55 protein-coding genes and 1 tRNA gene (2 of these 56 only partly in view) are annotated in these 55535 nt (G+C 72.6%); 31 read left to right on the top strand and 25 right to left on the bottom strand.

The window, feature by feature from the left end:
• Together hrpA and ACFV4P_RS25185 are read left to right on the top strand one after the other, a co-directional pair.
• A protein-coding gene (hrpA, locus tag ACFV4P_RS25190; RefSeq protein WP_380474727.1) for an ATP-dependent RNA helicase HrpA crosses the window boundary here: on the top strand, window positions 1-2367 show its 3' portion. Its footprint begins 1605 nt before the window's first position; the window shows 2367 of its 3972 coding nt (coding positions 1606-3972); its start codon lies off the left edge, out of view; it ends in the stop codon at window positions 2365-2367.
• A 95-nt stretch (window positions 2368-2462) separates the two neighbouring features.
• Window positions 2463-2536: transfer RNA gene (locus ACFV4P_RS25185), tRNA-Asp, on the top strand.
• Window positions 2537-2877: 341 nt separating this feature from the next.
• On the opposite strand, the gene bldC is transcribed toward ACFV4P_RS25185, so the two are convergent.
• Both bldC and ACFV4P_RS25175 read right to left on the bottom strand, forming a co-directional pair.
• Window positions 2878-3084 (bottom strand): developmental transcriptional regulator BldC, encoded by a 207-nt coding sequence (bldC, locus tag ACFV4P_RS25180; protein WP_030459248.1) that lies wholly within the window; start codon window positions 3082-3084, stop codon window positions 2878-2880.
• Between the two features lie 497 nt (window positions 3085-3581).
• On the bottom strand, window positions 3582-4484 hold the full coding sequence (locus ACFV4P_RS25175; RefSeq protein ID WP_380474725.1) for a hypothetical protein: 903 nt from the start codon (window positions 4482-4484) through the stop codon (window positions 3582-3584).
• Window positions 4485-4655: 171 nt separating this feature from the next.
• Between ACFV4P_RS25175 and ACFV4P_RS25170 the strand changes: the two genes are divergently transcribed.
• On the top strand, window positions 4656-5798 hold the full coding sequence (locus ACFV4P_RS25170; protein ID WP_073817806.1) for a Glu/Leu/Phe/Val dehydrogenase dimerization domain-containing protein: 1143 nt from the start codon (window positions 4656-4658) through the stop codon (window positions 5796-5798).
• Window positions 5799-6167: 369 nt separating this feature from the next.
• The gene (locus ACFV4P_RS25165; protein WP_380474723.1) at window positions 6168-6407 is read left to right on the top strand and encodes a DUF3073 domain-containing protein; all 240 of its coding nucleotides are present in this window, start codon (window positions 6168-6170) and stop codon (window positions 6405-6407) included.
• Between the two features lie 137 nt (window positions 6408-6544).
• On the opposite strand, the gene purM is transcribed toward ACFV4P_RS25165, so the two are convergent.
• The 3 genes from purM to ACFV4P_RS25150 all read right to left on the bottom strand — a co-directional run bounded on the left by purM (window position 6545) and on the right by ACFV4P_RS25150 (window position 10280).
• Entirely contained in the window at window positions 6545-7621 is a 1077-nt protein-coding gene (gene purM / locus ACFV4P_RS25160) for a phosphoribosylformylglycinamidine cyclo-ligase (protein ID WP_380474721.1), read from the bottom strand.
• A 92-nt stretch (window positions 7622-7713) separates the two neighbouring features.
• On the bottom strand, window positions 7714-9294 hold the full coding sequence (purF, locus tag ACFV4P_RS25155) for an amidophosphoribosyltransferase (RefSeq protein ID WP_380474719.1): 1581 nt from the start codon (window positions 9292-9294) through the stop codon (window positions 7714-7716).
• A 173-nt stretch (window positions 9295-9467) separates the two neighbouring features.
• On the bottom strand, window positions 9468-10280 hold the full coding sequence (locus tag ACFV4P_RS25150) for a diacylglycerol kinase (protein WP_380474717.1): 813 nt from the start codon (window positions 10278-10280) through the stop codon (window positions 9468-9470).
• 126 nt (window positions 10281-10406) lie between these two features.
• On the opposite strand from ACFV4P_RS25150, the gene ACFV4P_RS25145 reads away from it, so the two are divergent.
• Window positions 10407-11690 (top strand): adenylosuccinate synthase, encoded by a 1284-nt coding sequence (locus ACFV4P_RS25145; protein WP_380474715.1) that lies wholly within the window; start codon window positions 10407-10409, stop codon window positions 11688-11690.
• 126 nt (window positions 11691-11816) lie between these two features.
• A complete protein-coding gene (locus ACFV4P_RS25140) occupies window positions 11817-12410 on the top strand; it encodes a GNAT family N-acetyltransferase (RefSeq protein ID WP_380474713.1) in 594 nt (197 codons plus the stop codon).
• Between the two features lie 4 nt (window positions 12411-12414).
• On the opposite strand, the gene ACFV4P_RS25135 is transcribed toward ACFV4P_RS25140, so the two are convergent.
• The 3 genes from ACFV4P_RS25135 to ACFV4P_RS25125 all read right to left on the bottom strand — a co-directional run bounded on the left by ACFV4P_RS25135 (window position 12415) and on the right by ACFV4P_RS25125 (window position 14273).
• On the bottom strand, window positions 12415-12837 hold the full coding sequence (locus tag ACFV4P_RS25135; RefSeq protein WP_073817826.1) for a DUF350 domain-containing protein: 423 nt from the start codon (window positions 12835-12837) through the stop codon (window positions 12415-12417).
• Between the two features lie 90 nt (window positions 12838-12927).
• Window positions 12928-13419, bottom strand: coding sequence for an LURP-one-related/scramblase family protein (locus ACFV4P_RS25130; RefSeq protein WP_380474711.1), 492 nt, complete (start codon window positions 13417-13419; stop codon window positions 12928-12930).
• Between the two features lie 65 nt (window positions 13420-13484).
• The gene (locus ACFV4P_RS25125; protein ID WP_380474710.1) at window positions 13485-14273 is read right to left on the bottom strand and encodes an aminoglycoside 3'-phosphotransferase; all 789 of its coding nucleotides are present in this window, start codon (window positions 14271-14273) and stop codon (window positions 13485-13487) included.
• 128 nt (window positions 14274-14401) lie between these two features.
• Between ACFV4P_RS25125 and ACFV4P_RS25120 the strand changes: the two genes are divergently transcribed.
• The 3 genes from ACFV4P_RS25120 (at window position 14402) to ACFV4P_RS25110 (ending at window position 16919) form a co-directional block, all read left to right on the top strand.
• Window positions 14402-15058 carry a phosphotransferase gene (locus ACFV4P_RS25120; RefSeq protein WP_380474708.1) on the top strand — a complete coding sequence of 219 codons (657 nt, stop codon included), beginning with the start codon at window positions 14402-14404 and terminating at the stop codon, window positions 15056-15058.
• Between the two features lie 90 nt (window positions 15059-15148).
• Window positions 15149-15976 carry a hypothetical protein gene (locus tag ACFV4P_RS25115; RefSeq protein ID WP_380474706.1) on the top strand — a complete coding sequence of 276 codons (828 nt, stop codon included), beginning with the start codon at window positions 15149-15151 and terminating at the stop codon, window positions 15974-15976.
• Window positions 15977-16082: 106 nt separating this feature from the next.
• Entirely contained in the window at window positions 16083-16919 is an 837-nt protein-coding gene (locus tag ACFV4P_RS25110) for a hypothetical protein (protein WP_380474704.1), read from the top strand.
• 93 nt (window positions 16920-17012) lie between these two features.
• Here the strand turns inward: ACFV4P_RS25110 and ACFV4P_RS25105 are convergent, their stop codons facing one another.
• The 5 genes from ACFV4P_RS25105 to ACFV4P_RS25085 all read right to left on the bottom strand — a co-directional run bounded on the left by ACFV4P_RS25105 (window position 17013) and on the right by ACFV4P_RS25085 (window position 21793).
• Window positions 17013-18263, bottom strand: coding sequence for an ABC transporter permease (locus ACFV4P_RS25105; RefSeq protein WP_380474702.1), 1251 nt, complete (start codon window positions 18261-18263; stop codon window positions 17013-17015).
• A complete protein-coding gene (locus tag ACFV4P_RS25100; protein WP_380474700.1) occupies window positions 18263-18964 on the bottom strand; it encodes an ABC transporter ATP-binding protein in 702 nt (233 codons plus the stop codon). The genes ACFV4P_RS25105 and ACFV4P_RS25100 overlap by 1 nt, the downstream gene beginning before the upstream one ends.
• Window positions 18961-20364, bottom strand: a complete 1404-nt coding sequence (locus ACFV4P_RS25095) for a peptidoglycan-binding protein (protein WP_380474698.1) — start codon at window positions 20362-20364, stop codon at window positions 18961-18963. The genes ACFV4P_RS25100 and ACFV4P_RS25095 overlap by 4 nt, the downstream gene beginning before the upstream one ends.
• Before the next feature lie 65 nt (window positions 20365-20429).
• Entirely contained in the window at window positions 20430-21356 is a 927-nt protein-coding gene (locus tag ACFV4P_RS25090) for a hypothetical protein (protein ID WP_380474696.1), read from the bottom strand.
• An 83-nt stretch (window positions 21357-21439) separates the two neighbouring features.
• On the bottom strand, window positions 21440-21793 hold the full coding sequence (locus tag ACFV4P_RS25085; protein ID WP_380474695.1) for a beta/gamma crystallin domain-containing protein: 354 nt from the start codon (window positions 21791-21793) through the stop codon (window positions 21440-21442).
• A 291-nt stretch (window positions 21794-22084) separates the two neighbouring features.
• Here ACFV4P_RS25085 and ACFV4P_RS25080 point away from each other — a divergent pair, with 291 nt between their 5' ends.
• From ACFV4P_RS25080 to ACFV4P_RS25070, 3 genes are all read left to right on the top strand, one after another.
• Window positions 22085-22537: a helix-turn-helix domain-containing protein gene (locus tag ACFV4P_RS25080; protein WP_380474693.1), complete on the top strand. Its 453-nt coding sequence runs from the start codon at window positions 22085-22087 to the stop codon at window positions 22535-22537.
• A gap of 143 nt (window positions 22538-22680) precedes the next feature.
• Window positions 22681-23682 carry a Fic family protein gene (locus ACFV4P_RS25075; protein WP_380474691.1) on the top strand — a complete coding sequence of 334 codons (1002 nt, stop codon included), beginning with the start codon at window positions 22681-22683 and terminating at the stop codon, window positions 23680-23682.
• Between the two features lie 47 nt (window positions 23683-23729).
• Window positions 23730-25550 (top strand): NHL domain-containing thioredoxin family protein, encoded by a 1821-nt coding sequence (locus tag ACFV4P_RS25070; protein WP_380474689.1) that lies wholly within the window; start codon window positions 23730-23732, stop codon window positions 25548-25550.
• A gap of 123 nt (window positions 25551-25673) precedes the next feature.
• Here ACFV4P_RS25070 and ACFV4P_RS25065 read toward each other — a convergent pair whose 3' ends face one another.
• Both ACFV4P_RS25065 and ACFV4P_RS25060 read right to left on the bottom strand, forming a co-directional pair.
• Window positions 25674-26975: a M18 family aminopeptidase gene (locus ACFV4P_RS25065; RefSeq protein ID WP_380474687.1), complete on the bottom strand. Its 1302-nt coding sequence runs from the start codon at window positions 26973-26975 to the stop codon at window positions 25674-25676.
• A gap of 204 nt (window positions 26976-27179) precedes the next feature.
• Complete coding sequence (locus ACFV4P_RS25060) at window positions 27180-29009, bottom strand: acyl-CoA dehydrogenase (RefSeq protein WP_380474685.1); 1830 nt, start codon at window positions 29007-29009, stop codon at window positions 27180-27182.
• Window positions 29010-29221: 212 nt separating this feature from the next.
• On the opposite strand from ACFV4P_RS25060, the gene ACFV4P_RS25055 reads away from it, so the two are divergent.
• The 5 genes from ACFV4P_RS25055 to ACFV4P_RS25035 all read left to right on the top strand — a co-directional run bounded on the left by ACFV4P_RS25055 (window position 29222) and on the right by ACFV4P_RS25035 (window position 33512).
• Entirely contained in the window at window positions 29222-29710 is a 489-nt protein-coding gene (locus ACFV4P_RS25055; protein ID WP_043915454.1) for an SseB family protein, read from the top strand.
• A gap of 124 nt (window positions 29711-29834) precedes the next feature.
• Complete coding sequence (locus ACFV4P_RS25050) at window positions 29835-30794, top strand: pirin family protein (protein WP_380474683.1); 960 nt, start codon at window positions 29835-29837, stop codon at window positions 30792-30794.
• A 142-nt stretch (window positions 30795-30936) separates the two neighbouring features.
• Window positions 30937-31440, top strand: a complete 504-nt coding sequence (locus ACFV4P_RS25045; protein WP_380474681.1) for a SigE family RNA polymerase sigma factor — start codon at window positions 30937-30939, stop codon at window positions 31438-31440.
• 9 nt (window positions 31441-31449) lie between these two features.
• Entirely contained in the window at window positions 31450-32322 is an 873-nt protein-coding gene (locus ACFV4P_RS25040) for a hypothetical protein (protein WP_380474679.1), read from the top strand.
• On the top strand, window positions 32319-33512 hold the full coding sequence (locus tag ACFV4P_RS25035) for a hypothetical protein (protein ID WP_380474677.1): 1194 nt from the start codon (window positions 32319-32321) through the stop codon (window positions 33510-33512). Before ACFV4P_RS25040 ends, ACFV4P_RS25035 begins: the two co-directional genes overlap by 4 nt.
• A 119-nt stretch (window positions 33513-33631) precedes the next feature.
• Here the strand turns inward: ACFV4P_RS25035 and ACFV4P_RS25030 are convergent, their stop codons facing one another.
• A complete protein-coding gene (locus tag ACFV4P_RS25030; RefSeq protein WP_380474675.1) occupies window positions 33632-34111 on the bottom strand; it encodes a ricin-type beta-trefoil lectin domain protein in 480 nt (159 codons plus the stop codon).
• A 210-nt stretch (window positions 34112-34321) separates the two neighbouring features.
• Here ACFV4P_RS25030 and ACFV4P_RS25025 point away from each other — a divergent pair, with 210 nt between their 5' ends.
• The gene (locus ACFV4P_RS25025) at window positions 34322-34873 is read left to right on the top strand and encodes a 1,4-alpha-glucan branching protein (protein ID WP_380474673.1); all 552 of its coding nucleotides are present in this window, start codon (window positions 34322-34324) and stop codon (window positions 34871-34873) included.
• 6 nt (window positions 34874-34879) lie between these two features.
• Here ACFV4P_RS25025 and ACFV4P_RS25020 read toward each other — a convergent pair whose 3' ends face one another.
• Window positions 34880-35701 carry an integrase gene (locus ACFV4P_RS25020; RefSeq protein ID WP_380474671.1) on the bottom strand — a complete coding sequence of 274 codons (822 nt, stop codon included), beginning with the start codon at window positions 35699-35701 and terminating at the stop codon, window positions 34880-34882.
• A 136-nt stretch (window positions 35702-35837) separates the two neighbouring features.
• On the opposite strand from ACFV4P_RS25020, the gene ACFV4P_RS25015 reads away from it, so the two are divergent.
• Together ACFV4P_RS25015 and ACFV4P_RS25010 are read left to right on the top strand one after the other, a co-directional pair.
• Window positions 35838-35972 (top strand): hypothetical protein, encoded by a 135-nt coding sequence (locus ACFV4P_RS25015; protein ID WP_274537009.1) that lies wholly within the window; start codon window positions 35838-35840, stop codon window positions 35970-35972.
• Window positions 35973-36047: 75 nt separating this feature from the next.
• The gene (locus ACFV4P_RS25010) at window positions 36048-36290 is read left to right on the top strand and encodes a DUF5302 domain-containing protein (RefSeq protein ID WP_380474669.1); all 243 of its coding nucleotides are present in this window, start codon (window positions 36048-36050) and stop codon (window positions 36288-36290) included.
• A 66-nt stretch (window positions 36291-36356) separates the two neighbouring features.
• Here the strand turns inward: ACFV4P_RS25010 and ACFV4P_RS25005 are convergent, their stop codons facing one another.
• The 4 genes from ACFV4P_RS25005 to ACFV4P_RS24990 form a co-directional block, all read right to left on the bottom strand.
• On the bottom strand, window positions 36357-36590 hold the full coding sequence (locus ACFV4P_RS25005) for a hypothetical protein (RefSeq protein WP_083647500.1): 234 nt from the start codon (window positions 36588-36590) through the stop codon (window positions 36357-36359).
• A gap of 56 nt (window positions 36591-36646) precedes the next feature.
• Window positions 36647-37036, bottom strand: coding sequence for a YciI family protein (locus ACFV4P_RS25000; protein WP_380474942.1), 390 nt, complete (start codon window positions 37034-37036; stop codon window positions 36647-36649).
• A 104-nt stretch (window positions 37037-37140) separates the two neighbouring features.
• Entirely contained in the window at window positions 37141-38379 is a 1239-nt protein-coding gene (locus ACFV4P_RS24995) for an MFS transporter (RefSeq protein WP_380474667.1), read from the bottom strand.
• A gap of 91 nt (window positions 38380-38470) precedes the next feature.
• Window positions 38471-39133 (bottom strand): ATP-binding protein, encoded by a 663-nt coding sequence (locus ACFV4P_RS24990; protein WP_380474666.1) that lies wholly within the window; start codon window positions 39131-39133, stop codon window positions 38471-38473.
• A 230-nt stretch (window positions 39134-39363) separates the two neighbouring features.
• On the opposite strand from ACFV4P_RS24990, the gene ACFV4P_RS24985 reads away from it, so the two are divergent.
• The 9 genes from ACFV4P_RS24985 (at window position 39364) to ACFV4P_RS24945 (ending at window position 49449) form a co-directional block, all read left to right on the top strand.
• The gene (locus tag ACFV4P_RS24985; protein WP_380474664.1) at window positions 39364-40188 is read left to right on the top strand and encodes a hypothetical protein; all 825 of its coding nucleotides are present in this window, start codon (window positions 39364-39366) and stop codon (window positions 40186-40188) included.
• 137 nt (window positions 40189-40325) lie between these two features.
• Window positions 40326-41045 carry a YcnI family protein gene (locus tag ACFV4P_RS24980; RefSeq protein ID WP_073817922.1) on the top strand — a complete coding sequence of 240 codons (720 nt, stop codon included), beginning with the start codon at window positions 40326-40328 and terminating at the stop codon, window positions 41043-41045.
• 80 nt (window positions 41046-41125) lie between these two features.
• Window positions 41126-41809 carry an SCO family protein gene (locus ACFV4P_RS24975; RefSeq protein ID WP_380474662.1) on the top strand — a complete coding sequence of 228 codons (684 nt, stop codon included), beginning with the start codon at window positions 41126-41128 and terminating at the stop codon, window positions 41807-41809.
• On the top strand, window positions 41806-42279 hold the full coding sequence (locus ACFV4P_RS24970) for a copper chaperone PCu(A)C (protein WP_380474660.1): 474 nt from the start codon (window positions 41806-41808) through the stop codon (window positions 42277-42279). The genes ACFV4P_RS24975 and ACFV4P_RS24970 overlap by 4 nt, the downstream gene beginning before the upstream one ends.
• 10 nt (window positions 42280-42289) lie before the next feature.
• The gene (locus ACFV4P_RS24965; RefSeq protein ID WP_380474659.1) at window positions 42290-44350 is read left to right on the top strand and encodes a FixH family protein; all 2061 of its coding nucleotides are present in this window, start codon (window positions 42290-42292) and stop codon (window positions 44348-44350) included.
• Complete coding sequence (gene efeB / locus ACFV4P_RS24960; protein ID WP_380474657.1) at window positions 44347-45555, top strand: iron uptake transporter deferrochelatase/peroxidase subunit; 1209 nt, start codon at window positions 44347-44349, stop codon at window positions 45553-45555. Before ACFV4P_RS24965 ends, efeB begins: the two co-directional genes overlap by 4 nt.
• Window positions 45556-45673: 118 nt before the next feature.
• A complete protein-coding gene (gene pheA, locus ACFV4P_RS24955; RefSeq protein WP_380474655.1) occupies window positions 45674-46609 on the top strand; it encodes a prephenate dehydratase in 936 nt (311 codons plus the stop codon).
• A 675-nt stretch (window positions 46610-47284) separates the two neighbouring features.
• Window positions 47285-48562: a serine--tRNA ligase gene (gene serS / locus ACFV4P_RS24950; protein ID WP_380474653.1), complete on the top strand. Its 1278-nt coding sequence runs from the start codon at window positions 47285-47287 to the stop codon at window positions 48560-48562.
• Between the two features lie 74 nt (window positions 48563-48636).
• Window positions 48637-49449, top strand: coding sequence for an HAD family hydrolase (locus tag ACFV4P_RS24945; protein ID WP_380474651.1), 813 nt, complete (start codon window positions 48637-48639; stop codon window positions 49447-49449).
• 72 nt (window positions 49450-49521) lie between these two features.
• Here the strand turns inward: ACFV4P_RS24945 and ACFV4P_RS24940 are convergent, their stop codons facing one another.
• Window positions 49522-51372, bottom strand: coding sequence for an LCP family protein (locus tag ACFV4P_RS24940; protein ID WP_380474649.1), 1851 nt, complete (start codon window positions 51370-51372; stop codon window positions 49522-49524).
• Between the two features lie 324 nt (window positions 51373-51696).
• Between ACFV4P_RS24940 and ACFV4P_RS24935 the strand changes: the two genes are divergently transcribed.
• Both ACFV4P_RS24935 and ACFV4P_RS24930 read left to right on the top strand, forming a co-directional pair.
• Window positions 51697-52416, top strand: coding sequence for a FadR/GntR family transcriptional regulator (locus ACFV4P_RS24935; protein ID WP_380474647.1), 720 nt, complete (start codon window positions 51697-51699; stop codon window positions 52414-52416).
• A 63-nt stretch (window positions 52417-52479) separates the two neighbouring features.
• Window positions 52480-53724 (top strand): CynX/NimT family MFS transporter, encoded by a 1245-nt coding sequence (locus tag ACFV4P_RS24930; RefSeq protein ID WP_380474645.1) that lies wholly within the window; start codon window positions 52480-52482, stop codon window positions 53722-53724.
• A 92-nt stretch (window positions 53725-53816) separates the two neighbouring features.
• Here the strand turns inward: ACFV4P_RS24930 and ACFV4P_RS24925 are convergent, their stop codons facing one another.
• The 3 genes in view from ACFV4P_RS24925 to ACFV4P_RS24915 are tightly spaced (at most 10 nt apart) and all read right to left on the bottom strand, a layout consistent with a single transcriptional unit that may run on beyond the window.
• The gene (locus ACFV4P_RS24925) at window positions 53817-54533 is read right to left on the bottom strand and encodes an ABC transporter permease (protein ID WP_073817957.1); all 717 of its coding nucleotides are present in this window, start codon (window positions 54531-54533) and stop codon (window positions 53817-53819) included.
• A gap of 10 nt (window positions 54534-54543) precedes the next feature.
• Complete coding sequence (locus ACFV4P_RS24920; RefSeq protein ID WP_380474643.1) at window positions 54544-55458, bottom strand: ABC transporter ATP-binding protein; 915 nt, start codon at window positions 55456-55458, stop codon at window positions 54544-54546.
• 9 nt (window positions 55459-55467) lie between these two features.
• Window positions 55468-55535, bottom strand: the 3' end of a protein-coding gene (locus ACFV4P_RS24915) for an ABC transporter permease (RefSeq protein WP_380474641.1). The gene runs 829 nt beyond the window's last position; only the last 68 of its 897 coding nucleotides appear in the window; its start codon lies beyond the right edge, outside the window; its stop codon occupies window positions 55468-55470.

Raw genomic sequence — 55535 nt, 5'->3', positions numbered from 1 at the left:
ATCGCCTCCGCGCTGTCCATCCAGGACCCGCGCGAGCGCCCCGCCGAGAAGCGCCAGGCCGCCGACGAGCGCCACCGCCGCTTCCACTCGGAGACCTCCGACTTCCTCTCCTACCTGGCGATGTGGCGCTACGTCAGGGAGCAGCAGAAGGAGCTGTCCTCCTCCGCGTTCCGCCGGATGTGCAAGTCCGAGTTCCTCAACTACCTGCGGATACGGGAGTGGCAGGACGTCTACGTCCAGCTGCGCACCATCGCCAAGCAGCTCGGCGTGACGATCGACGAGCCGCACGACGACGCCGAGCCGGACGCCGACCGGATCCACCAGGCACTGCTCGCCGGCCTGCTCTCCCACCTCGGCCTGTTCGACGTGGAGAAGCGCGAGTACGCGGGCGCCCGCGGCGCCAGGTTCGCGGTGTTCCCGGGTTCGGGGCTGTTCAAGAAGCCGCCGCGCTGGGTGATGTCGGCCGAGCTGGTGGAGACCTCCCGGCTGTGGGCCCGGATCAACGCGAAGATCGAGCCGGAGTGGGTGGAGCCGCTCGCCCCGCACCTGATCAAGCGCAGCTACAGCGAGCCGCACTGGGAGAAGAAGGCCGGCGCGGTGCTGGCCTACGAGAAGGTCACCCTGTACGGCCTGCCGATCGTCGCCCAGCGGAAGATCAACTACGGCCGTGTCGAGCCGGAGCTGTGCCGCGAGCTGTTCATCCGCTCCGCCCTGGTGGAGGGCGACTGGGAGACCCACCACCGGTTCTTCGCCGACAACCGCAAGCTGCTCGACGAGGTCGAGGAGCTGGAGAACCGCGCCCGCCGCCGGGACATCCTGGTGGACGACCAGACCCTGTTCGACTTCTACGACGCCCGCCTGCCCGAGGACGTCGTCTCCGCCCGGCACTTCGACGCCTGGTGGAAGAAGACCCGCCGCGACCAGCCCGACCTGCTCAACTTCGAGAAGTCGATGCTGATCAACGACTCGGCGGACGGCGTCACCGAGGCCGACTACCCGGACGTCTGGCAGCAGGGCAAGCTGCGCTTCCCGCTGACGTACCAGTTCGAGCCGGGCAGCGACGCGGACGGCGTGACGGTGCACATCCCGCTCGCGGTCCTCAACCAGGTGGTCGCGGACGGCTTCGACTGGCAGATCCCGGGCCTGCGCGAGGAGTTGGTCACCGCCTGGATCCGCTCGCTGCCGAAGGCGATCCGCCGCAACTTCGTGCCCGCCCCGGACTACGCCCGGGCCGCGATGCGCGAACTCACCGACCGGCAGGAGCCGTTGCTGCCGACCCTGGAGCGGGTGCTGCACCGGATGTCGGGCCTGCCGATCCCGGCGGAGTCCTGGGACGACGAGCGGATCCCGGACCACCTGAAGGTCACCTTCCGGGTGGTGGACGGCAAGCGGAAGCTCGCCGAGTCCAAGGACCTGGAGGAGCTCCGCCAGGGCCTGCGCCCGAAGCTGTCCGCCACGCTGTCCGACGCCGCGTCCGGCCGCGGCATCGAGCGCACCGGCCTGACCGCCTGGCCGTCCGATCTGCCGCTCCTGCAGCGCACGTTCGAGCAGCGCACCCGCGGCCACTCGCTGCGCGCCTACCCGGCGCTGGTGGACGAGGGTCCGACGGTCGGCATCAAGCTGTTCGACACCCAGGAGGCCCAGCAGCGCGCGATGTGGGCGGGCACCCGCCGGCTGCTGATGCTGCAGATCAACTCGCCCGCCAAGTCGATCCAGGGCCGCCTGGGCAACCAGGCGAAGCTGGCGCTGTCGTACAACCCGCACGGTTCGATCCCGGCGCTGTTCGAGGACGTCGTGGCGGCCGCCACCGACCGGCTGATGGCCCGGGCGGGCGGCGTGGCCTGGGAGTCGGAGGCGTTCACGGCGCTGTACGACAAGGTCCGGGCGGACCTGTACGAGCTGTCGGCGGACACCACCCTGAAGACCGCGTCGGCGCTGATCGCCTTCCACAAGGCGTCGAACCGGCTGAAGTCGGTGTCCAGCCCGGTGCTGCTGTCCGCGGTGAACGACGTCCGCCTGCACCTGGCGTCGCTGGTGCACCCGGGCTTCGTCACGGACACCGGCTGGCAGCGCCTGGGCGACCTGAAGCGCTACCTGATCGCGGTGGACCGCCGCCTGGAGGCGCTGCCCGACCATCCGCAGCGCGACCTGCAGAACCTGCTGAAGGTGCAGGCGGTGCAGCAGGCGTACGGCGAGCTGCTGGCGAAGGTGCCGGCCGGCCGGGAGCCGTCGGAGGAGATCAAGGCCGTCCGCTGGATGATCGAGGAGTTGCGGGTGAGCTTCTTCGCCCAGGGTCTGGGCACCCCGACGCCGGTTTCCGAGAAGCGCATCCTGAAGGCGATGGAGGCTGCCGCGGCGACCCTCTGAGGCCCGGCAGAAGCCGGTTCGACCTGGGGGGTCGCCATGCAGTACGATCTGTCTTGTTCGCAAGCGAGAGCGGAGCGGACAAGGATCAGATCACTGGTCCCGTGGAGCAGTTGGTTAGCTCGCCACCCTGTCAAGGTGGAGGTCGCGGGTTCAAGTCCCGTCGGGATCGCAGGAGCGTAGGGCCCGGAACTTCGAGTTCCGGGCCCTATCGCGTTTCCCGGGCGGGCACAAGATAACGGTGCTGTGATCACCGTCACTGACGCCCTTTCGGAAGAGGACTTCCCGGACATCCCCGCAAAGGCCCCTGATTTAATATGTAAAATTGTACTGCCATTACCGGGAATTCCCCCCTCCCCCTTCCGCCCCGCAGGAATCCGGCATTCCGGGTCCGGACATGCCGAAGGGCCGCACCCCCGACCCGGCGGAGTCGGAGAAGCGGCCCTCAGAGCTGCCGAGCGCCTTTCCCGACCCGGCGGAGTCGGGGCGTGCGCCCGGGGGAAGAACGGGGTATCAGACCTCGGTGCGCTGGGCCGGAATACCGGCCAGCAGGGCACGCACCTCCGCCTCGCGGTAGCGGCGGTGGCCGCCGAGAGTCCGAATCGACGTGAGCTTGCCGGCCTTGGCCCAGCGGGTCACCGTCTTCGGGTCCACGCGGAACATGGTGGCGACCTCTGCCGGCGTCAGCAGAGGCTCGGCGTCAGGGGTACGAGCGGTCATGAGCGGCCTCCTCGGGAGAACCGAACCAGGGCGGTTCTATCCTTCAAATTCTGCACCTTGACCCGCGATGCCCGAAATGGCACAGACGGGCCGAGTCGGTTATAGGACGAACGGCTTGTCCTGGTGTCTACAACTACACCATCCGTCCAGCCCTATCGGCCAAACCGTCAAAATTGACCCCTCACGGGTTCAAGGGCGACGGATGGCCATGGACCACCCCATAGCGGACAGTCACGCACCGGTGACGTCCGGTCACGGTGCGGCACGCCTGAGTGAGCTTGGGTTGGTTGTCCCATTTTGGCACATAGGTCTGAGATGGCGTCAACGGTGAGTAGTGTCACGTTTCTCAGGTATTGACCCGATCTGGGACCATGGTCCCAAAAACCCTCCCAATGGTATGGACCATCCTCTCCCGTCGCACGGACATTCGACCAGAGGGCATTTTCTGACACCCCCTCAGCTCCATTGAGCCTCCCCCGTCACCGGGCGGATCACGCTCAGGACGACTGCCTGAGCGCCAGAACCCGCCGCCAGCGGGTCGACAGCGCCTCGTAGCGGCGCAGTGCCTCCGCCGGGTCCCCGGCCCGCAGGGCGGCCAGACCCTCCGCGAGTTCGCCCACCGAGTGCTCCCCGGCCACCGCACGCGGGCCCAGCAGCTGCACCAGGCCGCCGTAGTCGAGTTCGACCACCGAGCGCGGGTGGAACTCCTCCAGCCAGCGCCCGACCTCCTCCGCGCCCTCGGCCAGGGCCGCGCCGGCCGCCTTCTCGCGCAGCGCCCGATAGGCCCGGGCCACCCGGCGGCGGGCCTGCACCATCGGCGTCAGGTAGAACAGCGCGGCGGGCTCCGGCCGTTCGCCGTCCCCGGCGGAGCCGTACTCGCCGGCCGGCAGGTGGTGGCGGTCCTCCTCACCGAACGCCAGGAACCAGTGCAGCGGCACCTCCCAGCGGCTGGAGCGGATCCACGGCCGGGCGTCGGGGTGGTCCTGCTGCCAGCGCGTCCGGGAGGCCTCGGCGGCGTCGCGCAGCGGCGGCGGCAGCACGGTGTCCACCAGGTGGGCGGGCAGCGTCCGGTGCAGCTCCTGGAGGGCCAGCCAGCCGCGCAGCCGGGTCGTCCACGGGCAGATGTAGGTGACGCCGTCCGCGATCCGCACGTAGGCCTGCCCGTCCTCCTGCTCGGGCAGCGGACGGGGCGTCAGGGCCGCCAGCGCGGCCAGGGCGGCGCGCTGCTCGACGAGGGCGGCGCCGGTCACCGGCCGGCCCGGCCCGTCGGCGTCGGGGCCGTGGGCGGCGGCGTAGGCCTGCCAGCGGGCCCGGTCCGGTTCGGGGTAGGCGGCCAGCGGCTCGTAGACCCGCAGCTGCGCGGTGTACGGCGGGAGCACGGAGGTGCGCGGGGCGGTCACGCTCCGCATCGTCGCACGGGCCTCAGGGACGCGTCAGGGTGTCGTGGAGAAGGCTTCGATCGTTATCGCTCGGGGCCCGCCCGGGGGCAGATTCGAAGGCAGCCCCGGAGCTAGGCTTCGACCAGACGCCCGCCCCACCGTCGCGGGCCATCATTTGCTGGAGTCACCACCGTGACCGACGTACACACCACGCACCCCGTACCAGGCGTGCTGGGCCGAGTCTTCGGCACCGGCCAGGAGGGCGACGGGCACGAGCAGGTCGTGCTCTGCCACGACCGTTCCACCGGGCTCAAGGCCATCATCGCGATCCACTCCACCGCCCTCGGCCCGGCCCTCGGCGGCACCCGGTTCTTCCCGTACGCGAGCGAGGAGGAGGCGCTGACCGACGCGCTGAACCTCTCCCGCGGGATGAGCTACAAGAACGCCCTCGCCGGGCTCGACCTCGGCGGCGGCAAGGCCGTGATCATCGGCGACCCGAACAAGGACAAGAACGAGGCGATGCTGCGCGCCTACGGGCGCTTCGTGCAGTCCCTGCGCGGCCGCTACATCACCGCCTGCGACGTGGGCACCTACGTCCAGGACATGGACGTGATCGCCCGGGAGACCGAGTTCGTCACCGGCCGCTCGCCCGAGCACGGCGGCGCCGGCGACTCCTCGGTGCTGACCTCCTTCGGCGTCTTCCAGGGCATGCGCGCCTCCGCCCAGGCCCGCTGGGGCCAGCCGACGCTGCGCGGCAAGCGGGTCGGCGTGGCGGGTGTCGGCAAGGTCGGGCACTACCTGGTCGGCCACCTGGTCGCGGACGGCGCCACCGTGGTCGTCACCGACGTCTCCGAGACCGCCGTGAACCGCGTCCGGGCCGCCCACCCGGAGGTCGAGGTGGTGGCCGACACCGCCGCCCTGCTCGCCTCCGACCTGGACGTGTACGCCCCGTGCGCGCTCGGCGGCGCGCTCACCGACGAGACGGTGGGGGCGCTCGGCGCGGCCGGCACCTCGATCGTCTGCGGCGCGGCCAACAACCAGCTCGCCCACCCGGGTGTGGAGAAGGACCTCGCCGACCGCGGCATCCTGTACGCGCCCGACTACCTGGTGAACTCCGGTGGCGTGATCCAGGTCGCCGACGAGATCGAGGGCTTCAACTTCGACCGGGCGAAGAACAAGGCCACGAAGATCTTCGACACCACGCTGGAGATCTTCACCCGGGCCGCCTCCGACGGCATCCCGCCGGCGGTCGCCGCCGACCGGCTCGCCGAGAAGCGGATGCGGGAGATCAGCGCGCTGCGCTCGATCCTGCTGCCGGCCGCCCGCCGGGGCTGACCGCGACCGATCGGATGCGCGGGGCCGGCACCCCGGCCCCGCGCATCACGATGTGGAACCGGATTCTCAGTCTGTCCCCCGAACGGGCGATACCGCGCCTCCTTCGGGGGATAATCTCTGCAGGAACGACGGGACCGGCCTCGTGCCGGACAGCCTGCGAAAGCCCCGAAATTCCCCTCTGACCTGGGCGGACCTGGTTCGAGGGGGCTTGGGTGCGCGCCACGTCACACCGGCGACGTACCGTCCGGCGGCGGAAACAGGTACCGTTAATGCTCCAAGGGACGGTTTCCCACTTCGGGCAGGCCGGACCTGATCATCAACACGTGTCAGACTCGGGGCCGTGAGCCCCACCGTTGAGGGGGTCGACCCATGGGGCGCGGCCGGGCCAAGGCCAAGCAGACGAAGGTCGCCCGCGAGCTGAAGTACAACAGCGGCGGGTTCGACGCTAACCGTCTGTCTCACGAGCTGGGTGTATCTCCGTCCACCGCGATCGAGCCTGAGCCGATCGAGGACGACGACGAGGACGACCCCTACGCGGCGTACGCCGACATGTACGACGACGATGACGACGAGGACGAGGACACCCCTCCGGCTCGTCGCCGCGCGTAACGTTCTTCGACCGGGCCGGTCCGGGCGCTCCCTGTGGGTGCCGGGCCGGTTTTCGGCGTACCTGTCGGCGGCGCGGACAATCGCATGACCGGACGAGAAAGGCCCCGCCGGTGGCGGGGCCCTTCAGCGTGTCCGGATCAGAACGCCTCGTAGGCGTTGTACAGCGCCGCGCCGCCGTCGTGCTCGGCGTCGCGGTCGACCACGTCGCCGAGCAGCCAGGCCTCGACGCCGCGGTCCTCCAGGACCGACAGCACCACGTCGACCGACTCCGGCGGGACGACGGCGACCATGCCGACGCCCATGTTGAGGGTCTTCTCGATCTCCAGGGTCTGCATCGCGCCGACCTTGGCGACGGTCTGGAACACCGGCAGCGGCGACCAGGTGCCGCGGTCCAGGCGGGCGTGCAGGTGGTCCGGGATCACCCGGGCCAGGTTGGCGGCCAGGCCGCCGCCGGTGACGTGCGAGAAGGCGTGGATCTCGGTGGCGCGGGTGAGCGCCAGGCAGTCCAGGGTGTAGATCCGGGTCGGCTCCAGCAGCTCCTCGCCGAGGGTGCGGCCGAACTCCTCGACCTGGCGGTCGAGCTTCCAGCCGGCCTGGTTCAGCAGCACGTGCCGGACCAGCGAGTAGCCGTTGGAGTGCAGGCCGGAGGCGGCCATGGCGATCACCACGTCGCCCGCGCGGACCCGGTCCGCGCCGAGCAGCGCGTCGGCCTCGACCACGCCGGTGCCGGCGCCCGCGACGTCGTACTCGTCGGGGCCGAGCAGGCCCGGGTGCTCGGCCGTCTCGCCGCCGATCAGCGAGCAGCCGGCCAGCGTGCAGCCCTCGGCGATGCCCTTGACGATGGCCGCGACCCGCTCCGGGACGACCTTGCCGACGCAGATGTAGTCGGTCATGAACAGCGGCTCGGCGCCGCAGACCACCAGGTCGTCGACGACCATGCCGACCAGGTCGTGGCCGATGGTGTCGTGCTTGTCCATGGCCTGGGCGATGGCCACCTTGGTGCCCACACCGTCGGTGGCGGAGGCCAGCAGCGGGCGCTCGTAGCGCTTGAAGGCGGAGGCGTCGAACAGTCCGGCGAAGCCGCCCAGGCCGCCCAGAACCTCGGGACGGTTGGTCTTCTTCACCCACTGCTTCATCAGCTCGACGGCACGGTCGCCGGCCTCGATGTCGACACCCGCGGCGGCGTAGGTCGCCCCGGTCTCGTTGCTGGTCACCTGGTGTGGCCCTTTCGAAGTGGTGGTGCTGCCTCCCCCGGCCGGGGCCGGGATGGGGTGCCCCCGGCGCGTGCCGGGGGCGGTGCGCAGGACTACGGGCGTCGCAGCGCGTCCGCCGCGCCGGCGCCGCCCAGCAGCGACTGCACGCCGTCGAGGTCGGTCTGCTTGCCGCGGACCGGCTGCTGCTGCTTGGCCTGGCCGCCCGCGATCTCCGCTTCCAGCAGCAGCTTGCCGAGCAGCGCCGGGTCCGGCAGCTCCATCGGGTACTCGCCGTCGAAGCAGGCCCGGCAGAGCTTGTCCTTGGGCTGCTTGGTGGCCTCGATCATCCCGTCGATGGAGATGTAGGCCAGCGAGTCGGCGCCCAGCGAGCGGCCGATCTCGTCGACCGAGAGGCCGTTGGCGATCAGCTCGGCGCGGGTGGCGAAGTCGATGCCGAAGAAGCACGGCCACTTCACCGGCGGCGAGGAGATCCGGATGTGGACCTCGGCCGCTCCGGCCTCGCGGAGCATCCGGACCAGGGCGCGCTGGGTGTTGCCGCGGACGATCGAGTCGTCCACGACCACCAGGCGCTTGCCCCGGATGACCTCGCGCAGCGGGTTCAGCTTGAGCCGGATGCCCAGCTGGCGGATGGTCTGGTTGGGCTGGATGAAGGTACGTCCGACGTAGGCGTTCTTCACCAGGCCGGAGCCGAACGGGATGCCGCTGGCCTCGGCGTAGCCGATCGCGGCGGGGGTGCCGGATTCGGGAGTCGCTATCACCAGGTCGGCGTCGGCCGGGGCCTCGGCGGCCAGCTTGCGGCCCATCTCCACCCGGGACAGGTGCACGTTGCGCCCGGCGATGGTGGTGTCCGGGCGGGCCAGGTACACGTACTCGAAGACGCAGACCTTGGGCTTGGCCTCGGCGAAGCGCGAGGTGCGCATGCCGTTCTCGTCGATGGCGATCAGCTCGCCGGGCTCCACCTCGCGGATGAAGCTGGCGCCGACGATGTCGAGGGCGGAGGTCTCGGAGGCGACCACCCAGCCGCGCTCGATCCGGCCGAGCACCAGCGGGCGGATGCCCTGCGGGTCACGGGCGGCGTAGAGCGTGTGCTCGTCCATGAAGACCAGCGAGAAGGCGCCCTTGACGCCCGGCAGCACCTGCTGTGCGGCCTCTTCGATGGTCAGGTCGGGGTGGCCTGCCAGCAGAGCGGTCAGCAGGTCGGTGTCGTTGGTCGCCGCGGTCCGCCCGGAGCGGGAGACGTGCTCCTCGCCGGGCAGGTCGGCGACCTTCGCCGCGAGTTCCGCGGTGTTCACCAGGTTTCCGTTGTGGCCGAGGGCCAGCGAACCGTTGGCGGTCGCCCGGAAGGTCGGCTGGGCGTTCTCCCAGACCGAGGACCCGGTGGTCGAGTAGCGGGCATGTCCGACGGCGATATGCCCGTGCAGCGACCCCAGGGAGGTCTCGTCGAAGACCTGGGAGACGAGTCCCATGTCCTTGAAGACGAGAATCTGGGAGCCGTTGCTCACTGCAATGCCCGCGGATTCCTGTCCGCGGTGCTGCAGGGCATAGAGGCCGAAGTACGTGAGCTTTGCGACCTCCTCGCCGGGAGCCCAGACACCGAAGACGCCGCAAGCGTCCTGGGGGCCTTTCTCGCCGGGAAGAAGATCGTGGTTGAGTCGTCCGTCACCACGTGGCACGTCTCCGAGTCTAGGGCAGATGGCGGGAACGCCCTGATGGCAGCCTCGCGGTACGCGCGTAGACCTCGGCCCTTACCAGGTCTTCCGCGTTCGGGTGGCCGGCTTCACGCCCTTGTCATCAGGCCTTCGCACGGTGGCCGAACGGCCCGGACGGGCCTGCGCTGTGAGCCTGCTCACCCGGCGGGCAGCAGCAGCCGCCAGGAGTCCGGGCGGACCGTCCAGGTGCGGTGGCGGACCGGGCCGACCGGGCAGCCGTCCGCCTCGTAGCCGAAGCTGCGGCCGGCCACGGTGAGCCGGTCGGCGCGCAGGCGGTGCGGGCTGCCGTCCAGGTCGAGGGCGAGTTCCATGACGCCGTCGGCCACCGCGACCCGCAGATGGCGGACCCGCTGGTGGACGTCGGCCAGCAGGTGGCCGTCGGCTTCGATGCGCAGTTCCTCGGATCCGGAGGGGCTCGCCTGCTCGGCCGCAGCCAGTTTCGCCCATAGCGAACGCCAGCCACCCGTTCGGCCCTGCCTCGGGCCGGTGAAACGGACCTCGGAGAGCACCACTCCGCCGCCGTCGTCGAGCAGCAGTCCGAGCCGGCGGGCGCTGCCCGCCAGCACCGTCCGGGCGGCCGCCACCGGCTCGGCCGGCACGCCCAGCATGCGGGCGGTCGCGGTGGCCACCGGGCCCCCGACCGGAACCAGACCTACCGGGTCGGCATCCAACTCCCGCTGCCGGTGCAGGGCCTGCAACACCCGCTGCAGCGCCTGGTCGGAGCCGATCACCACGGCGCGCCTTCTGCCCCGATGCGCGAGCACCCGGTCCAACTCGGACGGGCTCTCCGGCAGGGTGACCTTCACGTCGGCGCCGCCGCACAGCACATCCTTGGCGATCCGCACCGATTCGCCGTCCGCCTGCCTGGCCGACGGGTCCAGCACCACCAGGAGCGGCCCGGCCCCCTCGGCGTCCGCGGGGCGGGATACGGGCGTGGACAGCGACGACACGACCGGTCCTTCCTCAGGTAATCTCTCGGTGCAAGAGCCCCTTGCGCCATTGCGCCAGGGGCTTGGTCCATCTCGGGGCAGACTGCGGTCTTCGCAGGATGCCCCAACCGGAAGGGGTGTACGCCTGTGCCGGCACTCGTGCTCGTTGGTGCCCAGTGGGGAGACGAGGGCAAGGGGAAGGCCACCGACCTGCTCGGCGGCTCCGTCGACTACGTCGTCCGCTACCAGGGCGGCAACAACGCCGGTCACACGGTGGTCATCGGCGACCAGAAGTACGCCCTCCACCTGCTGCCTTCCGGCATCCTCAGCCCGAACGTGGTGCCGGTGATCGGCAACGGCGTGGTCATCGACCCGGGCGTGCTGCTCTCGGAGCTGCAGGGTCTGAACGACCGCGGCATCGACACCTCCAAGCTGCTGATCTCGGGCAACGCCCACCTGATCACCCCGTACCACCGGACGCTGGACAAGGTCACCGAGCGCTTCCTCGGCAAGCGCCGGATCGGCACCACCGGCCGCGGCATCGGCCCGGCCTACGCCGACAAGATCAACCGCGTCGGCATCCGGGTCCAGGACCTGTTCGACGAGTCGATCCTGCGCCAGAAGATCGAAGCGGCGCTGCACGACAAGAACCAGCTGCTGGTCAAGCTCTACAACCGCCGCGCGATCCCGGCCGACCTGGTGCTCGAGGAGTACCTGGGCTACGCCGACAAGATCAAGCCGTTCCTGGCGGACACCACGCTCGTCCTGGACGAGGCGCTGAAGGCCGGCAAGGTCGTGCTGCTGGAAGGCGGCCAGGGCACCCTGCTCGACGTCGACCACGGCACGTACCCGTTCGTCACCTCGTCGAACCCGACCTCCGGCGGCGCCTGCACCGGCTCCGGCATCGGCCCGACCAAGATCGACCGGGTCATCGGCATCCTGAAGGCCTACACCACCCGCGTCGGCTCGGGCCCGTTCCCGACCGAGCTGCTGGACGCGGACGGCGAGGCGCTGCGGCGGATCGGCGGCGAGCGCGGTGTGACCACCGGACGCGACCGGCGCTGCGGCTGGTTCGACGCGGTGATCGCCCGCTACGCGACCCGGGTCAACGGCCTGACCGACTTCTTCCTGACCAAGCTGGACGTGCTGACCGGCTGGGAGCAGATCCCGGTCTGCGTGGCGTACGAGATCGACGGGCAGCGGGTCGAGGAACTCCCGTACAACCAGTCGGACTTCCACCACGCGAAGCCGATCTACGAGAACCTGCCGGGCTGGAGCGAGGACATCTCGAAGGCGAAGACCTTCGCCGACCTGCCGAAGAACGCGCAGGCGTACGTGAAGGCGCTGGAGGAGATGTCGGGCGCGCCGATCTCGGCGATCGGCGTCGGCCCCGGCCGGACCGAGACCATCGAGATCAACTCCTTCCTGTAGGACGGACGTCGCGAGGCCCGGTACCCCCGATCGCGGGGGTGCCGGGCCTTTCGCATGGGGTTCTACGTTTGCACTAATACAGATATGGCTTGCGCCTAGTGCAAAGCTGGCTCTACGGTGTGGCGCATGACCGCGAAACTGCCCGCACCCGTCGTCCTGACCGGCCGTCACATCCGGCTGGAGCCGCTGACCCGCGCCCATGTGCCCGACCTGTTCGCCGCCGGCGGCGGGGACGAGGAACTGTGGCGCTGGGTGCCGGTGCCGCTGCCGCGCACCCTGGAGGAGATGGCGCGGACCATCGACGCCCGGCTGGCGGACGTGCACTGCGAGCCGTACGCGGTGATCTCGCTCGCCGACGGGCGGGCGATCGGGGTGACCTGCTACTTCGAGGCCGACGCGGCCGAGGAGCAGGTGGAGATCGGCGGCACCTGGTACGCGCGCTCCGCGTGGCGGACGGCGGTGAACACCGAGGCGAAGCTGCTGATGCTCTCGCACGCCTTCGAGGACCTCGGCATGGGTCGGGTCAGCTGGCGCACCGACATCCGCAACGAGCGCTCGCAGAACGCGATCCGCCGGCTCGGCGCCACCTACGAGGGCACGTTCCGGCGCCACAAGCAGCGCCCGGACGGCAGTTGGCGGGACACCGTGTTCTTCGCGATGCTGGCCGACGAGTGGCCCGCCGCGAAGGCCCGGCTGACCGAACGACTGGCGGCCGGCTGAGCGGTCAGTAGATGGCGGCGGAGACGATCGCCGCGACCGCCAGGTTGGTCGCGGCCGTCACCCAGACCGCCGGGTGCGGCTCGGGGTCGACCAGCAGCTCACCCAGCTTGCCGGGCGTGACCAGGTCGAGCACCCAGAACGAGACCGCCATCAGCAGCAGGCCGAACAGGCCGAACACGGCGGCCGCGGCCAGGCCCTTGCCGAACTCCTGGTAGGTGGAGATCACCGCGGTGAAGACGATCGCGCCGACCGACAGCAGCGCGGAGCTCAGCACCACGGCGGCGTTGCGGTTGCGCTCGATCCATATCTGGCGGCGCAGTTCACCGGGCGTCAGGACATCCACCAGGACGACGCCGAGCAGCAGCAGGACCAGGCCGACACCGCCGTAGGCGGCCGCGTGACCCAGCTGGTGAAGGATGTCGCTCATCGGGTTCCGCCCCCTCGTGTCCGCCTGCCGGCCCCGTGCCGAGGACCGGCACAACATAGCGCACGGGGCGGGCGGCGACGGGGGAGCGGCTCAGTCGTTGTGCTCGACCAGGCGGTCCAGGCAGACCGCGACGGCGATCATCAGCGGGACGTCGACGCCGTCCTCGATCTCCACGCCGTAGGTGTCCCGGATGCTGAACCACTTGCGGGAGACCTCGCCGAGCCGGTGCCCGTCGTGCTTGACGGTGTACTCCTTGTCGATCAGGTCGCCGTGGACCTCCCACTCGCCGCCGCTCTCCAGCTCCACGTGGTACTTGTCGTGGAACGGGGTGAACAGCTTCTTGCGGACGGTGGCGACCACGTCCCCCTCGGCGTTCTCGATCTTCATGGCGTCGCGGACGGTCAGCACCTTCTCCCGGATGGTGGCGACCGTGTTGCCGGCGGTGTCCTGCAGCTCGAAGGTGTCGCGGATACGCAGCACCTTGCCGTCCACCAGGAAAGCCTTCTCGCCGTGCTCGTCCTCGACCCAGTAGTCGTCGCCGATCGCGAACAGGCGCTCCTTGACCACGAACTTCCGACCCATGATCCGACTCCTCGTCTGCTTGCCGGCCCGCCGTCGGGCGGCCCTCGACATGGTGCCAGCCGGCGTTACGTGAGGTCCCACAACAGGCGGTAGTAGGCGAGGCGTTCGTCATCCGGTCGGACGCCGTACGCCTCCAGCAGGGGACGTTCCCAGCCCGGGCCGTAGTTCCACACCGTGCTCCAGCTCGCCACCGCGAGGTCCGCCCAGCGGTCGGCCACGCCGAGGGTTCCCAGGTCGACGTGGCCGGCGGGGCGGCCGTCGTCGTCGACCAGGGTGTTGGGGGCGCAGCTGTCGCCGTGGCAGACCACCTCGACGTCCACCGGCGGCGGGTCGGCGAGGATCGCCAGCGCCCGTTCCACGGTGCCGTGGTGACGGTGGTCCCGGTGCCAGTCGGCGGGGTCGCGGCGCAGCGCGACGGCGTGGTCGATCCGCTCGCGGGCGGACCAGGTGTACGGGCAGTCGGCCACCGGCAGGGCCTCGTGGAAGGCGCGCAGGCCCTCGCCGATCGCGCGGACGGCGAGGGCCGGACGCTCCTTCAGCTCCGGTTCGACGGCGGAGCGGCCGGGCAGGCCCGCCGTCAGCAGCCAGCGTCCGGTCCCGTCGCCGCCGATGCCCAGTACCTCGGGGACGGTGGTGAACGCGCCGGCCCAGCGCATCCGTTCGGCCTCGGCGTCGAGGTCCGCGCCGCTGCCGGCCGGCGCCCACTTCACGAACCGCCGGCCGGGGCCGTCGCCGAGCCGGAAGGTGATCCCGTTCAGCCCGTTCAGCCAGACGGGCAACGGCCGTTCGCCACGGGCGAGTTCGGCGATCGGGGGCGGGATCTCGATGATGTCGTCGGGGGCCGGAGTGCTCATCGGCCCAGTGTCACGCACCGGCCGCGGATCGTCCCGCGGTTTTCCCGGCGGGCCGCTCGATCAAGGATGCGGAACGATCCTCCGTTTCCCCTCCCCGCGCCGGGTTCGGGGCGCTAGCTTCTGCTCGCATGGAAATCGGCGAACTGATCGGAACCGGCCGCACCGCGGACGTCTGGGCACTGAAGGACGGGCGGGTGCTGCGCCGCTACCGGGACGGGCTGAGTGCCGACGGCGAGGCCGAGATGATGACGCACCTGGCCGAGCACGGCTACCCGGTGCCCGCCGTGTGGGCCGCCGAACGGCCCGAGGACCTGATCATGGAACGCCTCGGCGGGCCCACCATGCTGCAGTCGCTGGAGGCCGGGACGACCAGTGCGGCCGCGGCCGGGGAGCTGCTCGCCGAACTGCTGCGCCGACTGCACCAGATCCCGCCGCGCGCCGCCGCCCGGCCCGGCGACCGGGTGCTCCACCTCGACCTGCACCCCGACAACGTGCTGCTCACCGCGCACGGCCCGGTGGTCATCGACTGGTCCACCGCCGCCGAGGGCGAACCCGGCCTGGACGACGCGACCAGCGCCGTCATCCTCGCCCAGGCCCTGCACGACCGCCCGGACGTGGCCCGCGCCATCCTGGTCCCGCTGCTCCGCGGGCTCCCGCCGATCGCCGAGCGGCACCTCGCGGAGGCCCGCGCCCGGCGCGCCGCCAACCCGACCATGACCGTCGCGGAGATCGCCGTGCTCGACGCCGCCGTCGCGCTCATCTCGGCTTGTGCACAAGGGAGTTGAGACCTTTCCCGATGCCTTCCCGGCCGCCCGGGCCAGGTGTATAAGTTGTGTGGGCCATGCACCGCAGGCACACAACGGGGGATCCACCGCATGCCGAAGACCGTGTTCAGACGCGCCACCGCCGCCCTGCTCGGCGCCGCCGCCATCGCCCTGACGGCCCCTGCCGGCACCGCCGCCGCCGCCGGGGAGACCCGGAACCTGCCGAGCGGCGGCACGCTCATGCCGGGCGACTACCTGCCGACCGTCGGCGCCGTCCTGGAGATGCAGAACGACGGCAACCTGGTGCTCTACCTGGAGGCTTCCGTCGGCGGTCACGGCCCGGCGGTCTGGAGCAGCGGCACCTGGGGGCACCCCGGCGCCCACGCGTCCATGCAGCCCGACGGCAACTTCGTCGTCTACAGCGACAGCGGCACCGCCCTGTGGGCCACCGGCAGTTGGGGCAACCCGGGCGCGTACCTGACGCTGACCGAGGGCCGGCTGGTGATGTCCCAGGTGCAGGGCACGCCCTGGGAGAGCCACACCGGGCTCGCCATGGCCGACGAGGACTTCCCGCACGGCGACCGGTCGGCCGCCGTCACCCCGGCCCGGGCCGTCGACCCCGGCCACTGGATCCAGTCGAACACCGTCCGGCTGGTCAACCAGCCCGACGGCAACCTGGTGCTCTACCGTCGGCAGGACGGCGTCCCCCTCTGGTCCAGCGGAACGTGGGGCCGCCCGCCGGCGAGCCTGCTCCTCGCCGAGTCGCCGCTGCGGTCCGCGCTCGGCCTCTACCGCACCGACGACGGCAGCAGGACGTGGGCCGTCCCGGTCACGGGCGCGGCCGGCGCCTACGGGATCGTCCAGAACGACGGCAACTTCGTCCTCTACGCCGACAACGGCACCGCCCTGTGGGCCACCGGCACCTGGGGCAGAGCGTGAGCCCCGAAGGCCACAACTGACCCTCGCGCCACAGCCGTCGGGGCAGCGGTGTAGAAGTAGTGGGCCCACACACTGTGGGTCCACGAATGAGGGGGAGTCCCACCCGATGCGGAAGAACGTTTTCAGACGCGCCACCGCTGCCCTGATCGGCGTCGCCGCCATCGCTCTGATGGCGCCCGCGACCAGCGCCTCGGCGGCGACCGACGTCGCCGACCTGCGCAGCGGCGACAAGCTGCTGTCGGGTCAGAGCCTGAAGAGCGACGGCTCGGTGCTGGTGATGCAGACCGACGGCAACCTGGTGATGTACCTGGAGGGCCCCACCGGCGCCCGGGTGTCCACGGCGATGTGGAGCACCGGCACCTACGGCAACCCGGGCGCGTACGCGTACATGCAGCCGGACGGCAACCTGGTCGTCTACAAGCAGGGCAGCACCGCCGGCGCGGACGCCCTGTGGAGCACCAAGACGTGGAGCACCCCCGGTGGGCACCTGACGCTCAACTGGGGCGGCATGACGGTGTGGCCGGCCCGCGGCGGCAACGCGGCCTGGGAGAGCCGCACCGGCGTCGCCCGCGCCGTCGACCTCGGGGGCGACCACCCGGAGTCCTACATCAACAGCGCCCGGAACGTCGAAGCGGGCCAGTGGCTCCAGTCGAACTCGGTGTGGCTGGTCAACCAGCCCGACGGCAACCTGGTGCTCTACCGCAAGCGCGACGGCGCCGCGATCTGGTCCACCAACACCTGGGGCCGCCCGAACTCGAGCCTGATCCTCAGCACCTCGCAGGGCGACCCCGCGCTGCGGCTGAAGAACAGCGGCACGAACACCTGGTCCACGCCGGCCAAGGGCGCGTCCGACCTCTACGGGGTCGTCCAGGACGACGCCAACTTCGTGCTCTACAGCAACGGCTCGGTCGTGTGGGCCAGCGGCACCTGGAACCAGGGCTGACCCTCCCCGCTCCCGGGTGACCGGAGCGCGGTGTGTACACGTCGTGGGCCCACCGACCGGTGGGCCCACGACAGCGGGGCCGACCTGCGCCGGTCAGCCGCTGCGCAGGGCCTTCAGCGGGTCGGTGCGGGCGGCCCGCAGGGACGGGTAGAGGCCGGCCAGCAGGCCGACCGCGGTGCCGATCAGCGGGGCGGGGAGGGTCGCGGCGGGCTGCAGGACGGCGGTCCAGTCCTTGGCGGCGGCGACGCCCAGCACGGTGAGCACGCCGAAGCTGGTGCCGATCAGGCCGCCCAGGGTGCCCAGCACGGTGGACTCGGTGAGGAACTGGGCGGCGATGTGCCGGGTCCGGGCGCCGAGGGCCCGGCGCAGGCCGATCTCCTCGGTCCGTTCCAGCACCGCCACCAGCGTGGTGTTGGCGATGCCGACCGCGCCGACCAGCAGGCAGATCGCCGCCAGCGCGAGGAACAGGCCGGTCAGGTCGGAGGTCACCGTGTCGCGCAGGCTGTGCGGGTCGGGCGGCGGCTGGACGGCGAAGGCGTCGGGGGCGTCCGGCCGCAGCGCGACGGCGACCTGTTCGGCGACCCGGCCGGCCGCGCCGACCCGGGTGGCGATCAGGCCCTGGGCGCTGCGGTCGGCCTCGGCGGACGGGTTGCCGAAGCGTTCGAGCGCGGTGGCGGCGGGGACGATCGCCCCGAGCAGCGTCGCGGGCTGCCGCCGGACGTCCGAGTAGATGCCGATCACGGTGTACGGCAGGTCGTCGATGAAGACGGCCGGCCGGTCGTCGAGCCGGCTCACGCCGAGCCGGGTGGCGGCGGCCTCGCTGAGCAGCACCACGGGCTGGGCGGTGGCTTCGAGGAAGGCGTCGGGGGTGGTGCCGCTGACCACGGTCGGGTCCATCGCCCGCACCGCGCCGGGGGTGGCCGCGTACAGGCCGATGCCGGTGACGCCCGGGGTGCCGTCGGCCGGGCGGGCGGAGAGCCGGGGGTTGCCGGGGACGGACCACCAGACGCCGGCGGCCTCGACGCCGTCGATCCGGCCCATCCGCCGGTCGGCGTCGGCGGGGAAGCCGATCGGAGGGTTGCCGCCCGGGGGGCCGGCGTCCGCCCGGGGGCGGTCGGAGACCTGCACGGTGGTGGCCCTGGTGAGATCGAACCGGGCGCCGATCTGGCCGGACGCGGTGGCGGTCAGACCGAGCACCGCGACGAACGCGCCGATGCCGAGCACCGTGCCGAGCATCGTCAGGACGGAGCGGCCGGGGCGCTGCAGGATGCCGGCGAGCGCCTCGGCGCACAGTTCGCGCAGGCCCAGGCGGGTGGCCGGATCGGGCAGGACGCTGCGCGGCATCAGCACACCACCCCGGCTCCCGTTTCGCTCTCGCTCAGCACCCCGTCGCGGATCGCCACCCGGCGGCCGGCCCGGGCCGCGACCGCCGGGTCGTGGGTGATCACCACCAGGGTGTAGCCGCGGGCGTGCAGTTCGTCGAACTGGGCGAGCACGGCGGCCGCGTTGGCGGAGTCCAGGTTGCCGGTCGGTTCGTCGCACAGCAGCAGGCTCGGCTCGTTGACCAACGCCCGTGCGATCGCCACCCGTTGGCGCTCGCCGCCGGACATGGTGCCGGGCAGTGCGCCGGTCCGGTGCGCCAGGCCGACCTGCCGCAGCGCCGCCTGCGCGGCCTCGTCCCGGCGGGCCCGCGGCACCCGGTGGTAGACCTGCGCCAGCGCGACGTTCTCGGCGGCCGTGCGGTGCGGCAGCAGGTGGAAGGACTGGAAGACGAACCCGATCCGCCGGCCGCGCAGCGTGGATCGGTCCCGGTCGTGCAGCGTGCCGGTGTCGATGCCGTCCAGTTCGTAGCGGCCCCCGGTGGGGGTGTCGAGCAGGCCGAGCAGGTGCAGCAGGGTGGACTTGCCGGAGCCGGACGGGCCGGTCACCGACAGGTACTCGCCGCGGCGGACCACCAGGTCGGCGGGGTGCAGGGCGGTGACCGGCGGCCGTCCGCCGAAGGTGCGGCCCAGCCCGGTGAGGCGGATGACGGGCGGTTCGCTCATCGGCCGACCACCACCTGGTCCCCGGCCTTCAGCGCGCCGCCGTCGACCGGCGCCACCCCGACCATGCCGTCCGCGCTGACGCCGGTGGTCACCGGCACGGTGGTGCGCTGCCCGTCGGCGGCGACCACGGTGACGCTGGTCCGGCCGGAGGCGTCGGTGCTGATGGCTGTGACGGGGACGGCCGTCACGGCCTGTTCGGCGGTCTCCCTGACGATGGTGATGCGGACGTTGCGGCCGTTCAGCTCGGCGGGCAGCGGGTCCTTCGGCAGGACCGTCACCGGGGTGTACGAACTCCCCGCTCCCTGGCCCTGGTTGGGGTTGGCGCCCGGTCCGGCGGGGGCGGGGTTCTGGGCGGCGGGGGCGGCGCCGCCGATCGGGACGACCCGGCCGGCGGGGGCGGTGCTGGTCGGTGCGCCGACCTCGCCGACGACGGCCGGGTACCTGCGGCCGGTGGCCTCGTCGAGGATCTCGACCGGCATGCCGGCCTTGACCGCGGGCGCCTGGGCGGCGGTCAGCTGGCCGGTGACGGCCAGTCCGCCGCCGGTGATGCTCAGCAGGGTGCCGGAGACCGGCAGCCCGACCGAGGCGTTGACGGCCGTCACGGTGGCCGGGAGGGCGGGGAGGAACACCACGTGGGCGGCGGGCAGCATCGTCCCGTCGGCCGCCTCGGCCCGCCCGAGCGCCTCCCGATCGTCCGCCAACCGGCGTTTGGCCGCCGCGAGTTGGGGGTCCTGGGCGGGGAGGGAGTCCAGCGTCCGCTGGTCGGTCTCGACGGCCTTCTTCGCGGTGTCGACCGCCTGCCGGGTCTCCTTGCCGGTGGTCGGCGCCTGGTAGCCGAGCGCCCGGTAGAACTCGGCGACCGCGCGCTGCGTCCCCGGACCGAACTCGCCCTTCCGGTCCGAGCCGGAGGAGTGGCCCACCTCGCGCAGGGCGTCCTGGAGTTCGGCCACGTCGGGCCCGCTGGAGCCGGGCTTCAAGTCCCGGTAGGCGGGCACCGCGCCCTTGAGCACGTACAGCGGCTGCCCCGAGACCTCGGCCAGCAGCTGCCCGGCGGCGAGCCGGTCCCCGGGCTTCACGTTCAGCCGGGACAGGTACAGCTGGGTCACCTCCGCCGAGGCCGCGGTCGGCAGCACGTTGTACTGAGTCGGCGGGTAGACGGCGGCCCGGGCCGCCGTGGACGGGCTCAGCACCCGGCTGACCACCGGCGCCGTCAGCAGGGTGCGCGGCGGCGGCGCGGTCTGCGCGGCCCGCTCCGCGGGCGACTTCACCAGCGTCGCCGCGGCCAGGCCGCCGGTGGACACCACCGCCGACACCACCGCGACGACCAGCACCACCCGCTGCCGACGGGCAGCCCGCGACACCGGCTCCGCGCCCTCCGGATCACCCTTCCTGCGGATCACCAGCGCCCCTCCCCTGGATCCGTCCCGCCTGACGCCTCGTCACTTTATGCTACGGACAACGCCGTTCAGCTCTTGGCCGGGGTCGCGGCGGCGAGCTCGGCGGCCTTGCGCAGCATGTCGTCGATCCGCTGCCGGTAGGCCGTCAGCTTCGCCGTGTGGGACTCGATGTACTGGTTGGCGTACGCCGTCTGGACGGCCACCGCGACGCCGACCGTGTTGTTGGCGACCTTGCAGGCCACGTCGGCGGTGGCGGTGGCGATCTCCTGCTGGCTCGGCCCCGCACCGCCGGACCGGCGCCAGGCCTGGTCGCCGATCGCGTTGACGGGCTCCTTGTAGTCGAAGCCCTTCTCCTTCATGCACGCCGACCACGTGGCGAAGGCCTCGACCAGCCGGGGATCGGTCACCGGCACCTTCGGGCCGCCGTCCGGCAGGTCGCCGACGCTGGGCGCCGGGGTGGAGCCGCCGAGGGCGTCCCGGCCCTTCTGCTGACAGCCGCCCGCCGGCAGCGGCTTGCCCGCGAGGGTGGTGACGGCCTGCCCGGTCCTCGGGTCGGCCCCGCTGAGCGCGATCTGGTCCTGGTCGGAGCCGCCGCCCGCGGCGTCCCCGCCGGTGGGCAGCTGCTGGATGCCACCGGTCGCGTACCCCTTGGCACCGGCGTTCGCCACGTCGAAGTACCCGTAGACCAGGCTGCGGGTGGCCCGGTCGGAGAGCACCTCGTCCAGACCGAACAGCGCGGTCGGACGGCCGGTGAGCCCGTACTCGGCCATGCACTGGGCGGTGACCAGGTCCTGCGCCCGGATGATGTCCGTGATCTGCGCGGGCGTCACCAGGTAGGCGTCGGTGGGGAGCGCGACCTGCCCCGGCTCGGTGATGGTCGGGACGGCCCCGAGGGCCGGCGGCGCGGCCTCGGCCGGATGCCCGCCCGAACTGCCGCAGGCGGCCAGGCTCACCGCGATCACGCCCAGGGCCAGACCCCGCACTCTGCTGGACACAGAAACTCTCCCTCTCACCCGCCGGACGGTCCGGTGGCGCCGACCCGGGGGCGGCGGGCACCCTCGCCCGCCGCCCCGGGGACTCAGCGGCCGGTGATGTTGATGTACGAAACGGTGCTGGTGCCCTGACCGCCGTACTGCTTGAAGGCGGAGAAGTACACCCCGAAGGTGGAACCGCTCGCGGAGCCCGAGAAGTACCCGCTGTTGTTGCCCGAGTCGACCCGGTACACCTCGTAGATCGCCACGTTGACCGCGCCGTTCTCGGCGAAGCAGACCTTCGGCGGGTAGTTCCAGAGCGTGAAAAAGTCGTCGTGCGCGTTGCAGGTGGAGGTGTCCACCCGGTAGATCGCGGCCGCGGGACCGGCCGTGGCCACCCCGAGTCCGAGAACGGCGGCGCCGGTCAGTGCCAGGGCCGTTATGCGCTTGCGAAGTGCCATGATGGGGTTCGACTCCTTGCGTTCGTGCCATGGGCTCGGCTGATGACTGTGCTGTGGTGCAAGGCAGTTCACGCGTGGTGGTCCTGCCCTGCACGGCAGGGCCACCCGCAGCACGGCCCACCGGCGGCGGGTCGTGCCGAAACGATCCTGACCCGAAACCCGGCCCCGTCGCCAGGAAGTTCCGGCCCGCGTCCGCTTCCGATGTGACGTACGCCTCCGCTGCTTTGACCAACCGTCAACAAACCTCCGGTTTACCTATCCTTGGCACGAGCCGTACGGGCCGGGGGGCTGATGCACAAGCACGAGAAGCAGTTCGGTCAGCTGCTGCGCCGATTCCGCAAGGACCGCGCGCTCAGCCAGGAGGCACTCGCCGAACGGTCCGGCCTCAGCGCCCGCGCCATCGGCAACCTCGAACGCGGCCTCAGCCGCCCCCGCCCCGACTCCGTCCAGCGCATCGTCCTCGCCCTCGCCCTGGACGGCCCGAAGGCCGCCGCGATGACCGCCGCCACCACCGCCCCCGCACCCGAGGGACAGCTCTCCGACCCCGAGGTCCTGCTCCTGCTCGAAACCATCGGCGGCGTCGACCCCCACACCTGGGACCCCGCCGTCCGCACCGCCCTGATCCGCGCCTGCTCCGGTTCCCCCGCCGCCGCCCGCCTGGCCGGCGCCGTCCTCGCCACCGAACCCGACCTCCGCCTCGCCGACCTCGCCCGCCACCTCGACTCCCTGGCCACCACCGCCTGAAAGATCGCCCCTCAGAGTGACACCGAGGCGACCGGGCAGAGGCCCCCGCCCTGAGTTGATAAGTTCAATTAGCCATCGCAGGCATATATCAACTCTTGGGGAGGAAGCTCATGGCAGGCAGGGGCAGGCCCAGTCGCAGCACGGTGTATCAGCGGCTGGGCGGGGCCCTGGCAGAGCTGAACGAGCGCTTCGGCGGGCTGCCCAGCCCCCGGGAGGCCCAGGAGATCTGGGACGACATCTGGCACCAGGAAGCGCACCACTCGACTGCACTCGAAGGCAACACCCTCGTCCTTCGCGAAGTCGAGGCGCTGCTCGACCAGGGTCGAGCTGTCGGTGCCAAGCCGCTGAGGGAGTACAACGAGGTTCAGGGCTACGCGGATGCTGCCCGTTGGGTCTACGGGCAAGCCCTTGATCCGGACGCATGGCATGACGGACGGCTGATCACGCTCGGCGAGGTCCGCCACATCCATTACGTCGCCATGTCGCCGGTCTGGAATGTCGCACCTCATCCGGAAGCCACCGACAAGGAGGGCCCCGGTAACTTCCGGGAGCACGACATCCACCCGTTCGCGGAGGGCATGACGCCTCCGAAGTGGCCACTCCTTCCTGCTCACGTCGAGCAGTGGGTCGGCGAGGTCTGCGTCTTCGGCAAGCAGATCGAGAACGGTGAGGAACTGGGCCGACCACTCCCGGAGGTCTTGGCCGAGATCCACAACCGGTTCGAACGCATTCATCCGTTCCTCGACGGCAACGGGCGAACAGGGCGTCTGGTGATGAACCTCGTTCTCGTCCGCCTGGGTTATCCGCCGATCATCATCCTCAAGAGGCAGCGGGAGGCCTACCTGGCCGCCCTGCGTCGCGCAGACGCGGGTGACTACGGAGCCCTCGGCGAGCTGATCGCCCGGGCCATGGAGGACAACCTCAACCGCTTCATCGTCCCGAACGTGGCCGGCCCCGCACGACTGGTTCCGCTTGCGGCGCTCGTCGATGCCGAGCACTCCCTGGCCGCACTGCGGCAGGCGGCCCAGCGGGGTCGGCTCAACGCCGTGCAGGGGCCGGACGGGGTGTGGCGCTCGTCCCGGAAGTCCGTAGCCGCCTACAAGGCCGGCAAGCACCAACGCAGGCCCAAGTCCGACGGCGTCTGAGCGCAGGAGCGGACTGCTCCCCCAGCCCGATGGGGTTTGATGGGGCCATGGCTTCTCGTGCACGTGTCCGCGCCCCCGAGCTGGTCGGCGCCGGTGGATGGCTCAACACAGGTGGCAAGGATCTGACGCTGGCGGACTTCCGCGGCAAGATCGTGATCGCGGATTTTTGGACGTTCTGCTGTGTCAACTGCCTCCATGTCCTGGACGAGCTCCGGGAGTTGGAGGAGAAGCACCGCGACACCGTGGTGATCGTCGGCGTCCACTCGCCGAAGTTCGTGCATGAGGCGGACCACCGGGCGGTGGTGGACGCGGTGGCCCGGTACGAGGTGCACCATCCCGTGCTGGACGACCCGGAGCTGGCGACGTGGAAGCAGTACGCGGTGCGGGCCTGGCCGACGCTGGTGGTGATCGACCCCGAGGGGTATGTGGTCGCGCAGCACGCGGGCGAGGGGCATGCGCACGCGATCGCCAAGCTGGTGGAGGAGCTGGAGGCGGAGCACGCGGCGAAGGGGACGCTGCGGCGCGGCGACGGGCCGTACGTGGCGCCGGAGCCGCAGGCGGGCGACCTGCGGTTCCCGGGCAAGGCGGTGCGGCTGCCGGACGGGCACTTCCTGGTCGCGGATTCGGGGCACCACGCGCTGGTGGAGCTGGCCGAGGACGGCGAGACCGTGGTCCGGCGGATCGGCGACGGGGTGCGCGGCCTGGTGGACGGCGCCGAGCCGCGGTTCAGTGAGCCGCAGGGCCTGGCGCTCGTCCCGGCGGGCCTCGACCTCGGCTACGACGTGGTGGTGGCGGACACCGTCAACCACGCGCTGCGCGGCGTGCGACTGTCCGACGGCACGGTGACCACGCTGGCCGGCACCGGCCGCCAGTGGTGGCAGGGCTCGCCGACCTCCGGGGCGGCCACCGACGTCGACGTGTCCTCGCCGTGGGATGTCGCGTTCTTCGACGGCACGGTGTGGATCGCGATGGCCGGCGTGCACCAGCTGTGGTCCTTCGACCCGGCGGCCGGCACGGTCGCGGTCGCGGCCGGCACCACCAATGAAGGCCTGGTCGACGGCCCGGCGCCGGAGGCGTGGTTCGCCCAGCCGTCCGGCCTGGCGGTCTCGGCGGACGGCGAACGGCTCTGGGTCGCCGACTCGGAGACCTCCGCGCTGCGCTGGGTCACCCGCGGCGACCACCGGGTGCACACCGCCGTCGGCACCGGTCTGTTCGACTTCGGCCACCGCGACGGCGCGGCCGAACAGGCCCTGTTCCAGCACCCGTTGGGCGTCACCGTGCTCCCGGACGGCTCGGTCGCGGTCAGCGACACGTACAACCACGCGCTGCGCCGCTACGATCCGGCGAGCGGCGAGGTCTCCACGCTGGCCACCGACCTGCGCGAGCCGTCCGGCGCGGTGGTGGTGGACGGGGACATCGTGGTGGTGGAGTCCGCCCGGCACCGGCTGACCCGCCTGCGGCTGCCCGAGGAGGCCGTCCGGGTGGAGGCCGTCGCGCACCGCACCCGCCGCGCCGCCACCGAAGTCGCCCCGGGCGTCCTGCAGTTGGACGTGGTCTTCGCGGCGCCGACCGGCCAGAAGCTGGACGAGCGCTACGGCCCGTCCACCCGCCTGCTGGTCAGCTCCACCCCGCCCGGCCTGCTGGCCTCCGGCGCGGGCGCGGACACCGCGCTCTCCCGCGAGCTGGTCCTCGCGGACGGCGTGACGGAGGGCGTGCTGCACGTCTCCGCGATGGCCGCGTCCTGCGACGACGACCCGTCGATCGAGTACCCGGCCTGCCACGTCCACCAGCAGGACTGGGGCGTCCCGGTGAAGGTGGTGCCGGGCGGCGCGACGCGGCTGCCGCTCGTGCTGGCGGGCATGGAGTAGAACGCGCGCCGCCAGGGGGCCACTGCCGTTGGGGACTGCGCCGTTGGGACTGCGCGAAGTCGGAGGACGATCACGCCTTCCGCCTCGCGCAGTTCCTCCTGCGGTGCGTCCCCCGGCCCGGGCTCAGCCCTCCAGGAACGCCTTGATGGCCCCCGCCAGGTGGTGCGGGTCCTCGGCGCCGCAGAGCTCGCGGGCGGAGTGCATGGACAGCGCCGCGATGCCGCAGTCGACGGTGGTGATGCCGAGGCGGGCCGCGGTGATCGGGCCGATGGTGGTGCCGCAGGGCATCGCGTTGTTGGAGACGAAGGTCTGCCACGGGACGCCGGCCTTCTCGCAGGCGGCGGCGAACACGGCCCGCCCGATGCCGTCGGTGGCGTACCGGTTGTTGACGTTGACCTTGAGGATCGGGCCGCCGTTGGGCAGCGGGTGGTGGCCCGGCTCGTGGCGCTCGCTGTAGTTGGGGTGGACGGCGTGCCCCATGTCGGAGGAGAGGCAGATGGTGCCGGCCAGGGCGCGGGCGCGGTCCTCGGCGGTGCCGCCGCGGGCGTAGCAGGAGCGTTCCAGCACGTTGCCGAGGAGCGGGCTCTGCGCGCCGGTGTCGGACTCGCTGCCGGTCTCCTCGTGGTCGAACGCGGCGAGCACCGGGATGCACGGCAGGTCGCCGCCGGCCTCGGCGACGGCGGCGAGCGCGGCGGTGGCGGCGTGCACGGACAGCTGGTTGTCCAGGCGCGGGCCGGCCAGCAGTTCGCGGTCGCGGCCGAGGTAGGACGGCGGCTGGACGTCGTGGGCCATCAGGTCCCAGCCGAGGATGTCGGCGGCGTCGAGGCCGGCCTTCCCGGCGACGTAGTCGAGCAGCGCGCCCTCGGTGGTGTCGCCGAGTCCCCAGATCGGCGTGAGGTGGCGCTGGCGGTCGAGCTTGAGGCCGTCGTTGACGCTGCGGTCGAGGTGGATGGCGAGCTGCGGGACGCGCAGCAGCGGCTCGTCGAAGTGGACCAGGCGGGTGGTGCCGTCGCGCAGGACGAGCCGGCCGGAGAGGCCGAGGTCGCGGTCGAGCCAGGTGTTGAGCGGGACGCCGCCGTAGATCTCCACGGCGATCTGCCGCCAGCCGGCCGAGCCGGTGTCGGGGATGGGCTTGACCCGCAGGTTCGGCGAGTCGGTGTGGGTGCCGACCACCCGGTAGGGGGTGGCGGGGCCCGCGCCCTCGGGGACGTACCAGGCGATCAGCGCGCCGCCGCGCACCAGGTAGCGGCCGCCGCTGCCGCCGTCCCAGGCGTCCGACTCGCGGACCTCACGGAAGCCGACCCGCTCCAGCCGCTCGACCGCGCTCTGCACCGCGTGGTACGGGGAGGGGGACGCGGCGAGGAAGGCGATCAGGTCGTCCGTGTGCTTCCGGTCGAAGTGGGCCGTGCGGGCGGCGGTCGACATGTTGCTCCTGGGTTGAGGGCGGCCGGGCCTGATGGGGGTTAACAGGCCCGCCCCCTGAGCATATGCCCGTACACGGACAGGACCGTGTGAAGTCCGCAACGGTGACACAACAGTGAGCATGGCGCGATACAACGCCGCGGGGCCCGGTGGTGAACCGGGCCCCGCGGTGTGAGGGTGGGTCAGGCAGTCGGTGTCACCGCCGGATCAGAACGCCTCCTCGGCGAGGTCCATCAGCTCGTTGTCGATGGCCTCGGCGATCTGGCGCTGCGCGGCGGTGGTCGGCAGCACGGTGCGGGCGAAGTGCTTGGCCGCGGCGACCTTGCCCTGGTAGAAGGCGACGTCCTTCTCGGACGCGCCCGCCTCCAGCTTGGCCAGCGCGACGGCGGCCTGGCGCAGCAGCAGCCAGCCGACCACGACGTCGCCGGAGACCATCAGCAGGCGGGTGGTGTTCTGGCCCACCTTGTACATGTTCCTGACGTCCTGCTCGACGGCCGTCAGGTCGGCGATCAGCTTGCCGACGATGGCCTCCAGGTCGCCGGCGGCCTTGGCGAGCAGGTCGCGCTCGCCGGCCAGGGCCTCGCCGCCCTCGTTGGACGCCAGGAACTTCTGGATCTGCTCGTTGACCGCGGTCAGCGCCTGGCCGCCGTCCTTGACGATCTTCCGGAAGAAGAAGTCCTGGCCCTGGATGGCGGTGGTGCCCTCGTACAGGGTGTCGATCTTGGCGTCCCGGATGTACTGCTCGATCGGGTACTCCTGCAGGTAGCCGGAGCCACCGAAGGTCTGCAGGGACTGGGCGAGCTGCTCGTAGGACTTCTCCGAGCCGTAGCCCTTGACGATCGGCAGCAGCAGGTCGTTCAGGCGCTCGGCGGCGGCGTCGTGCTCGCCGCGCAGGCGGGCGGCCAGCATGTCGTCCTGCACCGAGGCGGTGTAGAGGACCAGGGCGCGCATGCCCTCGGCGTACGCCTTCTGGGTGAGCAGCGAGCGGCGCACGTCCGGGTGGTGGGTGATGGTGACGCGCGGCGCGGTCTTGTCCATGAACTGCGCGATGTCGGCGCCCTGCACGCGCTCCTTGGCGTACTCCAGCGCGTTCAGGTAGCCGGTGGACAGGGTGGCGATGGCCTTCGTGCCGACCATCATCCGGGCGAACTCGATGATCTTGAACATCTGGCGGATGCCGTCGACGGTCTCGCCGAGCAGCCAGCCCTTGGCGGGGTGCTTGGCGCCGAAGGTCATCTCGCAGGTGTTGGAGGCCTTGAGGCCCATCTTGTGCTCGACGTTGGTGGCGTAGGCGCCGTTGCGCTCGCCGAGCTCGCCGGTCTCCCAGTCGAAGTCGTACTTCGGCACGATGTACAGGCCGAGGCCCTTGGTGCCGGGCTTGCCGCCCTCGGGGCGGGCCAGCACCAGGTGGATGATGTTCTCGGACATGTCGTGCTCGCCCGAGGTGATGAAGCGCTTGACGCCCTCGATGTGCCAGGAGCCGTCCTCCTGCTTGATCGCCTTGGTGCGGCCGGCGCCGACGTCGGAGCCCGCGTCGGGCTCGGTCAGCACCATGGTGGCGCCCCACAGGCCGTCGATCATGCGCTGGGCGACCTTCTGCTGCTCCTCGGTGCCCTCGTCGTAGACGACGCCGGCGAACGCCGGGCCGGAGGAGTACATCCAGATCGCCGGGTTGGAGCCGAGGATCTGCTCCGCGTAGGCCCACACCAGGGACGACGGGGTGACCTGGCCGCCGATGCCCTCCGGGATGCCCAGGCGCCACCACTCGGAGTCCATGAAGGCCTGGTAGCTCTTCTTGAAGGTCTCCGGGACCGGAGCGGTGTTGGTCGTCGGGTCGAACACCGGCGGGTTGCGGTCGGTGTCGGTGAAGGAGGCGGCCAGGTCGTTCTCGGCCAGCCGGGAGATCTCGCTGAGGATGTTCTTCGCGGTGTCGACGTCCATGTCGGCGAACGGACCGGTGCCGTACACCTGGTCGCGGCCGAACACCTCGAAGAGGTTGAACTCCACGTCCCGCAGGTTGGACTTGTAGTGACCCATGACCGTTTCTCCGGTTCGTCTTCCACGGGCGAGCCGCTTACGGCGCACCGCTTACCCACCAGTACGCCCCATGATGCTACCCAGCGGTAACTTGTTCAACCCCTCCGCCGTGAACCACCTATGAACGTGGTCACGTCCCACAATGCGGCCCGCCGCCGGATTGTGCGGATCACCCGCCCCCAAGCGGGGTCCGGCCCGATAGCCTTGTCCCCGTGTACGGCTACGAGCAGAGCGCCTACCAGGATCCCTATCAGCAGCAGATGCAGCAGGGAATGTCCGGCATGCCCGGCGCCGGGTACGGCGACCCGCAGGCCGCCCAGCAGTCGCTCTACCCCGAGCCCTCGCCGCCCTCGCTGGCGGACGCCGTGCGCGCCTTCACCACGGGGGCGATGCCGGTGGAGGACTTCCAGGCCATCTTCATCACCTCGAAGGTCTACTGCCCGCGCGGCGACCGCCCCGGCTTCCTGGCGCTGCACAACACCCCGACGCCGGTGATCCCGATGTTCAGCTCGTTGAAGGAGCTGAAGCGGTACGCCGGCAAGGACTCCAAGCACTTCTCGGTCACCGGCGCCGAGGTGCTCGACCTGCTGCCCACCGGCTACGGCTTCGCCCTGGACATGGAGGGCGAGCACCGGATGGTGTTCGACGCCCGCGCGGTCGAGCAGATGGTCGACTTCACCATGCGCCGGATGTACGGCTGACCCCTCCTTCCGCCCCTTCCCCGGCCGGAATACACCCGAATAGTTCAACGTTCAACCTTGCGAGTGGTTGAGAGTTGAACTACTGTGGTGGACGTAGGCCACAGACCCGCCGAAGGAGGCCGACATGCCCGCCGTGACCGTCGAGAACCCGCTGACCCTGCCGCGCGTGACCACGCCCGACCCGGTGCACAGCACCGCCCGGCCGGTCCTCACCGTGGCCACCGCCCCCGAGGGCTACGAGGGCGAGGGCTTCCCCGTCCGCCGTGCCTTCGCCAAGATCAACCAGAAGTACCTCGACCCGTTCATCATGATGGACCAGATGGGCGAGGTGGACTATGCGGCCGGGGAGCCGAAGGGGACCCCTTGGCATCCGCACCGCGGCTTCGAGACCGTCACCTACATCATCGACGGGACCTTCATCCACCGGGACTCCCACGGCGGCGGCGGCACCATCACCGACGGCGACACCCAGTGGATGACCGCCGGCTCCGGCCTCCTGCACATCGAGACCCCGCCGGAGTCCCTGGTGCAGTCCGGCGGCCTGTTCCACGGCCTCCAGCTGTGGGTCAACCTGCCCGCCTCGGACAAGATGATCACCCCGAAGTACCAGGACATCCGCGCCGGCAGCGTCAAGCTGCTCAGCACCGAGGACGGCGGCGCCCTGCTGCGCGTCATCGCCGGTGAGCTGGGCGGTCACCAGGGCCCGGGCACCACCTTCACCCCGATCACCATGATCCACGCCTCGGTCAGCCCCGGCGCCCAGATCACCCTGCCCTGGCGCTCCGACTTCAACGCCCTCGCCTACGGCCTCGCCGGCAACGGCTCGGCCGGCACCGAGCACCGCCCCTTCCACCGGGGCCAGGCCGTCGTCTTCGGCGACGGCGACTCGATCACCCTGCGCGCCGACGAGAAGCAGGACTCCCGCGACAACAGCTTCGAGGTCGTCCTCCTCGGCGGCCTGCCGATCCGCGAGCCCGTCGCCCACTACGGCCCGTTCGTGATGAACAGCCACCGCGAACTCCAGCAGGCCATGGAGGACTTCCAGGCCGGCCGCCTCGGCACCATCCCGGCCGACGAGAACTGACCGCCCTCCGCTCCCCCCGAACCCGCGCCCACCGTCCTCGGACGGTGGGCGCGGGTTTTTTCGTGTCCGGGAAATTCGGGCTCAACCTTTCGCCGGGCTCGCGCATTGAGGACGGGTGAGAGACGCGAGCCAGGAGGGGTGGATGCGCGGACAGGACGAGTTGAGCTTCGAGGAGTACGCGAACGCGCGGACGCGGCGGCTGTACCGGACGGCGTACCTGCTGTGCGGGGATCCGCACCGGGCCGAGGACCTGGCCCAGGCCACGCTCGCCAAGCTGTTCGCGCACTGGCGGCGGGCCTCGCGGATGGAGAACCTCGACGCCTATGCCCGGACCGTTCTGACCCGCACGTTCCTGGCGGAGCAGCGCAAGTGGTCGCTGGCCCGCCGGCTCGGGTCGCTGGTGGGCTCGCCCGAGGAGTCCCGTCACGGGGACGCCGATCTGCGGGTGACGCTGCTCACCGCGCTGGCCCAACTGCCGTCGAGGGCAAGGGCGATGGTCGTCCTGCGGTACTGGGAGGACCTGAGCGTGGAGACGGTGGCCGAGCTGCTCGGGTGCAGCACCGGCACCGTCAAGAGCCAGTGTTCGCGCGCCCTGGCCAGGCTCCGCGAACAGCTCGGCGAGTCGAGCCCTTACACGCCGGTGTGAACAACCCCGATGAACCGGACCGAGAACACGAAGGAGTACGAGGTGCAGGAGCGGGCGCCGGAGGCGCTGTTCATGAGAGAGGCCATGGAGGAGCTCACCGACGACCTGACCGAGCCGGTCGGGCTGACGGCCCGGGCGATGCGGGACGGACGCCGGCGGCGGCTGCGGTCGCGGCTGGCGGTCGGCGGGGCGGCGGCGTGCACGGCGGCGCTGGCGGTGACGGGGCTGGCGGCCGTGGTGCCCGGGGTGGGGAGCGTTCCGGGCACCGGCGTGGTGCAGATGGGGGACGCGCCGGCTCCGCGGGTCTTCCCCACCGTCACGTTCTCCCCCACCACCGCACCACCGTCCGCGTCGCCGACCGACAGCGGCTCGTACGCCGAACAGCAGCGGATCGAGGCGTTCCGGCAGGCGACGGCCGCCGCGCTGCAGGACCTGCTGCCGCCGGAGGTCGGGCAGATCCGGCTGGTGGCCGACGACGTGTCGGGCTACCTGGCGACGTCCCCGCAGGGCGGCACCTGGTTCATCCGGTTCTCCGTGAGCCCCGCCCCGAACGACACGACGCAGCGAACCTGCCGACCGGCCGACACGGCCAAGGGCGGGACGTGCCGCGACGAGAAGCTGCCGGACGGGACGCCGGTCGTCGTGCGGGTCGAGCCCGAGAGCGACGGCTCGGTGATCACCGACGCGATCTTCCACCTCGACCGCAGCGCGGTGGCCGTCAGCGTCAGCCCCCATGAACGCAAGGGCAGTTCGGCCCCGGTGACGGCCGATCAGCTGACGGCGTTCGTCCGCACGCCCCAGGTCCTGGACCTGATCCGGCAGGCCGACCGGCAGCCGGTGCAGGAAGAGCCGAAGTCCTACGACGAGGGAGAGAACCGGTGAAGCGACGTACCGTTCTGACGACCGTTCTGCTGTCCGGCGCCCTGCTGGCGACGGTCTCGCCGGCCGGCGCCCAGGACACCGCCGACACCGCCGCCGCAGACCGCCACGGCGCCCGGCCCTGGACCGCCGACGCCTTCCCGGCCGGCAACGCCAACATCCTGGACGCGGCCCGGATCGACGGCCGCACCGAACTGGCCGTCGGCTCCCGGCGGTTCGGGGAGGGCAGGGGCAACACCTACACCGTGCCGGTGGCCTTCACCCGGGGCACCGGCGACGCGAACTGGCGCGAGATCGCCCTCCCCGACGGCCTGGGCGCCCGCACGGTCGACAGCGACGGCGTCGGGGGCGCCTGGGTGTCCGGCAACAAGGCCGCCAACGGCACCACCATCCCCGTCGGCCACTACCGCGACGGCCGATGGCAGGTGCGGAACGCCCCCGCCCCCGAGCACACGCTCGCGGCCGGCTTCACCGGCATCGCGACGGCCGACGGCCCCGACGACGCGTGGGCGGTCGGCTCCTACGAGCCGGACGACTTCCTGACGTTCTACGGCCTGATCGAGCACTGGAACGGCACCGGCTGGGAGCGGGTGGCGACCCCCGAGCTCGACACCGACTACTGGACGCTCAACGCGGTGACCGCCACCGGCCCGTCCGACGTCTGGGCCGCCGGCGCCATCGGCACCCCCGAGGGCTGGACGCGTCCCCTGCTGCTGCACTACGACGGCCACAGCTGGAGCCGGGTCGCCGCCCCGGACCTGGACTCCCGCTACGGCGAGCTCACCCAGCTGGTCGCGATCGGCCCGGGCGACGTCTGGGCCTCCGGCACCGAGGAGGGCCCGGACCACAACCCGCAGACCCTGGTCGCGCACGACGACGGCACCGGCTGGACGCACCAGGAGACCGGCATCGGCGCGGGCCACCTGTACGGCCTCACCCGCACCGGCAACGGCGTGGCCACCGTGGGCTACCGCCTCGACAACGGCCGCACCTACCAGCCGATCGGCGCCCGGCTGACGCCCGGCGGCTGGAAGCCGCTCGACCTCCCGCAGTCCGTCGGCGGCCGCGGCCGCACGCCGCGCAGCGTCGTCGAGGCCGGAGGCCGACTGACCGTCGTCGGCATCGACAACCCCGACGGCACCGACGCGGCCGGCGATCCGCTGCCGCCGACGCCGTTCTCCGTGACCCGCTGACCCGCCGGCCCGCCAGCACCCGCACCGCCCGCGCCACCCGCGCCGCCCGCACGAACGCCGTCCCGCCCGGTCAACTGCCCGGGCGGGACGGCGCGTTGGCGTGACGGCGGGCCGGTGTGTCAGGCGAGGGCGAGGCTGATCTGGTCGTTGAAGACCACCCAGTGCTGGCCCTTGTCGTTGGCGTCGCACGGCTTGCTGGAGACGGTCGCACTGCCCCAGGTGTTGGCGAGGCAGTAGCCCGGGGCGAAGGTCAGCGAGATCTGCTGGCCCGCGATGCTCCAGTACTGGCCCTGGTCGCCCGGGTCGCACGGCTTGCTGGCGACGTCCGGGGCGCCCCACTTGTTGGCGAGACAGTAGCCGGACGCGTTGGAGAGCGCGATCTGCTCGCCCGAGACCTTCCAGTGCTGGCCCTTGTCGTTGGCGTCGCACGGCTTGCTGGAGACGTCCGGCGCACCCCAGGTGTTGGCGAGGCAGTAGCGGCCGGGGGTGCGCGTGGCGGCGTGCCCGGTGTCGGCCGCGCCGGCCCCGACGGTCGGCAGGAGGGCGGCGGCCAGGCCCATGGTGGCGATGGCGAGCGTCTTGCGGAAAGCGATGGCCATGAGGCGGTTCCGTTCTCGCAACAGGCCGCCCGAAACCGTGCGGCCCTGGGGTGCTTGCCCGGTTCGGACCCGAGCGCAGGGCAAGTTCTAGCAGCGGAGCACCGCGGACCGGCGGCAGCGCACGCCGCGTTCATCCGAACGGGCAGTCCGCACGCGCCCGGATTCGTAGGCTGAGCTCCACCGAAGGACCGCACGAGAGGGAGGGCGACGATGGCGATGATCCATCAGACCACTGTCACGCCGGGCAAGTTGGAGATGCTGGCCGAGTGGCTGCCGAAGCAGGACTGGTTCCGTCCCGGCGGCGGTGAGCTGGCCCGGGCCGGCGGGTTCCGGCTGGACGACCCGGCGGGCGAGGTGGGCATCGAGGTGTACGTGGTGACGGACGACCGGGCCGCCTACCTGGTCCCGATGGCGTACCGGGGCGCGCCGCTGGAGGGGGCGCCGGAGGGCGCGCTGATCGGCGTCACCGAGCACGGCGTGCTGGGCACGCGCTGGTTCTACGACGCCGAGCAGGACCCGGTGGCGCACGCGCAGTTCGCCGAACTGCTGGCCGGCCGGGCGGTGCCGCAGCACCAGGACGAGAGCGACACGGTGGACGACACCGTCGCGGTCGCGGCCGCGCCCGAGGGTGCGGCGGTGACGGTGACGCTGCGCCGGGAGCTGACCCCCGCCGGGGAGCCCGCTCCGGGCGAGGTGGTCGCCGGGTACACCGCGCCGGACGGTTCGGCGGCCCGCGCGGTGTTCCTGACGGCCGGCGCCTGAGGACCGTCAGAGCCGGGCATAGAGCGCCGCGGCGTCGTCGTGGGCCTTGCCGCGGGGCCAGCGGACGCAGTCGGCGTCGGTAAGCTCCGCGGCACGGACCTGGGCGATCAGCTCGGCGGGGCCGGCCTCGGCGAGCAGTCGGACGGCGTCGGCCCAACTGCCCAGCCCCAGGCGGTCCGTGAAGCGGGCGGCGCCGTCCGAGAGGGCGGCGACCCCGTGCAGGTCGGCGCGGGCGACGACGCCGGTCTCGGCGTGCCGGGCGGCCTCGGGGGTGGTGGCGGCGATCCACGGCCCGTGGCCGGTGTTGCGGGCGGCGCGGACGGCGATCGCGTACCGCAGGTAGAGGTCGGCGCGTTCGACGGTGCCGGGGACTGTCGACCAGACCTGGCGGCGCAGCGCCTCGCCGCCGGGGAAGCGCTGGTTGTCGCCGATCACGCGGGGCGGTCCGGCCTTGGGGTGCAGCACCAGCAGGGAGTCGCCGAGGGCCAGGTACTCCAGGGCGTCGCCGCGCAGGCGGGCGGCGACCACCATGGCGGCGGGCGTGTTGGGGTTGGCCAGGTCGCAGCTGCCGCCGTGCAGGGCGGCGGTGTCGGCGATGGCGTCGGCCAGGCAGTCGGTCATGGCCCGGTCGGGGTGGTCGGTGAGCCGGGCGACCAGGTGCGCGCCGAGGCGGCGCACGTACCAGGGGATGCCGTGGCCGCAGCCGGAGTCCAGGGTGTCCGGGGCGCTGGAGCCGTCCAGCAGCACCAGGGCCTCCGGCGTGGCCACCACGAAGTCCTCGCAGGCCCGGTCCGGGCGGCGCGCGTCGACTGCCAGCTGTACCCGCATGCCCTTCAGTCTGCGACGGCCGCCCGCCGTTCGAACAGGGGCTGTTCGGCCCGCTGTTCGGCACTCCCGCACGGCGATTCGGACATAATGGGTCTAAATATGGCAACTTGCCGAGGCTTCGCGACAGGAGAGTCCCATGGTCTGGCAGTTCTTCGTCCTGGTGATCGCCTCGTTCGGCTTCCCGACCCTCGCCCTGCTGTTCATGATGGGCGGCCTGGAGTACCGCGACGAGCGGCAGCACCGCCACCACGGCCTGATCCACCGGGGCTAAGTGTCGGCCGACACCGCCCCCTTTCGGCATGGGATGGTGTGCACCAGCACTTCCCACCCGTCCAGGAGGTCCCCAATGAGCAGCGACACCGCCCCGGCAGCCGAGCCCGCGCCGGAGGCCGCGGCCGACGCCACCACCGACACCGGCGCCGAGACGACCGGGCAGGACGACCAGAAGGCCAAGTTCCTGGCCGCGCTGCAGCGCAAGGGCGGCAAGAACCGGGGCGCCGGCGGCGGCCCCGGCAGCGACTCGAAGGTCCACGGCACCGCCGCCGCGGCCGGCGGCAAGCGCACCTTCCGCCGCAAGAGCGGCGGCTGAGCGCCCCGCGCCACCGCAGTGCCGAACGGCCGGTCCCCGCGCGGGGGCCGGCCGTTCGGCGTCCGGTCAGTCCTGGTGCTCGCCCGGGAGGTACGGGGTCTCGCGGAGGTACAGCGCTCCGCAGGTGTGGCAGTTGTGGTCGGGGTCGCGGGTCCAGTGGGTGGCGTCCTGGACGGGCGCGGCGGGGTCGAGCGTCTTGCCGCACAGGGCGGTGAGGTCCGCGTCGCGGACGATGTGCCAGCTGACCACGGAGTCCGTGGCGCCGCCGGGGCCGGTCTCGGCGCGCATCTGATGCATCATGATCACCATCGTCCGCCGACCGGACATTCCCGGCAATTCGCGCGCCCGCAGTGGGGTCAGGGCCGCACCGGGGGTTCCGACAGCAGCTCGCGGACCTCGATCGGCATGTTCATCGGCCGGCCGTCGTGCCCGGGTGCGGCGGACAGCGCGGCGGCGATCTCCAGCACCCGCTCGTCGGTCGCGCAGTCGACGATCCACCAGCCGAACAGGAACTCCTTCTCCGCCGGGAACGGCCCGTCGACGACGTCCGGCCCGCCCTCGCCGGCCCGGACGATCCGCGCCGTGTCGGGCAGCGCCAGGCCCTTGGCCTCGACGAGTTCGCCGCTGGCGGTGAGCTCGGCGACCGAGCGGCGCATGAAGGCGATGTGCGCGGCGGTCGCTGCCGGGTCCCAGTCGGGGATCGGCGGGATGTCGCTCTGCGACTGGCTGAAGTGCATCTGCAGCATGTGCGTCACGGCGGACGGCTCCTCTCGGTGCGGGCGTTCTCGCCCCCATCGTCCCGGGGACGGAGCCGTGGCGCGGTTCTCGACACCGCGCCGGGCCCCTCCGGTCACACCGCGGGCCGCAGCGCCCGCCATGCGGCCAGGGTGGTCAGCAGCAGCGCCGCGCCGGCCAGCGAGAAGCCGGTCCGGGCGCCGACGTGCTGGGCGACGAAGGTGACGGCGAGCCCGGTGAACGGGAGGGTGCCGGTCATCGCGCTGCCCCACAGCGACATCACCCGTCCGCGCATCTCCGGGGCGGAGCGCAGCTGGGCGAGGGTGTTGGCGGTGGCGATGAACCAGATCGAGGCGACGCCGACGGCGGCCATGCCGAGGACCGCGAGGACGGCGTTCGGCGCCAGCGCGGTGGCCAGCACCGCGACCGAGGTGGCCACCGCCAGCCGGCGCACCCGGCGCGGCGTCGGCTCGGGCGCGGACGCGGCGAGCAGCGCGCCGGGCAGGCCGCCGAGGCCGAACGCGGCCATCAGCAGGCCGTACCCGCCGGGGCCGAGGTGCAGCGAGCGGTCGACCAGCGGCGGGACGGTCAGGTTCATCGCGAAGACCAGGCCGCTGGCGGCGGACATCGGCAGCAGGCCGCGGACGAGCGGCGAGCGCCAGGCGTAGGCGAGGCCGTCGCGGGCGCCGGTCTTCGGCGGCCGGCCCCCGGCGGGGCGCTCGACGGGGGCGGGCGGGTGCAGCCTGCCCAGCGCGATCAGCGGCGCGAGGTAGCCGAGCGCGTTGAAGGCGAACGCCCAGGACGGCCCGCCGAAGTTCAGCAGCGCGCCGGCCACGCCGGGGCCGATCACCCGGGAGGCGTTGAGCGCCACCTCCCACAGGCCGACGGCGCTGGCGACCGCCCCGGGGCCGACCAGGTCGACCACGAAGACCTGGCGGGCCGGGGCGTCGACGGTGGCGACCAGTCCGGTGCAGGTGGCGAGGGCCAGCAGCAGCCACAGTCGCGGGCCGAACATGGCGGTGGTGACGGCCAGCGCGAGGCCGAGCAGCAGCATCAGGGTCTGGGTGACCATCAGCAGGCGGCGCCGGTCGGAGCGGTCGACGACGGCGCCGGCCCACGGTCCGAGCAGCAGCGTGGGGCCCCAGGTGCAGGCGGTCAGCACGGTCAGCCAGACGGCGTCCCCGGTGAGCCGGTAGACGATCCAGGAGAGCACGACGCCCTGGGCGAGGGCCCCGGACGCGGACATCAGCTGGCCGGCGAACCAGATGCGGAAGTCCCGTCCGCGCAGGGCCTGTCCCATCCGGGCCAGCGGGCGACTGGGGGCGGAGAGCGGCTCCGCGGCAGTGGTGGTCATGGTCCCCTCCGGTGAATGGACTAGACCATAACCGGAGCACCCGGGCGCGTGACCAGCGGGTTTCGGACCGAGGGTTCGACCTGCGGAGCCGTCAGGACGCGGTGCGCAGCAGCGGCGCGGTGAGGATCTTGTCGAAGCTGACGGTGGCGCCGCGCTGTGGGTGGGTGCGCAGCTGCACGTGGTCGGCGAGCGCGTGGATGAGGAACAGGCCGCGGCCGGACTCGGCGGTCAGGTCGGGCAGCGCGCCGGGGTCGGCGGCCGGCAGGGCGGGGCGCAGCGCGGGCAGCACGTGGGTGTCGTAGGGGGCGGGCCGGTCGGCGGCGGGGCTGCGGGTGGCCAGCACCCGGGCGGGGACGGAGGCCCGGCCGCGGCGGGTGCGGGCGCGCGGCGCGGGCCGGTCGGCGGGGCGCTCGGACGCGGGGTGCCCGGCGGAGCCGGGGGCGGAGGCAGCGGCGGGACGGCGGCGCGGGCCGGGCCGGGACGCGACCGGCGCGCCCTGGGCGGGGCCGGTGTTGGCGACCTCGATCCGCAGCCGGTCGCCGCTGAGCGCGGCGGTGACCTGGAAGGTGTCGCCGAGGTGTCCGGGCCCGGCGTGCTCGACGGCGTTGGCGCAGGCCTCGGTGAGGGCGAGGCCGAGGTCGAAGGCGTCCTGCGGGTCGACTCCGGCGGAGTCCATGGCGCCGAGCAGGATGCGGCGGGCGAGCGGCACGCTCGCCGGGTCGCGCTTGAGGTGCAGAGTCCACCAGATGTCCACGGGAGATCCCTCCTGGCTGCGGCTCCACATACAACTAGCTATCTCCTCGGCGGCGCGCGGTGAACCGTCCGCACGCGCCGGTACCGCCCGTTCGGCGGATGGACTGCCCCGGTCCGGTGTGCCGATCGGCGCGTGGGCGGGTGTGTGCGCCGGTCGGGTTCCGGCCATTTCGAGCGGGTTCCGGGGCCTGCCCCGGGCGTCCGCGTAGGCGGTGAGATGATGGCCCGGCCATGACTGACCCGACCGCCGCCGCCCGCCGGGGCGCCGCCCTGCCCGCCGCGCGGGCCGCGGCGGCCGCCTGGGATCTGCGGGTGCTGCGCGCGGTGCCGTTCGCGCTGGTGTGCACGCTGGTGGCGGCCTTCGGGCACGCCCGGGCGGGCGGCGCGGTGGCGCCGGACACGCTGGCGGCGGGTTTCGCCGCGGTGTGCGCGGCGGCGGCGCTGCTCGGCGGGCGGGAGCGCTCGCTGGGATCGATCGCGGCGGCGCTGGGCGTCGGTCAGCTGGGCCTGCACCTGCTCTTCCACCGCTTCGGCGAGGGCCTGGGCGGCGGCGCGGCGACGGCGCATCCGGGAATGGCCGGAAACGGCGGGTCGGACGCGCTGGTGTCCGCGGCGGGTCGGCTGCTGTGCAACGACACGCCCGGTGACGGTCTGACGGTCGTCCCGGTGGACACCACGGCGGACCAGGTGGTGAGCGCGGCGGGCCTGGACCCGCAGGCGTTCGCGACGGTGGCGCCGCACGCGGTCGGCGGGCTGGGTCTGACGTCCGGCATGGTGCTGGCGCACCTGGCGGCGGCCGTGGTCGCGGGCTGGTGGCTGCGGCGCGGCGAGGCCGCGCTGTGGCGGCTGGTGCGCACGGCGGCGCTGACCGCCCGGGAGTGGGCCGCGCCGCTGCGGACGGCGGTGGCGCTGCTGGTGGCGCTGCTGCTGGGCGGGGAGCGCCCGGCGCCGACGAGGCGGGCCGGGCGTCCGGAGGACTGGCCGCTGCCGGTGGCGGCGGCGCTGCGGCACTGCGTGCTGCGCAGGGGACCGCCCGCGGTGGCGTTCGCGCGCTGAGCCGGGCCCGGAGAGGGTCGGGGTTCGGCGCGCACCGCTGCCGCCGTGCCCGCGTTGTACCGACCGGGCCGGTCGAGTCCCCACCTCCCCTTTCTGTCGCGCGCTGTCGCGCGGCCACTCTCCCCAGGAGTCCCCTGATGCGTTCCCTCTCCGCCCGTCGTTCCGTCGGCGCGCTCGTGGTGGCGGCCGGCGCCCTGCTGGCGTCCGCCGTTCCGGCGTTCGCGCACGTCTCCGTCCAGCCGGGCAGCGCCCAGCAGGGCGGGTACACGGCCGTGGCGTTCCGGGTGCCGAACGAGAGCGACACCGCGTCCACCGTGAAGCTGGAGGTCAGCCTGCCGCTGGACCACCCGCTGGCGTCGGTGCGCACCCAGCCGCTGCCGGGGTGGACGGCCAGCCTGGAGAAGTCGAAGCTCGACAAGCCGCTGGACTCGCACGGCCAGCAGATCACCGAGGCCGTCTCCAAGATCACCTGGACTGCGGACGCCGGCACCAAGATCGCGCCCGGGCAGTTCCAGGAGTTCAAGGTCTCGCTGGGCGCGCTGCCCACCGACACCGACAAGCTGACCTTCAAGGCGCTGCAGACGTACGACAACGGCGACGTGGTCCGCTGGATCGAGGAGAGCAAGGACGGCCAGCCGGAGCCGGCCAAGCCCGCGCCGGTGCTGAGCCTGGCCAAGGCCGACGCGGCCGGTGACCACCACTCGGCGGACACCTCCGCGAAGTCCGCCGACGCCGCCGCGCCCGCCGCGAAGTCCTCCGACTCCGCCGCCCGCACCCTGGGCGTGGTCGGCATCGTGGTCGGCGTGATCGGCGCGGCGCTCGGCGTGGCCGGGCTGCGCCGCCGCTCCGCGAACTGATCCCCGTCGGGCGGGGCCGCACTGCGCGGCCCCGCCCGACAGACCGCTCTCCCCGCATCCCGTACGGAACGGAAAGTCCCTTGGCACCCCTCCGCAGCACCCGGCCCCGGCTCCTGTCGGCCGCCGCCCTCGTCCTCGGCGCCACGCTCGCGCTGTCCGCCTGTTCCTCGTCCTCCTCGGGCGGCGGGGAGAGCAGTGGGGCGGCGAAGGTCAGCAAGACGTCTTCGTCCAGCCAGTACCGGGGCACCGTGCTCAGCAAGCACTTCGACAAGCCGGACCTCGTGCTGAACGACACCTCCGGGCAGCCGTACGACCTGAAGGCGCGCACCGCCGGGCGGACGGTGCTGCTGTTCTTCGGCTACACCAGCTGCCCGGACGTCTGCCCGACCACCATGGGCGACATCGGGGTCGCGATGGCGAAGCTGACGCCGGAGCAGCGGCAGAAGATCGACATCGTGTTCGTCTCCACCGACCCGGAGCGCGACACCCCGCAGGTGCTGCGGACCTGGCTGGACTCGATGGGCAAGGACTTCATCGGGCTGACCGGCGACCTGGCGAAGGTGAAGGCCGCCGCCAAGCCGCTCGGCATCATGGTCGAGGACCCGGTGGTCGCCGCGAACGGCTCGGTGACCTCCACGCACGGCGCGCAGGTGCTGGCGTTCCTGCCCGGCGACGACAAGGCGCACCTGCTGTACATGGCCGGTACCACGACGGACACCTACCGGCACGACCTGGAGCTGCTCGCCCAGGGGGTGGCGGTGTGAGCCGCGGGTTCCGGCGCAGCGCGCTGATCGGGGCCGGTCTGGCGACCGTGCTGGCGGCGGGCACCGCGGTGGTGGCCTGCCAGTCCTCGGGCGGTTCGGCCGCACCGAAGCTGTCGGTGGCCGACCCGTACATACCGCTGCCCGCCACTCCCGGCGGGATGGGCGCGGGCTACCTGACGGTGCGCAACGACGGCGGCGCGGACCAGTTGGTGAAGGTGACCAGCCCGGGCGCCGGGTCGGTGACCATGCACCGCTCCACCGAGCAGACCATGGAGGAGGTCGGCGCGCTGGAGGTGCCCGCGCACGGGAGTCTGGACCTGGCGCGCGGCGGCAACCACCTGATGATCATGGACTGGTCGAAGCAGCCCGCCCTCGGCGACGAGCTGGAACTGGACCTGGAGTTCGCCAAGGCGGGCACCGTGGTGGTCAAGGTTCCGGTGAAGCCCTTGACGTACCGACCGGGAAGCTAGGGTCCCGGCGATGGCAGCAGACGGCGTGGCGACGAGAAGAGGCGCACAGGTGATCACGGCGGCGGGACGGAGACGGCTGGGCGCGCTGCTGGCGGTGCTGGTGGCAGCGCTCGCCCTGGTGCTCGGCGGGGCGACGGCGGCGTCCGCGCACGCCACCCTGGAGGGCACCGACCCGGCGCAGGGCTCGGTCGTGCCGACCGCGCCCGCCGCGGTGACGCTGACCTTCAGCGAGGGCGTGTCGCTGTCCGCGGACTCGGTGCGGGTGCTCGACCCGCGCGGCGCCGCCGTCGACGAGGGCCGGCCCGACCACGTGGACGGCAAGTCCGCCACCGCCCGGGTGACGCTCCGGCAGGGCCTCGACAACGGCACCTACACGGTGGCGTGGCGGGCCGTCTCGGAGGACTCGCACCCGATCGGCGGCGCGTTCACCTTCTCCATCGGCGCGCCCTCCGACACCACCGTGAACGCCTCCGCCGTGCAGGGCGCCAAGGCGGACGGCGCGGTGGGCTTCGCCTACGGCACCGCCCGCACCGTCGCCTACGGCGCGTTCGCGCTGCTGGCCGGCGCCGCCGCGTTCGTGATCGTGGTGTGGCCGGGCGGCGCGGCCGTCCGCGGCGTGCAGCGGCTGCTGATGAGCGGGTGGGTCGCGCTGCTGCTGTCCACCGTCGCGGTGCTGATGCTGCGCGGCCCGTACGAGCGCGGCACCGGGCTCGGCCAGGCCTTCGACCTGTCGCTGGTGCGCGCCACCCTGGACGAGCGGATCGGCACCGCGCTCGCCGCCCGCCTGCTGCTGCTCGCCGCCGCCGGGGTCTTCCTGTCGCTGCTGGTCGGCCAGTTGGGGCTGCAGCCGAAGCCCGCCGCGCCCGCGCCGGACTCCGGGACGGATGCGGATTCGGAGTCGGACGCGGAGGACACGGAGGACACGGAGGACGCGGAGCTGCGCCGACTGGAGCGGGCCGCCGCCGAACGGCCGCAGCGCGACACCCGGCTCGGGCTGGGCCTGGCCGGGCTCGCCCTGGCGATCGCGCTGTCGGCGACCTGGGTCGGCGCCGACCACTCCTCGGTGGGCATCCAGGTCCCGCTGGCGCTGCCGCTGGCCGCGCTGCACCTGCTCGCCATGGCGGGCTGGCTCGGCGGCCTCGCCGTGCTGGTCACCGGTCTGCGCCACGGCCTGCCCGCGGCCGCCGTCGAACGGTTCTCCAAGCTGGCGTTCTGGCTGGTCGCGGTGCTCGCCGTCTCCGGCGTGTACCAGTCGTGGCGGGGCCTGGGCAGCTGGGGCGCGCTGGTGAACACCGAGTACGGACGGCTGCTGCTGATCAAGGTCGGCTGTGTGGCGGCGATGCTCGGCGTCGCCTGGATCTCCCGGGCCTGGACGGCCCGGCTGCGGACCGCCGACGAGACGGCCGCCGTGCCGGAGTCGGTGCCGGCGCTCGCCACCGCCGACCGCGCGGCTGGCGCGGACGCCGACCCGGAGCGGGCCGCGCAGCTCGCCCGTCAGCAGGCGGTGCTGGCCGAGGCGAAGCAGCGGCGCACCGCCGACGGTTCACCCGTGCGGGCGGGGCTGCGGCGCAGCGTGCTGGTGGAGACGACCGTCGCCGTGCTGGTGCTGGTGGTCACCACGATGCTCACCAACTCCCCGCCCGGGCGGGTCGCCCAGGCGATCGCCGCGCAGCCGGGCGCGGGCGGCGGCGCACCGGTGGCGGGGGCGTCCGCGGTGCCCGGGAAGACGCTGGAGCTGAAGCTGCCGTACGACACCGGCGGCCGCACCCCGAACGCCAAGGGCACCGCCGTCGTCGGCGTCAACCCGGTGGGCACCGGCCCGAACGCCGTCACGCTGAAGCTCACCGACGCGGCCGGGAAGCCGGTCGAGGTGCCCGAGGTGCAGTTGGCGTTCACGCTGCCCGACCGCGATCTCGGCCCGCTGCCGGTGACCCTGCAGTCCGAGGGCACCGGTGCCTGGAGCGGCACCGCGCAGCTGCCGCTGGCCGGGGAGTGGGTGGTCTCGGTGACCGTCCGCTCCTCCGACATCGACCAGGTGACGGCCACCCAGCAGTTGAAGGTCGGCCAGTGACGGCGGTGTCCCGGCGGGCGGTGCTCGGCGGGGCCGGGGCCGGGCTGGCCGTGGGCGCCGTCGGCGGGGTGTGGGGCGGGCGCGCCACCGCACGGGAGGAGGCCGCGGCGCTGCCCGGGCAGCGCCGGGTGGCGTTCCACGGGCCCCGGCAGGGCGGCATCGTGGAGCCCGCGCAGGCCCGCGTCGAGTGGACGGCGTTCGACCTGGTCGCCGGGGCCGGGCGGGATCGGGCGGCGGGGCTGCTGCGGGACTGGTCGGCGGCCGCGGCCCGGATGGCCGTCGGCGAGCCGGGCGGGGACGGCGGCGACGGGATCGCGCTGGACGCCGGCCCGAGCTCGCTGACCGTCACCTTCGGCTTCGGCGCGAGCCTGTTCGACAAGCTGGGCCTGGCCGACCGCCGCCCGCCCGCGCTCGCCGCGCTGCCCGCCTTCCCCGGCGACGCGCTCGACCCGGCCCGCTCGGACGGCGACCTGTGGGTGCAGATCGGCGCGGACGACGCGCTGGTCGCGGTGCACGCGCTGCGGGTGCTGCACCGGCTGTCCGCCGGGGTGGCCGCGCCGCGCTGGCAGATGTCGGGCTTCGCCCGCACGCCCGGCACGACGCCGCAGCCGATGACCGGCCGCAACCTGATGGGCCAGGTCGACGGCACCAACAATCCGCGCCCGCAGGACGGCGACTTCGCCGCGAAGGTGTTCGCCACCGGTCCCGACTGGATGGCGGGCGGCAGTTACGCGGTGCTGCGCCGGATCCGGATGCTGCTGGACGACTGGGAGTCGCTGCCGGCGGACCGTCAGGAACGCCTGGTGGGGCGCCGCAAGAGCGACGGCGCCCCGCTCTCGGGCGGCCCGGACGCGGGCGAGCGCACCCCCGTCGACCTGGCGGCGACCGGCCCGGACGGCGTGCTGGCGATCGCCCCGGACGCGCACGTCCGGGTGGCCGCGCCCGCCTCCAACGGCGGGGCGGCGATGCTGCGCCGCGGGTTCTCGTTCCACGACGGCCTGTCGGCGGACGGCTCGCCCGACGCGGGCCTGCTGTTCGCCGCGTTCCAGGCCGACCCGGCGCGCGGCTTCGTCCCCGTGCAGCAGCGGCTGGCGCGCGGCGACGGCCTGTCCCGCTTCCTGCGGCACGAGGCGGGCGCGCTGTTCGCGGTGCCGCCGGGCGCGCCGGAGGGCGGGTACGTGGGGCAGCCGCTGCTCGAAGGCTGACGTTCGGCGGCCGGACGGCCGCACGGCGGGGCCCCGGAAGTGGCTAAGGTGGCAGACCGGGCCCGCAGCTGCCCGCGCAGTTCGCATCACCCATCACGCTGTTCGTTCGGAGGCGGTCATGTCGGCGACCCGTTACACCTATCTCGGGCCCGCGGGCACCTTCACGGAGGCCGCGCTGCGGACGCTGCCGGAGTCGGGGACGCGGGAGTTGACGCCGCTGGCGTCGGTGTCGGCGGCGCTGGACGCGGTGCGGGCGGGCGAGGCCGCGGGCGCGATGGTGGCGATCGAGAACTCGGTGGACGGCGCGGTCACCACCACCAGCGACGAGCTGATCAACGGCAGCGCGCTGATGATCTACCGCGAGGTGCTGCTGCCGATCTCGTTCGCGCTGATGGTCCGCCCGGGCACCGCGCCGGGCGACGTGAAGACCGTCACCGGGCATCCGGTGGCGCAGCCGCAGGTGCGGCACTGGCTGGCGGCGAACCTGCCGGACGCGCAGTGGGAGTCGGCGGCGTCCAACGCGGAGGGCGCCCGGCTGGTCCAGGAGGGCCGCTACGACGCCTCGGTCGCGGGGTCGTTCGCGGCCGAGCTGTACGGGCTGGAGGTGCTGTCGGACGAGATCCAGGACGCGGCGGCGCCGACCACCCGGTTCGTGCTGGTGGGCCGGCCGGGGCGGGTGTCCTCGGCGACCGGCTGGGACAAGACCTCGATGGTGGTCTGGCTGCCGGACGACCACCCGGGTGCGCTGCTGGAGCTGCTGCAGGAGTTCGCGGTGCGCGGGATCAACCTGATGCGGATCGAGTCCCGGCCGACCGGCGAGGGCATGGGCAGCTACTGCTTCCTGATCGACTGCGAGGGGCACCTGAGCGAGCGGCGGGTCAGCGAGGCGCTGACGGGCCTGAAGCGGATGTGCCCGCAGGTGCGTTTCCTCGGCTCGTACCCGCGCGCGGACCGGGGCGCCGCGTCCCCGCTGCGGCAGGGCACCTCGGACCTGGATTTCGCGAATGCCGCGGACTGGCTGTCGCGCTGCCTGGACGGCCGCGCCGAACTCTGACGCCGGCCCGGGAGGAACTCTCCGGCAGCCGCGGCGCAAGAACCCGATTCCGGCCGTAACGGGGTCGAACGGGGCCGCGTTCCGTTCATTTTCGACACGCCCGAACGTCACCTGCCCGGCCGACCGGCGTTCACCGGGGGCGGTCGGGGGCCGGTGCGGGGCGGGGTGGTTCATCCACAGGACCGGCCCGGCATCCACAGGGGGCGGTTGTCCCCAGGCGGGCGAAGTTATCCACAGGGCGGGCGTGAGTCGACAAACCGGTAAAGACACCCCCAGGCCTGGTCGGATCATCAGCTAGGGGCATAGGGCGGACTAATCGGACCAGAGTCACCCCGCCACCGACAAATCACCTGTCCGAGCGAGCGAATTCCCTCACTCGGGAAGCCGAATCAAGGTTTGAAACCCGGAATTACCGGTTCGATGGCCTGCGGACCATTGGTTTTCCCCTGTCCACAGGCCCACCCTCACGCCTGTGGACAACCGGGTGCCGAAAGGGTTCTCCACCGAAGTTATCCACAGGACGGCGGGAGTTATCCCCAGCCCCGGGGCGTTCGTCCGCACCTTCGCTCCGGCGGCCGGGCGCAGGATGCCAGATTTCCGGACAGAGCGCGACATACCGGCCGAAGCTTCGCTATGGCCGGATTCCGGCCCCGCCCCGGCCGGTAGGCTTGATCCGTGATCGACCTTCGCCTGCTCCGTGAAGACCCGGACCGTGTACGCACTTCGCAGCGCTCCCGTGGTGAGGACGTCGACCTGGTCGACGCCCTGCTCTCCGCCGACGAACGCCGCCGCGCGGCCGGCACCCGCTTCGACGAACTGCGCAGCGAGCAGAAGCAGCTGGGCAAGCAGGTCGCCGCCGCCAAGGGCGAGGAGAAGGCCGCCCTGCTGGCCCGCACCAAGGAGCTGGCCGCCGAGGTGAAGGCCGCCGACGCCGCGCAGAGCGAGGCGAAGGAGGAGGCCGACCGGCTGCAGCGCGCGCTGGCGAACCTGATCGACCCGGCCGCCCCGGTCGGCGGCGAGGAGGACTTCGTCACCCTTGAGGAGATCGGCACCCCGCGCGACTTCGCCGCGGAGGGCTTCGAGCCCCGCGACCACGTCGAACTCGGCCAGCTGCTCGGCGCGATCGACACCGAGCGCGGCGCGAAGGTGGCCGGCGCCCGTTCCTACTACCTGACCGGCCCGGGCGCGCTGCTCGAACTGGCCCTGGTCAACATGGCGATGGCGCAGGCCTCCGCGGCCGGCTTCACCCCGATGATCACCCCGGCGCTGGTCCGCCCCGCGGCGATGGACGGCACCGGCTTCCTCGGCCAGGCCGCCGAGAACGTCTACTACCTCGAGGACGACGACCGCTACCTGGTCGGCACCAGTGAAGTCCCGCTGGCCGCCTACCACATGGACGAGATCCTGGACGGCGAGAAGCTGCCGATGCGGTACGCGGGCTTCTCGTCCTGCTTCCGCCGCGAGGCCGGCACCTACGGCAAGGACACCCGCGGCATCATCCGGGTCCACCAGTTCGAGAAGGTGGAGATGTTCGTCTTCACCACCCCCGAGGACGCCGAGGCCGAGCACCGCCGCCTGCTCCAGTGGGAGAAGGACTTCCTGAACGCGCTGGAGCTGCCCTACCGGGTGATCGACGTCGCCTCCGGCGACCTCGGCGCGTCCGCCGCCCGCAAGTTCGACATCGAGGCGTGGATCCCCACCCAGGGCAAGTACCGCGAGGTCACCTCGACCTCCAACACCACCGAGTACCAGGCCCGCCGGCTCTCCATCCGGATGCGCGACAAGGACGGCGTCCGCCCGGTCGCCACCCTCAACGGCACCCTGGTGGCCGTGCCCCGGGTCATCGTCGCGCTGCTGGAGAACCACCAGCAGGCGGACGGCTCGGTGGTCCTGCCCGAGGCGCTGCGGCCGTTCCTCGGCGGGAAGGCCGTGTTGGAGCCCGCGGCCAAGTAACCGCCCGTCCGTCCGCCCGCCCGCCCGCCCGCCCGTCCGTCCGTCCGTCCCGGAGCATCTGGAGCACTTCGCGCATGAGCACCGACGCCCTGCCCTACCGGCTGGTCGCCACCGATCTGGACGGGACGCTGCTCACCAGCGCCGAGAAGGTCTCCGCCCGCACCCTGGAGGCCCTGGCCGCCGTCACGGCGCTCGGGGCGCAGCACATCATCGTCACCGGCCGCTCGGCGGGCTGGACGAAGCCGGTGCTGGACGAGATCGGCTACACCGGGATCGCGGTCTGCGGGCAGGGCGCGCAGGTGTACGACGCGGGCGCGCACAAGCTGCTCACCTCGGTCACCCTGGACCGGCAGCTGGCCGCGCTGGCGCTCGCCGCGATCGAGGCCGAGGTCGGTCCGGTGGCGGTCGCCGCCAACCAGGACGGTCTGGACGGCGAGGTCGTCACGGGGCCCGGGTTCCAGCTGCGGATCGCCACCGGACTGCCGGTGCGCGAGGTCGCCCCGGAGCAGCTGCTGACCGCGCCGGTCAGCAAGCTGTACATCCAGCACCCCGAGTTGACGGACGATCAACTGGCCGACGCCGCCCGCTCGGTGGCCGGCCGGCTGGTGGGCGTGGTGATGGCGGGCGACGGCATCGTCGAGCTGCTGCCGCTGGGCCTGACCAAGGCGACCGGCCTGTCCCTGGCGGCGCGCCGGCTGGGCGTCACCGCCGCCGGGACGATCGCGTTCGGCGACATGCCGAACGACATACCGATGTTCCGCTGGGCCGCGCACGGCGTGGCGATGGGCAACGCCCACCGCGAGCTGCTGGCGGTCGCCGACGAGGTGACGGTCTCCAACGACGAGGACGGGGTCGCGGTGGTGCTGGACCGGGTGTTCGGCCTCTGATCCCTCCGAGAGAGCGGCGAAAGCGCCACCGGCCGAGGGCCGGTGGCGCTTTCGTGTGCTGCGGGGGGCCGGTCAGCCGTAGCTGACGTTGGAGCAGACGTCGTCGTCCGCGGAGCGGGCCTCCTTGGCGACGTCGGACGAGACCGGGCCGGGGTCGGTGCTGGCCCCGCCCTGGGCGCTGCCGCTGCCGGCGCTCGCGGCGTAGTCCTTGCCGAGGATCAGCGAGATGCCGGCGGCGGAGCCGGCTTCGACGGTGGCGCCGGGGAACAGCGAGGCGACGGCCTCCGCGTTGGCCTTCTGGCCGGAGCCGTACTGGACCACCGTGGTGGCGTGGTTCTGGCTGCTGGCGTTGCCGGTGCCGGTGACGGTGAAGTTCGCGGCCTTCAGGGCACTGGCGGCCTTGTTGCCGAGGCCGGTGGCGCCGCTGCCGTTGAGGACGCCGACCTTGATGCCGGTGCCGTTGACCGGGGTGGCGGGGGCGCTGGAGGACGGGGCGGCGGATTCGCTCGGAGCGGGGCTCTGGCCGCCGGAGGCGTCCTGGCCGTCGAGGGTGCGGTCGGCCTTGAGGGCGGCCCACAGCTGGTCGGCGTCGGGGTGCACCAGGGCGACCCGGTCGCCCTGGTAGCGCCACGGCACGGTGAGGAACTTGATGTCGTGCAGGTCGATGTCCTTGAGCGACGTCCCCAGGTCGAGCAGCTTGTCGACGCCGGCCAGGTCCGGGTCGACGGTGAGCGACTTGGTGGCGGCGTCGGCCAGCGGCAGCAGGTTGGTCGGGCTCATGCCCTTGGACTTGACCGACTTCATCAGCGAGGCCAGGAAGGCCTGTTGGCGCTTGGTGCGGCCGATGTCGGAGCCGTCGCCGATGCCGTGCCGCAGCCGGACGTAGTCGAGGGCGGCCTGGCCCTCGACCTTCTGCACGCCCTTGGGGTAAATCTCCTTGCCGCCGGTCTTGGGCAGTTTGGGGTTCAGGTCGTAGTCGTGGATCGGGTTGGGCAGGCAGACCTCGACGCCGCCGACGGCCTTGGTCATCGCGGCGAAGCCCTCGAAGTTGACCACCATGGTGTGGTCGACGCGCAGCTTGGTGAGCTTCTCGACGGTGTTCAAGGTGCAGGCGGGGTTGCCCTGTTCGCTGTTGCCGACCGAGAAGGCGCTGTTGAAAATGGTCTGGCTCTTCGGCTTGGTCCAACTCTTGTTCGGCAGCTGGCACTCGGGGATGTCGACCAGCGTGTCGCGGGGGATGGAGACGCCGACGGCGTGCTTGTGGTCGGCGTAGACGTGCAACAGGATCGTGGTGTCGGAGCGGGCGCCGCCCTCCTCGCCGCCGCCGAGGTCCTTGTTGGCGCCGTCGCGCGAGTCGGAGCCGATCAGCAGGATGTTCATCGGGCGGCGGCCCTGGGAGTCGGGCGCGGCGGCCTCCGGGCGGTCCTTGGCGATTCCGTCGCGGCCGAAGGACGAGATGTTGCCGTTCAGCCGCCAGTACACGTAGCCGCCGGTGCCGACCACGGCGACGGAGGCGCCGACCAGCGACCAGATGATGATCTTCTTGGCCTTGCGGGGCTTGCGACGCCCCTGCGCGGCCGCCCGGCGGGACCCGCCCCGGCCGCCCGACCCGGATCCGCCCGACCCGGATCCGCCCGACCCGGATCCGCCCGACCCGGATCCGCCCGACGACTCGGTCTCCGGCTCGGCGGCGGGAGCGGAGGCCGCCCGTCGCCCGCTGCGCGGCGGGGTGGCGGCGGGGCCGCGGCCCTGGGCCCGACGGCCCCCGGCCCGGCCGCCGGCCGCCTGGTCGTCGTGGCTGCCCGCGCGGCGGCGCGGCACTCCCGCGGGCGGTGCGTCCTGCCGGTGGGCGTCGCTCTGCGGCGGCTCGTTCTCCCACCAGCCGGCGTTCGCGTCGGACGCCCCCGCCCTCTGGCCTGCCATACCTGCACCCTTCGCCGGAGGCGGCCGTCGGGCGCCTCAGCAACCGCTCCGTCTGCTGGGCGGACGGAAGTAGCTAGAGAGCGGAGCATATAAAGGGATCATTTCGAAAGTCACGGCCCGGGGCACCACTCCGTGCTCTGGAACGCCGCGTGCTGACCGCCGGTTCCCGTTCTCCGTGTGAGACATCAGACTCCACCGCGCCCGCGACGCCGCCCAGGACCGTTCCGGTGCGGCATTTCCGCACGCCAGGGGCAGTTGTAGGATGACCGGACAAGGAGTTGTAGGATGACCGACGTCGATCTGTGAACGAGAAGGGAGCCCGCCGTGGAGGGATTGCAAGCGGCCGGGCGGCGTTCGCTGGTGGACGAGGCGATCGAGCAGCTGCGCGAGCAACTCGCGGCCGGCGCTTGGCCGGTGGGGTCGCGAATCCCGACCGAGCACGAGCTCGCCGAGCGGCTGCGGGTCGGGCGCAACACCGTGCGGGAGGCGATCCGGGTGCTGGTGCACGCGGGGATGCTGGTCTCCCGGCAGGGCGAGGGGACGTTCGTCCGCTCGACCAGCGACCCGGCGTCGGTGCTGCGCGGCGTGCAGCGCTCGGGGGTGCGGGACGTGCTGGAGGTGCGTGCCGCGCTGGAGACCGAGGCGGCCCGGCTGGCCGCCGAGCGGCACACCCCCGACGACCTGGCCCGGATGCGGGCGGCGCTGGCCCGGGAGGCCGAAGTGATGGCCGCGCACCCCGAGCGGGCCGGCCGGGAGGCCACCGTCGAGCACGACCTGGAGTTCCACACGGCAGTGGTGGAGGCGGCGCACAACCCCGCGCTGACCGAGGTGTACCGGTACTTCGGGGCCTCGGTGCGGGAGTCGATGCGCGCGGCGTTCGGCGACCACGAGATGCCCGAGGTGGCGATCGACACCCACGCGGCGCTGGTCGACGCGATCGAGAGCGGTGACCCGGAGCGGGCCGAGGCGGCCTGTCGGGAGCTGCTGGCGGAGCCGACGGCGGCGGTCGAGCAGCTGCTCGCCGAGATCGCCGCGCGCAAGTAGCGCACGCCGACTGCCCGGTCCTCCCCTCTTCTTCGTTCACCCGCACAGAGAGTCAGCCCCGCCATGTCGGCAACTCGTACCGCGCAGCCTGCCCTCGACCAGAAGGTCGGTACCCGAACCGCATGGTTCGCCCACCCCGCCCTGCTGCTGACGGGGATCGTGCTGGTGGCCCTGAACATGCGCGCCTGCCTGGCGGCGGTCTCGCCGATGGTGGCGGAGATCCAGCACACCTTCGGCCTGTCGGCGGCGGCCAGCGGCCTGATCACCACGGTGCCGGTGCTGTTCCAGGGCGCGGGCGCGCCGCTGACGCCGCGGCTGACCCGCCGGTTCGGCACCGAGCGGGTGGTGCTGGGCGCGGTGCTGGCGCTGGGCGCGGGCGTGCTGCTGCGGGTGCTGCCGTCGGTGGCGACGCTGTACGCGGGCTGCGTGGTGATCGGCGTGGCGATCGCGGTGCTGAACGTGTCGCTGCCCGGCCTGGTGAAGCGGGAGTTCCCGCACCGGGCGGCCATGATGACCGGCGTCTACTCGACCACCATGCTGGTCGGCGCGACCATGGCGGCCGCGCTGTCGGTGCCGCTGGAGCACGCCCTGGGCGGCGGCTGGCAGGCCTCGCTGGGCGCCTGGTCGGTGCTGGCGCTGGTCGCCGCCGTGGCCTGGCTGCCGCAGGTGCTGAAGGCCCGTCAGACTCCGACCGAGCCGCTGCGGGCGGCCCCGACGGCGGTGCCGCAGCGGCCCGCCGTCAGCCCGTGGAAGTCCCCTCTGGCGTGGCAGATCAGCGCGTTCATGGGCATCTCCTCGCTGCTGGTGTACACGCTGGTGGCGTGGATGCCGACCATCCTGTCCGACCACGGGATGGCGCGCGGCGAGGCCGGTCTGGTGTTCGCGTTCAGCAATCTGGTGCAGGTGGTCGGCGCGTTCCTGGTGCCGCTGATGGCGGGCCGGATGACCCGGCAGCGCGGGCTGGCGCTGGCGATGGCCGGGCTGAACGCGGCCGGCATCGCCTGGCTGCTGCTGGCCCCGGTGTCGGGCGCCTGGTTCTCGGCGACGGTGCTGGGCCTGGCGCAGGGCGGCTCGCTGGGCCTGGGCCTGGCGTTCATCGTGCTGCGCACCGACAGCGTGCTGGGCGCGGCCCGGCTCGGCGGGATGAGCCAGGCGGTGGGCTACCTGGTGGCGGCGGCCGGCCCGGTCGGCGGCGGCACCCTGAAGCAGCTGACCGGCAGCTGGGACGCGACGCTGATCGTGATGCTGGCGCTGGCCGCGGTGGCGGCGGTGGCCGGCTGGGGCGCGGGTCGCGACCGCACGGTCTGACCGGCACACCACGAACGACGAACGACGAACGCTGAACAACGAACGGCGGGGACGGCACGCAGCCGTCCCCGCCGTTTCGCACAACCGGCGTGCTACTCCTCGCCGTTGAGGGTGAGGCCGGACAGCTTGACCGAGGCCAGCGCGGTCGCGCCGACGGCGGCGACGATCAGCAGCCAGACCGCGGTGGTCAGTCCGACCGGGGCGGTGACGGCGCCGTCGGCGGCGATCGCCTTGGTCAGCGACAGGCCCCACTGCTGGACGGACAGAGTGCGGGCGCCCTCGACGTAGTTGCCGATCAGGCTCTCCCAGATCAGCGCGTACGCGAGACCGGCGATCACGGCGTGCCGGGTGACCACGCCGAGCAGCAGGAACAGCGCGCTGTAGGCGGTGCCGGCGACCAGGGTGCCGAGCGCGTAGCCGGCCGCGATGCCGTCCGCGGTCCCGTACAGGATCAGGCCGGCCAGGTAGGTCGGCAGGGCGGCGAGCAGCCAGCTGGCACCGACGGCGACGGCCAGCTTGGTGGTGACGATCTTCCAACGCGGCAGCGGCTTGGACAGCAGGTAGACGATCGAGCCGTCCTCGATCTCGGTGGCGATCACGCCGGTGCCGGTGATCAGGCCGGTGATCGGGACCAGCGTGCCCAGGGCGAGGCTGCCGAGGATGCTGTGCGCGAGTTCCAGCTTGTCGATGGCGCTGTTGCGGGCGATCACCGCGATGACCAGCAGCATGACCGGGACGGCCAGCAGGATCAGGATGCGCCGGCGGCCGAACAGGCCGCGCGCGGTGAGCCTGGCGACGGTGGTGTTCATCGGGGGCCCTTCAGGACGAGACCAGGTACGAGAAGACGCTTTCCAGCGACTCGTCGGCCGGGGAGACGGTGTACAGCCGGATGCCGGCCTCGCGGGCGACCTTGGGCAGCAGCGTGGTGAAACCCTGGAAGTCGACCGCCTGGATGCGCAGGCCCTCGCCGGCGTCGAACTCGACGCCGGCGGTGGAGCCGTCCGCGATCAGCGCGGCGGCCAGCTGCCGGTCGTCGCTGGAGTGCACCAGGTAGCGGTGCGGACGGTCGGTCATCAGGCGGCGGATCTCGCGGAAGTCGCCGGATGCGGCGTGCCGTCCGGCCACCACCACCTCGATGTGCCGGGCGAGTTGCTCGACCTCTTCGAGGATGTGCGAGGAGAACAGCACGGTGCGCCCGTCGGCGCCGAACCGGCGCAGCAGGTCCATGAGCTGGAGGCGCTGGCGCGGGTCCATGCCGTTGAACGGCTCGTCCAGCAGCAGCACCGCCGGGTCGTGGACCAGCGCGGAGGCCATCTTGACGCGCTGCTTCATGCCCTTGGAGTAGGTGCCGGTCTGGCGTTCCTGGGCGTACTCCATCTCGACCAGCGCGAGGGCCCGCTTGGCAGCGGTGCCGGGGTCGGCGAGGCCGTGCAGTTCGGCGTTGGCGAGGACGAACTCCCAGCCCGTCAGGTAGTCGTACATCGACTCCTTCTCGGGGACCAGGCCGATCTGCCGGTAGACCTGCTGGTTGCGCCAGATCGGCGCGCCGTCCAGGGTGACCGCGCCGGAGGAGGGCGCGAGGAAGCCGCTCATCATGTGGATGAGGGTGGACTTTCCGGCGCCGTTGGGGCCGAGGAGGCCGGTGATTCCCGGTCCGATGGTCATGGTGACGTCGTTGACGGCGACCACGTTGCCGAACCAGCGGGAGACCTTGTCGATGGTGATGACGGCCATGGCTGCCTCTCAGACGTTCCGGTAGCGGCGCAGCGTCAGCGCGTAGCTGCCGGCCGTGAGGAGGACGATCACCGCGG

Source organism: Kitasatospora sp. NPDC059795 (assembly GCF_042732175.1).
Classification (GTDB): domain Bacteria; phylum Actinomycetota; class Actinomycetes; order Streptomycetales; family Streptomycetaceae; genus Kitasatospora.
Note: the sequence above shows the minus strand (reverse complement) of the source record. Positions and strands in the feature narration are given on the sequence as shown.

Coding starts and splice junctions, on each gene's coding strand:
- bldC (WP_030459248.1), bottom strand. CDS start 3,084: ATGACCGCTCGTACCCCTGACGCCGAGCCTCTGCTGACGCCGGCAGAG.
- ACFV4P_RS25165 (WP_380474723.1), top strand. CDS start 6,168: ATGGGGCGCGGCCGGGCCAAGGCCAAGCAGACGAAGGTCGCCCGCGAG.
- ACFV4P_RS25140 (WP_380474713.1), top strand. CDS start 11,817: ATGACCGCGAAACTGCCCGCACCCGTCGTCCTGACCGGCCGTCACATC.
- ACFV4P_RS25135 (WP_073817826.1), bottom strand. CDS start 12,837: ATGAGCGACATCCTTCACCAGCTGGGTCACGCGGCCGCCTACGGCGGT.
- ACFV4P_RS25130 (WP_380474711.1), bottom strand. CDS start 13,419: ATGGGTCGGAAGTTCGTGGTCAAGGAGCGCCTGTTCGCGATCGGCGAC.
- ACFV4P_RS25125 (WP_380474710.1), bottom strand. CDS start 14,273: ATGAGCACTCCGGCCCCCGACGACATCATCGAGATCCCGCCCCCGATC.
- ACFV4P_RS25120 (WP_380474708.1), top strand. CDS start 14,402: ATGGAAATCGGCGAACTGATCGGAACCGGCCGCACCGCGGACGTCTGG.
- ACFV4P_RS25115 (WP_380474706.1), top strand. CDS start 15,149: ATGCCGAAGACCGTGTTCAGACGCGCCACCGCCGCCCTGCTCGGCGCC.
- ACFV4P_RS25110 (WP_380474704.1), top strand. CDS start 16,083: ATGCGGAAGAACGTTTTCAGACGCGCCACCGCTGCCCTGATCGGCGTC.
- ACFV4P_RS25105 (WP_380474702.1), bottom strand. CDS start 18,263: ATGCCGCGCAGCGTCCTGCCCGATCCGGCCACCCGCCTGGGCCTGCGC.
- ACFV4P_RS25100 (WP_380474700.1), bottom strand. CDS start 18,964: ATGAGCGAACCGCCCGTCATCCGCCTCACCGGGCTGGGCCGCACCTTC.
- ACFV4P_RS25085 (WP_380474695.1), bottom strand. CDS start 21,793: ATGGCACTTCGCAAGCGCATAACGGCCCTGGCACTGACCGGCGCCGCC.
- ACFV4P_RS25080 (WP_380474693.1), top strand. CDS start 22,085: ATGCACAAGCACGAGAAGCAGTTCGGTCAGCTGCTGCGCCGATTCCGC.
- ACFV4P_RS25070 (WP_380474689.1), top strand. CDS start 23,730: ATGGCTTCTCGTGCACGTGTCCGCGCCCCCGAGCTGGTCGGCGCCGGT.
- ACFV4P_RS25065 (WP_380474687.1), bottom strand. CDS start 26,975: ATGTCGACCGCCGCCCGCACGGCCCACTTCGACCGGAAGCACACGGAC.
- ACFV4P_RS25060 (WP_380474685.1), bottom strand. CDS start 29,009: ATGGGTCACTACAAGTCCAACCTGCGGGACGTGGAGTTCAACCTCTTC.
- ACFV4P_RS25050 (WP_380474683.1), top strand. CDS start 29,835: ATGCCCGCCGTGACCGTCGAGAACCCGCTGACCCTGCCGCGCGTGACC.
- ACFV4P_RS25045 (WP_380474681.1), top strand. CDS start 30,937: ATGCGCGGACAGGACGAGTTGAGCTTCGAGGAGTACGCGAACGCGCGG.
- ACFV4P_RS25040 (WP_380474679.1), top strand. CDS start 31,450: ATGAACCGGACCGAGAACACGAAGGAGTACGAGGTGCAGGAGCGGGCG.
- ACFV4P_RS25030 (WP_380474675.1), bottom strand. CDS start 34,111: ATGGCCATCGCTTTCCGCAAGACGCTCGCCATCGCCACCATGGGCCTG.
- ACFV4P_RS25025 (WP_380474673.1), top strand. CDS start 34,322: ATGGCGATGATCCATCAGACCACTGTCACGCCGGGCAAGTTGGAGATG.
- ACFV4P_RS25020 (WP_380474671.1), bottom strand. CDS start 35,701: ATGCGGGTACAGCTGGCAGTCGACGCGCGCCGCCCGGACCGGGCCTGC.
- ACFV4P_RS25015 (WP_274537009.1), top strand. CDS start 35,838: ATGGTCTGGCAGTTCTTCGTCCTGGTGATCGCCTCGTTCGGCTTCCCG.
- ACFV4P_RS25010 (WP_380474669.1), top strand. CDS start 36,048: ATGAGCAGCGACACCGCCCCGGCAGCCGAGCCCGCGCCGGAGGCCGCG.
- ACFV4P_RS25005 (WP_083647500.1), bottom strand. CDS start 36,590: ATGATGCATCAGATGCGCGCCGAGACCGGCCCCGGCGGCGCCACGGAC.
- ACFV4P_RS25000 (WP_380474942.1), bottom strand. CDS start 37,036: ATGCTGCAGATGCACTTCAGCCAGTCGCAGAGCGACATCCCGCCGATC.
- ACFV4P_RS24995 (WP_380474667.1), bottom strand. CDS start 38,379: ATGACCACCACTGCCGCGGAGCCGCTCTCCGCCCCCAGTCGCCCGCTG.
- ACFV4P_RS24985 (WP_380474664.1), top strand. CDS start 39,364: ATGACTGACCCGACCGCCGCCGCCCGCCGGGGCGCCGCCCTGCCCGCC.
- ACFV4P_RS24980 (WP_073817922.1), top strand. CDS start 40,326: ATGCGTTCCCTCTCCGCCCGTCGTTCCGTCGGCGCGCTCGTGGTGGCG.
- ACFV4P_RS24965 (WP_380474659.1), top strand. CDS start 42,290: ATGGCAGCAGACGGCGTGGCGACGAGAAGAGGCGCACAGGTGATCACG.
- pheA (WP_380474655.1), top strand. CDS start 45,674: ATGTCGGCGACCCGTTACACCTATCTCGGGCCCGCGGGCACCTTCACG.
- ACFV4P_RS24945 (WP_380474651.1), top strand. CDS start 48,637: ATGAGCACCGACGCCCTGCCCTACCGGCTGGTCGCCACCGATCTGGAC.
- ACFV4P_RS24940 (WP_380474649.1), bottom strand. CDS start 51,372: ATGGCAGGCCAGAGGGCGGGGGCGTCCGACGCGAACGCCGGCTGGTGG.
- ACFV4P_RS24930 (WP_380474645.1), top strand. CDS start 52,480: ATGTCGGCAACTCGTACCGCGCAGCCTGCCCTCGACCAGAAGGTCGGT.
- ACFV4P_RS24925 (WP_073817957.1), bottom strand. CDS start 54,533: ATGAACACCACCGTCGCCAGGCTCACCGCGCGCGGCCTGTTCGGCCGC.
- ACFV4P_RS24920 (WP_380474643.1), bottom strand. CDS start 55,458: ATGGCCGTCATCACCATCGACAAGGTCTCCCGCTGGTTCGGCAACGTG.